The sequence below is a fragment of the Polynucleobacter sp. QLW-P1DATA-2 genome (assembly GCF_001870365.1).
Taxonomy (GTDB): Bacteria; Pseudomonadota; Gammaproteobacteria; order Burkholderiales; family Burkholderiaceae; genus Polynucleobacter.
The window spans coordinates 1-43499 of record NZ_LZMQ01000005.1 but is presented as its reverse complement, the minus strand read 5'-3'; the positions used below and the strand labels follow the sequence as shown (position 1 = coordinate 43499).

General features: G+C 47.1%; 20 protein-coding genes. 11 read left to right on the top strand and 9 right to left on the bottom strand.

Going from position 1 to position 43499, the window contains the following annotated elements:
- Positions 1-213, top strand: a 213-nt coding sequence (locus A9236_RS09565; RefSeq protein ID WP_143070629.1) for a transposase, incomplete at its 5' end; no start/stop codon positions are given.
- 200 nt (positions 214-413) lie between these two features.
- Here A9236_RS09565 and A9236_RS10910 read toward each other — a convergent pair.
- Positions 414-1124 carry a site-specific integrase gene (locus tag A9236_RS10910; protein ID WP_083398927.1) on the bottom strand — a complete coding sequence of 237 codons (711 nt, stop codon included), beginning with the start codon at positions 1122-1124 and terminating at the stop codon, positions 414-416.
- Positions 1125-1140: 16 nt separating this feature from the next.
- A complete protein-coding gene (locus A9236_RS11480) occupies positions 1141-1671 on the bottom strand; it encodes an integrase arm-type DNA-binding domain-containing protein (RefSeq protein ID WP_083398926.1) in 531 nt (176 codons plus the stop codon).
- Positions 1672-1962: 291 nt separating this feature from the next.
- On the opposite strand from A9236_RS11480, the gene A9236_RS09555 reads away from it, so the two are divergent.
- Positions 1963-3672 carry an amidohydrolase gene (locus tag A9236_RS09555; protein WP_071465990.1) on the top strand — a complete coding sequence of 570 codons (1710 nt, stop codon included), beginning with the start codon at positions 1963-1965 and terminating at the stop codon, positions 3670-3672.
- Between the two features lie 50 nt (positions 3673-3722).
- On the top strand, positions 3723-4025 hold the full coding sequence (locus A9236_RS09550; RefSeq protein ID WP_071465989.1) for a YciI family protein: 303 nt from the start codon (positions 3723-3725) through the stop codon (positions 4023-4025).
- Positions 4026-4103: 78 nt separating this feature from the next.
- Here the strand turns inward: A9236_RS09550 and A9236_RS09545 are convergent, their stop codons facing one another.
- Positions 4104-4706, bottom strand: coding sequence for a DUF1080 domain-containing protein (locus A9236_RS09545; protein ID WP_071465988.1), 603 nt, complete (start codon positions 4704-4706; stop codon positions 4104-4106).
- 152 nt (positions 4707-4858) lie between these two features.
- On the opposite strand from A9236_RS09545, the gene A9236_RS09540 reads away from it, so the two are divergent.
- From A9236_RS09540 to nadB, 4 genes are all read left to right on the top strand, one after another.
- On the top strand, positions 4859-5083 hold the full coding sequence (locus tag A9236_RS09540) for a hypothetical protein (RefSeq protein ID WP_071465987.1): 225 nt from the start codon (positions 4859-4861) through the stop codon (positions 5081-5083).
- Positions 5084-5234: 151 nt separating this feature from the next.
- A complete protein-coding gene (locus A9236_RS09535) occupies positions 5235-7037 on the top strand; it encodes an NADH-ubiquinone oxidoreductase-F iron-sulfur binding region domain-containing protein (protein ID WP_071465986.1) in 1803 nt (600 codons plus the stop codon).
- Positions 7038-7065: 28 nt separating this feature from the next.
- Positions 7066-9960, top strand: coding sequence for a formate dehydrogenase subunit alpha (gene fdhF, locus A9236_RS09530; protein ID WP_071465985.1), 2895 nt, complete (start codon positions 7066-7068; stop codon positions 9958-9960).
- Between the two features lie 323 nt (positions 9961-10283).
- Entirely contained in the window at positions 10284-11939 is a 1656-nt protein-coding gene (nadB, locus tag A9236_RS09525; protein ID WP_071465984.1) for an L-aspartate oxidase, read from the top strand.
- A 33-nt stretch (positions 11940-11972) separates the two neighbouring features.
- On the opposite strand, the gene A9236_RS11550 is transcribed toward nadB, so the two are convergent.
- The 6 genes from A9236_RS11550 to nadA form a co-directional block, all read right to left on the bottom strand.
- Positions 11973-12062: a BrnA antitoxin family protein gene (locus tag A9236_RS11550; RefSeq protein WP_369821182.1), complete on the bottom strand. Its 90-nt coding sequence runs from the start codon at positions 12060-12062 to the stop codon at positions 11973-11975.
- Positions 12037-12198, bottom strand: a complete 162-nt coding sequence (locus tag A9236_RS09520) for a hypothetical protein (protein WP_236638848.1) — start codon at positions 12196-12198, stop codon at positions 12037-12039. Before A9236_RS09520 ends, A9236_RS11550 begins: the two co-directional genes overlap by 26 nt.
- A 21-nt stretch (positions 12199-12219) precedes the next feature.
- Entirely contained in the window at positions 12220-12552 is a 333-nt protein-coding gene (locus A9236_RS09515) for a helix-turn-helix domain-containing protein (protein WP_071465983.1), read from the bottom strand.
- The gene (locus A9236_RS09510) at positions 12549-12902 is read right to left on the bottom strand and encodes a type II toxin-antitoxin system RelE/ParE family toxin (protein ID WP_071465982.1); all 354 of its coding nucleotides are present in this window, start codon (positions 12900-12902) and stop codon (positions 12549-12551) included. Before A9236_RS09510 ends, A9236_RS09515 begins: the two co-directional genes overlap by 4 nt.
- Before the next feature lie 208 nt (positions 12903-13110).
- Positions 13111-13965 (bottom strand): carboxylating nicotinate-nucleotide diphosphorylase, encoded by an 855-nt coding sequence (gene nadC, locus A9236_RS09505; RefSeq protein ID WP_071467865.1) that lies wholly within the window; start codon positions 13963-13965, stop codon positions 13111-13113.
- Between the two features lie 53 nt (positions 13966-14018).
- Complete coding sequence (gene nadA / locus A9236_RS09500) at positions 14019-15146, bottom strand: quinolinate synthase NadA (RefSeq protein ID WP_071465980.1); 1128 nt, start codon at positions 15144-15146, stop codon at positions 14019-14021.
- Between the two features lie 102 nt (positions 15147-15248).
- On the opposite strand from nadA, the gene A9236_RS09495 reads away from it, so the two are divergent.
- The 4 genes from A9236_RS09495 to A9236_RS09475 form a co-directional block, all read left to right on the top strand.
- A complete protein-coding gene (locus A9236_RS09495) occupies positions 15249-17015 on the top strand; it encodes a ShlB/FhaC/HecB family hemolysin secretion/activation protein (protein ID WP_071467864.1) in 1767 nt (588 codons plus the stop codon).
- Positions 17016-17953: 938 nt separating this feature from the next.
- Positions 17954-21652 (top strand): filamentous hemagglutinin N-terminal domain-containing protein, encoded by a 3699-nt coding sequence (locus A9236_RS09485; protein ID WP_143070628.1) that lies wholly within the window; start codon positions 17954-17956, stop codon positions 21650-21652.
- Positions 21612-42575: an autotransporter-associated beta strand repeat-containing protein gene (locus A9236_RS11335; RefSeq protein WP_071467861.1), complete on the top strand. Its 20964-nt coding sequence runs from the start codon at positions 21612-21614 to the stop codon at positions 42573-42575. Before A9236_RS09485 ends, A9236_RS11335 begins: the two co-directional genes overlap by 41 nt.
- Positions 42550-43499: YDG domain-containing protein (locus A9236_RS09475; protein WP_201721755.1), on the top strand; the 950-nt coding region annotated here is incomplete at its 3' end. The genes A9236_RS11335 and A9236_RS09475, both read left to right, overlap by 26 nt.

The window sequence follows — 43499 nt, the reverse complement described above, 5'->3', positions numbered from 1 at the left end:
CTAGAAGCCATGCCTGATGCCATGAAGATCCGAAGATGCACCATTGAGCATACCTTTGGAACCTTAAAGAGTTGGATGGGGGCCACTCACTTCCTCACCAAAACCAAAGAGCATGTGAGTACAGAAATGAGTCTGCATATCCTGGCTTACAACCTCAAACGGGTCATGAAGATCATGGGCAGTAGCAATCTGATGAAGGCGATGGCGACATAAGGCGAAAGCCTTACTCAATCCGTAATAAACAGGCCTGAGTAACGCCTCTACGAGGCGTTACTAAAAAATCACAAATTACCAAAACAGAATTGTTGGCTCAACCAGAAGCGTTTGATTTAAGGCCAAAACCCGTGTACACGCTTTAAATCTAAATCAATGGAAGTATTTTGGGTTTTTACACAGCCTCGGCCGTTAGCAGACTAACCATTAATAAGTTCCCCCCATTCGCTCATTAATCTGCAGCGCTTCTCTAGTTGATCCTGACGCCTATAGGCAGCCTCAGCCTTATTCTTGATGGTATGCGCCAAAGCTAGCTCAACCGTTTCATTCGGATAGTCCGTGGTCTCAGCTGCCCAATCCCTAAATGTTGATCTAAAGCCGTGAGGAACATACTCTGAATACTTAGGCATCTTTCTCATCATGGAAAGTAGCGCCATATTGGAGAGGTGAGTTTCTTTATGCAAGGCCCCTGGAAATAAATAGCTGTTCACGCTGATAGTTTTTAGATGTTCAAGGATCTCCATTGCCCTAGCGTTTAGCGGAACACGATGTTCTTTTCCAGCCTTCATTCGTAACGCAGGTATAACCCACACCTTAGTTTCTAAATTGAATTCAGTCCACTTAGCTTCAATAACTTCGCTTGTGCGAGTGGCGGTCAGAATTAATAGCTCCAATGCCACTGCAGAATATCCGTTGTGCCCTCGAAGATCTTTTACAAATTCCCCAATGCGCTGAAACGGTAGGGCTGGGTGATGACTCTTCTTCTGAATCTTTTTAGCCTTGGGTAGCAAATGTCCCAGCGCACCTTTTAGGCGTGCTGGGTTATCTCCCTTGATGTACTCATGGGCTTTGCACCAATCAAAGATCACCTCAATGCGTTGCCTTACCCTAGTTGCGGTCTCGGTGCGCACATTCCAAAACGTACCCTCAACAGTGCCATTCTTTTTTTTTAATTTCTTGCTCTAGTAATTTGGCGATATGGCTGGTGTTGATCTGGTCTACGCGCAATTCACCTATCTCAGGATATGCAAAGGTAGAGATGGTGTTCCTCCATTGGTCAGCATGCTTAGAGCTCTTCCACTCTGCTTTTCTTCCCTCAATACAGCGTTCGGCAGCTTCTTTAAAGGTGATGCCATTATTAATCGCTGCAATTCTTTTGCTTTGGGACTTGCGTCGATCCTCGGTCGGGTCGATGCCATCCATTATCAATTGACGCAATTCAAGGGTTTTTCGGCGCGCATCAGCCAAAGACCTGGCTTCTAGGGACCCTAGGCCCATTTCACGTCTTTTAAATAGGGTGGGGCTGGTATAGCGAAAAATCCAGCTACGCTTAAAGCTATTTACCCCTTTTGATACTTGGATATATAGACCCTTGGATTCTGGGTCAGCATGGTACCCAGGACTTATGATTGACCCAAGACCTCGTGCCGTAAAGCTGATTTTTTTACCTTCTTCCAAGCCTCAACACCCCGTTCTCTACCCACCACTCTACCCACCACCAATGCATAGATTTTAGTGGGTTAGAGAGGGCTAGTCGGGAGTGTGGTTAACCAAAAAACCTATATAGATAAAAGGCTTCAGGGTTTTGATGGAGCTCTTAGGAGGGCTCATTTATGGACGCCTCTTCCGCCAAGTATCAAGAAAGCCACCTTCGGGTGGCTTTTTATTTAGGGCATTCATTGATATGTATTGTTCTGAATATCGGCTAAGCTTTATTTCTCAGAGTTAATTTCAAATGGGGTTTTATTAATGAAACGTTTTATCCAAATAGCACTTATTTCAGCTGGATTGGTCGTGATGCCACATATTGCATCTGCAGCCCAGGTTGCTGACACCATTTTTTATGGCGGGCCGATTGTGACAGTCAATGCCAAGAATGAGGAAGTCCAGGCGCTTGCTGTGCAGAACGGAAAGATTGTTGCTGTTGGTAAAAAAGATGCTGTCCTTAAGGAATGGCAAGCAAGCACCACCAAGGTAGTTGATCTCAAAGGTCAAACCTTGATGCCAGGTTTTGTCGAGCCCCATATCCATATTCTGATGACCGCGATTACTGAAGAGATGTGGCTGAACCTAACAAACTTCTCAGATCAATATGACACCTTAGATACACTCAGTCAAAAACTGAAAGCTGCTCTGAAGACTTTGCCAAAAGGGCAGTGGTTGGCTGGTTTTGGTGTAGACCCTTCACGTACAAAACCCTTTATGGCGGAATTGACCGCTGATATCCTGGATAAGGTCTCTACTGATGTTCCGATTCTGGTCATGAATCAATCGGGGCATATTGCTTACGTAAATCACAAGGCTTTTGAGCTTGCTGGCATTAACGATAAGACCCCAAATCCTGGTAACGGTGGAATCTACATGAAAGATGCTCAAGGGCGACTCACGGGGGTAGTTGTAGAGCCTTCTGCCATTTTGTCTTTGGTAAAAAAGATGCCGCCACCCAGCGATGCTGACTTAGCTAAAGCGATGCAAAAAACAGCAAAGTACATTGCTTCTAAAGGTGTCACTACCTCTGCTGAAATTACTTTAGGTCTCATGCTTGGTTTGGATAACGAGTTGAAATTGTTTAATGCCGTTACGCACAGCGATGGCTTTCCAATCCGAGTCAGAGCCTATCTTTATGGCCCATTACTAAGTAAAGGCTTTAATACGATTAAGCCAAATGATGGCGATGATCGCCTTCGTTTTGTGGGAATCAAATTTGTATCTGATGGCTCTACCCAAGGAATTACTGCCGCACTAAATCAGCCTTATGACTATCCAAAGGGCACTCAATTTAAAGGGAACTTGGATTACAAAGATGATGAGATCTTCAATCAAGTTAAGCCACTCTTTGATCAAGGCTGGCAGATTGCCATTCATGCGAACGGCGATCGCACTGTAGAGCAAACCCTGAATACTTATGCCAAATTATTGGCCGGCAATCCTGATCCCAAGGCTCGTCGTTTGCGTATTGAGCATTTCACAATCAATACTCCTGAGCAAGTCAAAAGAGCTGCGCAAATGGGGGTAATACCAGGATTCACGATTGGCCACGTCGATTATTGGGGCGAAGCATTTCATGATCACATTGTTGGTCCAGAGCGTGCTAATCGTATCGACCCTTCTGCTTCATTTAAGAAGGAGGGTGCGCGCTTTGCCTATCACAGTGATTCCCCCGTATCGAACGTAGGACCCTTAAACTACATCACAGAGGGTGCAGGGCGCCTATGGCAAAAAGCGCCTCGCAAAGTATTAGGTCCTGATGAGCGCGTATCCGTCGATGATGCTATTCGTGCGGTGACTATCAATGCTGCCTACGAAATGTTCTCCGACGACAAGTTGGGAAGCTTGGAAGTGGGTAAACAGGCTGACTTGGTGGTGCTATCTGCCAATCCAAGAAAGACTCCTGTTGAGCAAATTCGCAACATTCAGGTGAAAGAGACTTGGATCGATGGCAAGCAGCAAGCCTGGTAAAAGTTCTAGCGTAAGATTTCACAATCAAAACAGAAAGACGTGGAGAAGACATGATTTTTGCAATTCTATTAATGGACCGTCCAGGTACAGCCGAGCTGCGTGTGCAGATTCGCCCAGAGCATCGCGCTTATTTAGCTCAGCAAGCTGACCGCATGGCCTTTGCTGGGCCGCTGACTTCGGAGGATGGCCAGACTGTTGTTGGAAGTTTGCTGGCAATGGATTTCCCAAGCAGAGCGGCAGTAGATGAATGGCTTAGCAATGAACCATTCACTAAAGCTGGCGTTTATGAAAAGCCGGTGATTCATGTGTTTACGAATATGTGGGCGCAGAAGGCAGGCTTTCCACCAGCATAAGCGCCCCAGCGTTTATTGGTAATGCCGGGCAAAACAAAAGCCACCCTTGGGTGGCTTTTTGTATCAATCATAGAGCCATTAAATCGGCTTAATTTGAACCTTCTTAAATTTAATCACACCACCAGCCGATTGCAGTGCAATCGGACCATCAGCAAATTTACTGTCTTGCCCATCAGCAACAGTGACTACGCCATTGAGCGTGACCTTAAAGTGTGAACCATTGGCTATGATCTCCATAGTGTTCCAGCGTCCACCGGCTTTAGGGACGGGATCAACTTTGGCGACATCGACAATTGCACCAGTGGCATAGGCTTGCTCAGGACGCGTATCCCAGATGTTGACTTCATAGCAGGTGCTCTGGGTAACTTTGCTTGGATCCTGGCAGCGTATAAAGATGCCACTGTTGGTATTGGATTCTGCCCAGAACTCCGCCTTGATTACAAAGTTCTTGTAAGACTTGGCGCTAACTAAAAAACCATTCGGTTTATTGCCCTCAACAATCCCATTGCCAATCACCCAGCTGGCATTACCAATAATGTTCCAGCCAGACAAACTGACGCCATCAATGAGATCTACAAAACCATCTTGATTTTGAGCGGCAGCAGAACCGCTGAAGAGGGCTGCTTGAATGCAAAAGAGTAGTGCGCTTAGGAATTTGAAAGATGATCTAGTAGATCTCATCATGGTCTCCATTCAATTTATATAGTTTTTCAGGAAATTCATTGTTGCTGATATTGACCCTTAAATACAAGTAGAGGCTTTCCCTCAAATGCGGCAATCAGGCGGTATTCCATTCCCTCGATGTTGGGCTCAGAATCTAGTAGACTTGAGGCATGAATTCATCAAAAATGCGCCTCTCCCTGATCTCCATCATCCTTGCTGCGGGATCTCTGGTCGGCTGCGGCTCGATTGAGCAAGCTGCCCAAGATGACTGCACCTCGATAGGCTGGGAAATCGGCAGTAAAGGTTACCAGGATTGCTATAAGGCAAGGCTTTATGAGCGTAAGTTGGATTATTCCCTTCCGCCTGGTGACAAGCCCTCTCCATCCCTGATTTAATATAAGGGTTAACCCTTAATTTAAGTCCTTGAGCGCCGTCAAGGACATGTACTGGGAAATAACCCAAAATTAACTGTTATTTTGCGTTTGCGCCATTGGCGCAGCGTATCCGCATGCAACAAAAACGAATAAAAATTAGAGACTAGAGACTATGAATTACCCAAAGCCTTCCGGAGAAGTCAAAGCGGTTGCGGTTGCTACTGCAGATGATTTAAGGGAGACCATTCGCCGTAAGAGCAAGCTTAAAGGTCGTCAGGCGGATGACGCATCGGTTGCTGAAGTGCGACAACTGATTGGTAATGCACCACATCGTCGTGATTTGTTAATTGAAAACCTGCATAAGTTAAATGATGAATATCGTGCATTGCATGATCGTCACTTAGTTGCATTGGCAAAAGAAATGAATTTGCCAATGGCTGAGGTATATGAAGTAGCTACTTTCTATCACCACTTTGAAGTTGTACGTGGCAATGATCCAGTTGCTGATATCACCGTCCGCGTATGTGATGGCATTGCATGCGAATTAGCTGGCGCACAAAACCTGCTCACTAAATTACCTGCAATCTTAGGGAACCCAAATGTCAAAGTGATTGCTGCTCCTTGCGTAGGTCGTTGCGAGCAAGCTCCTGTAGCTGTAGTACATCAATATCCAGTGTTATTTGCAAGTATTGACAAAGTTCAGGCCGCAGTCAGCAATAAATTAACCACTCAACCTTTGGCAAAAGATGATGGAGCCTTTGAGCCAGGATTATTGGCGGAGCAGGGCATATCTCAGCAGGGCGAGAATCAAGCGGTTTCGCCTGACTATGTCGGTTACGAAGCCTATCGCGCTAAAGGTGGCTATAGTCTGGCAAAAGAAATTATTGATGGAAAGCGTGATGCTGAAAGCATCATCAAAGCAATGGAAAGCTCTGGCCTTCGTGGCTTGGGTGGTGCAGGTTTCCCAGCAGGTCGTAAGTGGCGTATTGTTAAAGATCAAGTAGCTCCTAAGCTGATGGCAGTCAATATTGACGAAGGTGAGCCAGGTACATTCAAAGACCGCACTTATCTTGAACGCGATCCACATCGTTTTTTAGAAGGTTTATTAATTGCAGCTAATGTTGTGGGCATTGATGCTTGCTATATTTATTTGCGCGATGAATATCATGGTTGCCGTGAGCTCCTTGAAAAAGAATTGGCGAAGCTCCAAGCAAATCCACCATTCCCCATTCCGAATATTGAATTGCGTCGTGGTGCAGGTGCATATATCTGCGGCGAAGAATCCGCCATGATCGAAAGTATTGAGGGCAAACGTGGTGAGCCTCGGATGCGTCCTCCTTATATTGCTCAAGTGGGTTTATTTGGTAGACCAACTCTCGAGCACAACTTTGAAACCCTCTATTGGGTACGTGACATTATTTCTCGTGGACCAGAGTGGTTTAGCTCTTATGGACGCCATGATCGCAAAGGCTTGCGCAGCTTCAGCGTGAGCGGGCGCGTGAAAAAGCCTGGTGTGAAGTTGGCTCCCGCTGGTATCACCATTCAAGAATTGATTGATGAATATTGTGGCGGCATGCAAGAGGGTCATCACTTCTATGGCTACTTACCTGGTGGAGCATCGGGCGGTATTTTGCCTGCAACCATGAATGACATTCCGCTAGATTTTGATACCTTGCAACCCTATGGATGCTTTATTGGTTCTGCAGCTGTCATGGTATTTAGTGATAAAGACAAAGCTCGCGATATGGCTTTGAATGTGATGCACTTCTTTGAGCATGAGAGCTGTGGTCAATGTACGCCGTGCCGTGTTGGTACAGGAAAAGCTGCTAAGTTGATGCAAGCCAAATCTTGGGATCAGGAAACACTTGAAGACTTAGCTACCGTAATGGTGGATGCTTCGATCTGTGGTCTAGGCCAAGCCGCACCAAATCCTATTCGTTGTATTCATAAATATTTCCCGCAAGAAGTTGCTTAATCAGAGATCAGGGAAGAACGAGACAAATATGAACGCACCAACCAATCCAAAAGAACTCGAATTGCAAACCGTTGAGTTCAAATTAGACGGCAAGACCATTGTTTCCTATGAAGGTGAAACAATTCTGAAGGCTGCAAAACGCCACGGTATTGATATTCCACATCTATGCTTTAAAGACGGCTACCGCCCTGATGGCAACTGTCGTGCTTGCGTAGTCGAAATCAATGGCGAGCGTACCTTGGCACCTAGTTGCTGTAGGAGCGCAACGCCAGGTATGGAAGTGAAGGCCAATAGCGAACGCGCTGTAAAGAGCCAAAAGCTTGTTCTCGAGATGTTGCTCTCTGATATGCCAGATGAAGGCTTTAAGTGGGTGGGGGATAGCAAAGAGGAGGAGCAAAACAATCAACATGGTGAGCTGAGCACTTGGGCTGCCCGCATGGATGTGACAGTGCGCCCAGAACTTAAAGCTTTGCGTCGTGAGAAGGTTGCCAATGACATTTCTCATCCAGCAATGGCTGTAAATTTAGATGCCTGTATTCAATGTAATCGTTGTGTACGTGCTTGCCGTGAAGAGCAGGTCAATGATGTGATCGGTTATGCGATGCGTGGCGCTCATAGCGAGATCGTGTTCGATCTAAATGATCCTATGGGCGAGAGTACTTGTGTTGCTTGTGGCGAGTGTGTGCAGGCATGCCCAACCGGTGCATTAATGCCTAAAGGATTAATTGGCTCACAAACAGTGGATCGTAAGGTCGATTCTGTTTGCCCATTCTGCGGTGTCGGTTGCCAAATTACTTACAACGTTAAAGATGAAAAGATTGTTAGCGTAGAAGGTCGTGATGGCCCGGCCAATCACAATCGTCTGTGTGTAAAAGGGCGCTTTGGTATGGACTATATCCATAATCCACAGCGCTTAACTAAGCCACTAATTCGTAAGCCTGGCGTCCCTAAAGATGAGTCAATGCTCGAAGGGAAGCAAGATTGGTCTGACATTTTCCGTGAAGCAACTTGGGAAGAGGCGCTCGATTTTGCTGGTGGCAAATTAAAGGCGCTCAAAGACCAGTATGGCAATAAAGTCCTTGCTGGATTCGGTTCTGCAAAAGGCAGCAACGAAGAGGCTTATTTATTCCAGAAATTAGTCCGCACAGGTTTCGGTAGCAATAACGTTGACCACTGCACGCGCCTTTGCCATGCATCATCTGTAGCAGCGTTATTAGAGGGCGTTGGATCTGGTGCGGTAAGCAACCAAGTAAATGACGTTGAGCACTCCAGTTTGATTTTCCTGATTGGATCCAACCCAACTGCCAACCATCCAGTGGCCGCTACTTGGTTTAAGAATGCCGCTAAGCGTGGTGCTAAGATTGTCTTGTGTGATCCACGCAAGACTGAGATTAGTAAGCACGCCTGGCGCACAATGCAGTTCAAGCCAGATACTGATGTGGCGATGCTCAATGCCATGATCTACACGATTATTGAAGAGGGGCTGGCTGATAAAGACTTTATTGCGAACCGTGCCAATAACTTCGAAGCTCTCAAAGAAAATATCAAGGGCTACAGCCCTGAAGCAATGGCACCCATCTGCGGCATTCCAGCAGAGACTTTGCGCGAAGTTGCTAGAGAGTTTGCTACTACCAAATCGGCCATGATTTTGTGGGGTATGGGTGTGAGCCAACACGTGCATGGCACTGATAATGCACGCTGCTTAATTGCCTTGGTCAGCATTACTGGTCAGATTGGTAAGCCAGGCTCTGGTTTGCATCCATTGCGTGGTCAGAACAATGTACAGGGTGCCAGCGATGCTGGTTTGATTCCGATGATGTTCCCGAATTATCAGCGTGTTGATAATCCAGAAGCGCATGCTTGGTTTGAAAAGTTCTGGGATACGCCGCTGGATAAGAAGCCTGGTTATACCGTGGTAGAAATCATGCACAAGATTACTGCGCCTGATAGTGATCCCGATAAGATTCGTGGCATGTACGTTGAGGGTGAAAATCCTGCGATGAGTGACCCTGATTTAAATCATGCACGTCATGCGCTCGCTTCTTTAGAGCATTTGGTAGTTCAAGATATCTTTATGACTGAAACGGCTCTGCTTGCAGACGTTGTGCTACCAGCAAGTGCTTGGCCTGAGAAGGTGGGTACGGCTAGCAACACCGACCGTATGGTGCAGATGGGCAAGAAGGCAATTAATCCTCCGGGCGATGCAAAGCCAGACCTCTGGATTATTCAGGAAATTGCAAAGCGCATGGGCCTGAACTGGAATTACCAGGGTTCTGATGATGGCGTTGCAGCAGTTTATGATGAAATGCGCCAAGCCATGCACGCTGCCATCAATGGCATTACTTGGGAGCGCCTGGAAAAAGAATCGAGCGTGACTTATCCATGCTTAAGTGCAGAAGATCCAGGTCGCCCGATCGTATTTGATGATAGCTTTGCTACTCCAGACGGTAAGGTCAAACTGGTTCCTGCTGACATCATTCCAGCAAATGAGCGCCCAGATACTGAGTACCCATTTGTGCTCATCACGGGCCGTCAATTGGAGCATTGGCACACCGGCAGTATGACTCGTCGTGCAACGGTCTTGGATGCTATTGAACCAATGGCCACCGTATCCATGCATGGTGAAGACATGACCCAGTTAGGTGTTAGTGCTGGCGATGTGATTACCGTTCAATCTCGTCGTGGCGAGGTGGGTATTCATGTACGTAGAGATGACGGTACGCCAAGAGGCGTGATCTTTATTCCGTTTGCTTATTACGAGGCTGCGGCTAACTTGATTACTAACTCCGCCCTAGATCCATTTGGCAAGATTCCAGAATTTAAGTACTGTGCAGTTAAGCTTGCCAAAGGCGGTGATGTAGCCAAGATCATGGGATATGGCACCAATGCCCCAGGCGGATCAAAGGTGATGTCTAATATTTAGTGAATTCACTAAAGGAGTAAATGTTTTACTACCAATAAACCCCATCCCAAAGATGGGGTTTATTGGTTTTAATCTCCCTCATAATTGACTTTATGAATAATCAACGCGAAATCATAGACGTAGACAGTCGAAATTTGACTGCTTTTGAAACAAGGCTAAACAGAGTATGTCTAGAGAATCCGGATCTCCCAAGATCTTTTGTTCGTAATGCCTTGCTTTCAATGGCGGAGCTTGGCTCCTTATCAAGCCCGTTTATTCCTCGCGGTAGTAAAAAATAGCATAAGGCAACGTCTAAAGCTATTGCCCTTTAGAATGAACCCTCTATGGCGAGTTCAACACCAACACCTTCCCAAGCTCAAGCTGAGTTACCCGTCCTCATTATTGGGGCTGGACTAGCTGGTTTAACTGTTGCCCTGCATATGGCTGAGACTCAGCCGGTGATTTTGATGGCTAAACGTGGTTTGGGTGAGGCAGCCACTGCATGGGCTCAAGGCGGCATCGTTGGAGTAGTTGATAAAGAACACGACAGCATTGATTCCCATGTAGCCGATACTTTGGACGCTGGTGCAGGCCTGGTGGTGGAGTCTACTGCACGCTATATTGCTGAAGAGAGCGCCGATGCTATTAAGTGGTTGGTAGAGCAGGGCGTTCCTTTCACTGAAGATAAGTCAGGGCCTATGGGCTTGCATCTCACTCGTGAGGGTGGTCATAGTCATCGTCGAATTGCACACGCTGCTGATGCTACTGGCAAAGCGATCCACGAAGTGTTATTGGATAAAGCCAAGTCTCATAAAAATATTCGAATTTTGGAACATTGGATTGCTCTAGATCTCATTACTAATCGACAGCTTGATGCCAAGACTCAGCGCACTAAACCCAATCGCTGTTATGGCGTGTATGCCTTAGACATTAAAAACAATCGCGTAGAAACGATTGAAGCTAAATCGGTAGTCTTGGCAACTGGTGGTGTGGGTAAGGTATATCGCTACACCAGTAATCCTGATACTGCTACTGGCGACGGTATTGCCATGGCTTGGCGTGCAGGTTGCCGCGTAGGCAATATGGAATTTATTCAATTTCATCCAACCTGTTTGTATCACCCTAGTGATCGCACTTTCCTCATTACCGAAGCCATGCGCGGTGAGGGTGGTCTATTAAAGCTGCCCGATGGCACACGCTTTATGCCCGATCATGATGAGCGTAATGAATTAGCACCACGTGATATCGTTGCCCGCGCTATCGACTTTGAGATGAAGAAGCATGGCTTGGACTATGTGCATCTTGATGCCACTCATCTTGGTGAGGCGTTTATTAAAGAACATTTCCCAATGATTTATGCGCGCTGCTTAAGTCTTGGATTGGATATCACAAAAGAAGCTATTCCGGTTGTACCGGCAGCTCACTATGCCTGTGGTGGTGTGGTGACTGATCTTAAAGGTCGCACAGACCTTCCAGGTCTTTATGCAGTGGGTGAGGCAACCTATACCGGTTTACATGGCGCCAATCGCTTAGCAAGTAACTCATTATTAGAATGTGTGGTGATTGGTAAAGCTGCTGCTGAAGATATCTCGGCACTCAAGACTCCAGCGATGCCAAATTTGCCACTTTGGGATGAAAGCCAAGTAGATGATGCTGACGAGCAGGTAGTTATCGCGCATAACTGGGATGAATTGCGCTCACTCATGTGGAACTATGTTGGCATTGTGAGAACCAATCGTCGATTAGAACGAGCCTTGCACAGAATTAAGCTCCTTCGTTATGAAGTGCAAGAGTATTACGCGAACTTTAAGGTGACACGTGACCTGATTGAGTTACGAAATCTTCTCGAATGCGCCGAACTGATTGTGCGATCAGCGCTCATGCGTAGAGAGAGTAGGGGTTTGCATTACAGTCGCGACTACCCAGGTACATGGGCAGTCTCATATCCAACAATTTTGACGCCGCAAGCTGAGGGCACCTTAGAATCTACTGAAACTTAAATCGATTCAAAGAGCATCTTTTAGAGCCGCCTCTTAAATATGATTGCTCAAGCGGGTTTGCCATCCCTTATCGCTTACACGTAGTTTTTCTAAGATATCAGCATCTAAGCTCAGACTTAGCATTTCTTTTGTATTTTTTAATTGGAGAGCGACCAACACCTCTTTTGATAAGAGTGTCTCCAATATAGACGTGCGCATCTTGAAACCATTGCTTATCCAGTTCGGGCGCATCATCCGGATCAACCCAATCTTTTTGCATAATTTTTGTTTTTACATTCATTTATCTCACTGAAAGCTCAACATGTTTTCCGGTTCTAGCAAGCATATCCACAAGAGAGTCTATGGTGAATTTAACGGTTTTTTTATGAACGACATCCGATACTCTTGGACGGCTTACCCCAAGGATGATGGCAGCATCATGTTGCTTCAGTTGCTTTTCGTCAATCCACATGGATAGTTCGGTCATTAATGACTCTTTAATAGCTAGCTTTTCCGAGATGATTTTCTTGGATTTTGCTTGCAGTCTAGCCGCTTCTTTTGGAGAGAATCCAAGGTCGGAAAAAATGTTTCCACCTACGGGGGTGATATGCGTGGCTTTATTTTGACGAGTCATTTTCTTATCCTTTCTGCTATTACTTCCTTATATCTACTGATCGCCATATCCTTATCTTGTTTACTGGTAACTCGAGTCTTCTTTTTGAAGCAATGCAATACATAAATAGCATCATTAAACTTTGCTACGTACATCACTCGATACCAACCATCATCTAGATTGATACGTATTTCTTTTGTTCCTGCCCCAACTTCTTCAAATGGTCTCCAGTCATCTGGATCCAAACCAATTTGAACTTGGCTCAATTGATGCCCAGCCTCCTTGCGGGCGTCGGATGAAAAAATCTTTGCATCCTTAATATCCTTGAGGCTAGACCCCCTCCATTGAATGGGCTTTTCTGTTATTTTCATTAATTGTATCAAATTTTATACATTATTATTTAAATGATCCCCATATGTTCTTTGGGAGACTTAAAAAAGAAGGGGGGTTGTACAACAAGGGGTAAATCGCGTGATTATGATTACCACGTCTAATCTCTAGTTTAGCTAGTAGCGGGCAATGAATCAACTAATGAACTTAGTGGCAATGCGGGATTCTCTAAAGATATTGAGCGAGCACTTATAAGATTCTCATCGAGAAATCTACCGCATTCATATCCTTGGTTAGCTTGCCGAGTGAGATGCGATCAACACCAGTAGCAGCAATGGCCCGCATCTGATCTAAGTTAATGCCCCCAGAAGCCTCCAATAATGCGCGGCCCGCAGTCATGGCTACGGCTTGTTTCATTTGATCGGTATTGAAGTTATCAATCAAAATGCTCTTGGCGCCTGCAGCTAAAGCCTCTTCTAATTCAGCAAAGTTTTCTACTTCAATCTGAATATCAACCCCGGAGTTCAGTGCTTGCGCATTCTTTAATGCAGCGGTAACGCTACCAGCAGCAGCAATATGATTTTCTTTAATCAGAATACCGTGCCATAGAGCAAGACGCTGGTTCTGACCACTACCCACTCGTACTGCGTACTTTTGCGCCTGACGTAAACCGGGAATAGTCTTGCGGGTATCCAATACTGCGCAGCCTTTAGGGTTGGGGCTGGCATCTGCAATAGCATCCACGTGTTGACGGGTAATGCTAGCCGTCCAAGATAGTGTTTGTAAGAAATTAATACAGGTGCGTTCTGCAGAAAGCAGTGCTTGTGAGTCAGCTTGAATATCGCACACCTTGGTATTCGGTTTCATTAAATCACCTTCGATGTAATGCCATGTCATTTTTGCATTCGGATCAAGCTTCTTAAGGGTGCCTTCAAACCAATCAACACCGCACAGTACTGCTTCTTGGCGCACGATCAGGTGTGCCTGAACTGATTTGCTAGGGACTAGCTTCGCAGTCCAATCACCAGTGCCAATATCCTCCATGAGCGCATCATGAATATTACGTTGACGCGCTTGCTCTAGGGTTTCGTTGTATTCAAACATGGAGAATTCGGATCAATCCAAAAGAAAAAAGAAAAATAATGGAACTAATAATATTAAGCGGCGCCGATATTCTTGACAAAGCCATGTTGCGCTTTAGCTAGTAAGTCAGGGTGATTGGTTGTGAAATCGAGCATGCGCTCTATGCAACCTAGTGCTTCAACCCGAATGGGCTCATCGATAACAATTTCTCCAGAAGCATTTTCTAGGCAATCCAGAATACCCTGGAGACCATTCATGGCCATCCAGGGGCAGTGGGCGCAGCTCTTACAGGTGGCGCTATTTCCCGCAGTGGGGGCTTCAATGAGTTTTTTATTGGGTGCTAGCTGACGCATGCGATGCAAGATGCCGTTGTCGGTAGCCACAATATATTCAGTAGCAGTGCCTTCAACTACGGCCTTGATCATGGCTGAAGTAGAGCCCACCACATCTGCCAGATCTACTACGGCTTGTGGCGATTCAGGATGAACCAAGATCATGGCATTCGGATGCGCTGCTTTCAGTATCTCCAGTTCAGCCGCCTTAAATTCATCATGAACAATACAAGCGCCATTCCATAGCAACATATCTGCACCGGTTTGTTCCTGAATGTATCTTCCAAGATGGCGATCGGGTGCCCACAAGATTTTCTTGCCTTCCACCTTGAGTCGATGAACGATTGCTAAAGCACAGGAGCTAGTGACCATCCAGTCGGCTTGTGCTTTTACAGCAGCAGAAGTATTTGCGTAAACAACGACAACACGATCTGGATGCGCTGCCCTAAAAGCAGCAAAGTCAGCAGCATCGCAACCTAAATCTAATGAGCAGGTAGCCTCTAAGTCGGGCATGAAGACGCGTTTCTCGGGGCTGAGAATCTTGGCAGACTCACCCATGAAGCGAACGCCAGCAACAATCAGATTCTTGGCGGGATGATTCTTGCCAAAGCGTGCCATCTCCAGAGAGTCGGCAACAAAGCCACCAGTCTCGATAGCTAGATCCTGGATATCACCGTCAACATAGTAGTGAGCCACTAAGGCGGCATCTTTCTCTACTAATAACTCCTTAATACGGGTAATGACAGCTGCTTTTTCAGGACCAGCTAGGTGGTGCGGTACTTTGGCCCAGGCTTGAGCTGTGCAGGTGATGCCAGCTGAGTCTTGCAGGGGGTAATCAAAGGCAATTGGGGCGCTAACAGTTGAATTCATACGAAATCTTAACCTGTATAGGCATTTTTTTTGTAAAACGCTCTAAACCGTTAAAATCTCAGAACTTTTTGATATTTAATGCTGATATTCAGTACCCAAACTATGCACTCAAACCGTACTAAGACCTTCAAGCTATCCGCAATTGCTTTTCTGACGCTGCAGCTTGGCCTCGCATCTCTTGTAAATGCTCAAGTTGATGCGGGCGCATTACAGCGAGGTCTCGAGCAACAATTGCCATTACCTTCGCCGTTGGCATTGCCAGAGCCCGGTAAAGCGACGCCAAGCGAGCCAAGCGCCAGCAAAGAAGGTGAATTGCGTTTTACGGTTAATTCATTTGTGCTGGAAGGAGTCAATATTCTTCCTGAAGCAGAAGTGCAGTTGGCAATTCGTTCTTGGGTAGGTGTGCCGGTGAGCTTTGATGATTTACAAAGAGCTTGCGATGCCATTCAGACCTTATACCGTAAGAAGGGTTATACGGTTCAAGCAATTTTGCCTCCCCAAAAAATTAAGGACGGGGTAGTTAAGATCCTGATTACCGAGGCAAAGCTTGGAAAAGTTGAAGTGGAGAATCCGCAGGGACCAACACGCTTTAGTAAAGAGCAAGCAGCGGCCTATATTACTTATGCCAACCCTTTGGGCAATCCGCTCAACATGGATGCGGTTGAGCGCGCCATCATCATCCTCAATGAAACTCCAGGGGTGATGGTTTCAAGTCAATTAGAGCCGGGCGAAAAAGATGGTGATACCAATCTGCGTTTGCAGCTGACTCAGCCCGATTTGGTTCAGGGAAGGGTAGAGGCCAATAACTACGGCAGTAGAACTACTGGCGCAAATCAAGGTGTATTTTCGATGAACCTGAATGGCGCATTGGGAATTGGCGACTCGGCATCAGTCAATGGAATTTTCTCCCAGGGGTCTCAATATGTGCAGGGCGCTATCTCGCTACCTGGCTCCAGAGATGGCTTAAGACTGGGTTTGGCAGGAACCTATTTGCAATATAAAAACGTCAGCAACTATTCGTCCACGGGCGGCGCTGGTGATGCATGGACTACTGGCGTCAGCGCGGCTTACCCGCTCATTCGTTCGCAAGGTGCCAACCTCAATACTAGCTTGAACTACGACATCAAGAGCTACAACAACCGCAATACGATTACTAATACAACCATCAGCGCTTACAACATTAATAATCTATCAGCAGGTTTATCCGGAAATTTTGTGGATGGCTTTGGATATGGGGCTGTTAGCAGTGGTTCAGTAACGGCAATTTTGGGTAACCTCAGCATCTTGGGAACCAGCATGTCGAACTACAGCATGTATGCTGTACCAGATACCACTCCAACGGTTTACCAGCCTATTACCCCCAGCAATTTCAGCAAGCTGACATTTTCTGGTAACCGCAACCAGCAATTGGTTGAAGACGGTACAACAACCCTGTATACCGCCTTATCTGGCCAATTTGCCTCTACCAACCTCAATTCTGCCGAGCAATTTTATTTAGGCGGCCCCTATGGCGTGCGCGCTTACCCAGTGGCGCAATCGGGCGGCGCTCAAGGCGGAATCCTCACAATGGAGTTGCGTCATGAGCTGATGCCTAAAGTAAACATATCGGCCTTCTTTGATGGTGGCGTGGTGCAGCAATACAAATTTACCTACCCAGGCTGGCAAGGCCTTACTAACGCCAACAATACCTATTCACTGATGGGTGCAGGTTTTGGAGCAAAGTGGGATTACGAGGGTTGGAATCTAGGAGCCATGGTTGCCTGGATGGTGGGTAAAAACCCCCTATATAGTCAATATGGCCAACCTGTGAATACCGATGGCAGCACAACCCAACCAAGAGGCTGGATTACCGGCAGTTATAGCTTCTAATACAGCCAAAATACCCAATAAAAAATCACTTAGGGCGATAAACCTAAGTGATAGAGAACAGGACTCAAAAATTCCCGCAAATGAGGGTGGTTTTTGAGTCTTTTTTCTTGAAATTTTCGTACCAAATGTTGCCTAAAAAAACGGTATGTTTTTGCATCAAAATAACAAGCCAATTTCTTATTGGTAAATGCAAAAAATTGCCATGCTTAACCTTCAATTTGATGCACCTTACTAATAACGACTTCTTGAATGAACTTGGGACATCCGCTGGATTTCTAATGCAAGTTTCAGGGTAAATCACTCCAGTCAAAAACAACAAGAATCCGAGGAAGAAATCTTACAATTTCAAAAATAGGCGGTGTAAGTCAAAATTCTAAGAATCTTTTTTCCATTCAGAATGCAAAAAAATGATCTGGCTAATCACTGGATTGGTTTATCAAAATCGGGTGGGTGGTCAAAGATGAAAACTCTCAAGACGGCTCAAACCGATTCTTTTTAGGCGGAAATCTTTTCCCAATTTGGGAAAAGTTAGATGGGTATTTTGGGGCAGATAAAACCCACTTAGTGAACTCAAAAAACACTTAAAAATAGCCAATAAAAATGACACAAAAATGGCACTTTTTAAATACACATTGAGTGAGAATCAACATTCTTTTTTCTCGCTCAAATAGAGCCAGCTCCATTCCATTTTTCTACTGAAATAAACCCGCTTTATTTCTTCAATTGGACAAAAATACGAGCGTATTTTTTTAAAAATAATGCCCCCATATGGCTCTGATAGCGGAATTGCGTCTTTAGCCCATAAAAGGGCGATTTCCTCTCAAAAGCGATATCTAGAGAATTGCTCTAAAACTGGGTCTTGATTTGACGGGGCTTCCAGGGCTTGACAACTTCAATATTTGCTTTCAAAAAATGCTTTATTTAAAATACCTGCTGCGGTGTTTTCTATATGTACAAAGGGTTTAACGCAGATTCGTATAGATGAAAAACACACACCATTTGTAAAAAATATTTTGGTACTACTGAAAAAAATTCTCTCGCAAGGTAGCGTTCATTTGCACACGCAAATGTGCAAGGGAGTTGCCTTGCTTGCGCGCACGCAAGCGGTTAAGAAATTACTCCAAAATACCGCCAAATCACCGACCCGAAAGATTGCAAAATTCTTCTCATCCCTTGAGATGTTTTCTTCGGTCGTTGCGGTTCAAGATATCACCCAAAATACGATTTGTATTTTTGATGCTTTAATACTCTTGGTCCAATCTTTCCAAGATCGTGTTTTGAAGAAGAAATTTGCTCGAGTGACCCTGTCTTCCAATTTCAAATTACAAAGCATCTCCAAAATCAAACCAAAAGCCATTTTGAGTTTTTTCGTTTTAATTGCATTCCAATGTGAATATGTGGTGGCCCAGCCACTCAATGCATTGCCAACCAACGGAAAGGTAGTGGCAGGTTCTGCATCGATTTCACAGACAACCAATACCATGACCATCAATCAAAGCACGCAACGTGCAGTGATTAATTGGGATAGCTTTAACATTGGTAAAAATGCCTCTGTAAACATCAATACTCCAGGTGCAAATTCAGCGACTTTGAATCGAGTTACTGGCACTAGCGCTTCTCAGATCGATGGAGCCCTCAAATCCAATGGCCAAATCGTCCTGGTGAACCAAAATGGCGTAGTTTTTGGTAGGGGTGCTCAGGTAGATGCTGCAGCCGTTACGGCCAGCACCATGAACATCGCTGATAAAGACTTTATGGACGGTAAATCCACCTATAACGGCAACGGAACCGGCAAAATCATCAATAAAGGCTCGATTCAGGCCAATGAGCCTGATGGCTTTATCGCTTTGCTGGCTCCAGAGGTCCAAAACCAGGGTTATGTCCTAGCCAGGGCGGGTGGCAGCATTGCCATGGCTGCTGGCGACCAAGTGACCCTTAATTTCCAGGGCAATCACAGTTTGGTTGGCGTTACGGTAGATAAGGCGACCCTGAAAGCCCTCATCGTCAATAAGCGGGTAGTTGAGGCTAATGGGGGCCTGATTGTCCTCGCCGCAGGAGCGGCTAACCAGCTGATGAGTTCAGTGGTAAAAAACACCGGCAAGATATCTGCCTCCTCCATGGTCAACAACGGTGGTGTCATTGAGCTGGTTGCCAATAATGTCACCCAGGCAGGCACAGTTGAGGCCAATAGCTCTGCAACTAATGGCAAAGGCGGTCAAGTCAATCTTGTCGCAAACGATATCAAGATCACTAAGAAATCCTCTACGACAGCAACTGGCACAGCTGGTGGCGGACAGGTGAATGTTGGTTTAGCGCAAACCCAAGCTTCTGGTGGTACGCAAGTCAATGCGCAAACGCCTAGTGCAAATACAGCACAACAAAATCAAGCAGTCGTTGCAAGTAATGCAGCACAAGCAGCGAACACAAAACAAATGGCAAACACTGTGACCGTGAAGCGGGGCGCTGTGATTGACGTGTCTGCAACTCAAAACGGTAATGCAGGATCTATCGCGATTTGGTCGCAAGTTAAAACGACTGTTGCTGGAACACTCAAAGCAATTGGTGGTGCAATAAACGGCAATGGTGGATTTATAGAAACTAGTTCAAAGGGTGTAGTCAACCTTGCGCCAAAATTGGTTGTTGATACCAGCGCTGCAAAAGGTAAATCAGGTTTGTGGTTCCTAGATCCAATTGATTTGATCATTGACGCATCTGCTGCAAATGTCATTTCACTTGCTCTTGCAAACAACAACGTCAGCATTGCTGTGAATGGCAATGTCTGCCCAAGCCTTGGTGGCTGTACGCAAGCGGGTAGTGGCAATCTTACGATTGCTAGTGGCGCAAATATTCTGAAGCAAGGTCTTACACAAACAACACTGACATTAACGTCATCTGGTATTTTTAATTTGAACGCTGACATTAGCGGACAAAATTTGAACGTGATCATTAACAGTTCAATTGCATATCTGAACGTTGGCACAACAATCACGGCAACACAAGTGACGGTGCAAGCACAAAGTGTTTATGCAAACGGAAACATCAATGCAGTGAGCTCAACAACACTGGGTGCAGCGATTCAATTACTTGCACAAGCGATATACGTATCTGGTGGTTTAAATGTTGCAACGAACACCAATACAAACAGCAACACAAACACCAATACATCGGTGACATTTAACGGCAATGTTATTCGTAAGGAAGACTTGCCTGCGTTCTTAACAGCGCAAAATAACGCCACAACTGCACTGGATGTTGTGTACTCAACAACTGCAGCTAATGATGCGTCCATCAGCACCCCAATTACTGCCAATAATCAGACCAATGTGATCAATCTGAATGCCGTTAGGGAGATTAATCTCTACAGCACTGCAGAAATCAAGGCAAATGGCACTACCGGTGGCTATATCAACATGACTGCTCAAGCATTAAATGCTCAAAGCGGGTCTCTGATTCAGGCCAACGGCAACAATGGCCCCGGTGGCTTAATCACTCTGACAACTAGTGATTTACACCTCTCAGGAGCGATCAGCGCCAATGGCGCAAACGGTGGCTCTTTTGCGCTTTCTGCAAATAATGCCCAATTTGATGGCGGTGCCACCATTCAAACGAATGGTTCGAACGGCCCTGGAGGCACCATATCTATTGATGTTTCACAAGATTCAGTTATTGTCAATAGTGGTTTATACGCAAACGGTACAACGGACGGCGGCAGCATCCGAATCCTCTCTCGTGCGGGGAATTTGAGCCTCTTTGATTCATTGATTCAGACCAACGGCGGCAGTGGTCGCGGCGGTAGCATTGGTATTTCAACTTTCAATCAAACCATTCTCTCAGGTGCAACAGTAGAAGCGAGTGGCTTTATTCAAGGCGGAACAATCTTAATCGGCAATGATGCTAATAACAGCACATTGCCGTTTTCTATTTATACGAGCTTAGATGCATTAACTACTATTAATGCATCTCAAACCAACCTAAGTAATACGACCGCGGGTGGTTTAGTAGAAACCTCCGGCGCAACCCTTTCTATGCTCGCAAGTATTAAAGCAGGTAGAGGGGGAATGTGGTTAATAGATCCATATACATACATCATTGGAAGTACTGAGGCTGGCTACATTAACACGGCTCTAAATGCTGGAACAGCCGTCACGATCAACGCTACAAATGCTTCAACAAGTGTTGGCTCAAACTCCATTTCAGGATCTGGCTCTACCAGCGCCATCGTTATTAATGGATTAATTAGCGCTTCAAGTGGAACAGCTGCGCTATCACTTACTGCAACAACGATCTATATCAATAACAACGTTACAACAATGGGTAGTCAGACCTACACTGGCAACGTTGTTCTTGGCATGCCATCTATCGTATTGCAAACAAGTAATGCAGGTGTAACGGTTACTGGCAGCATTACAACTCAGCCCACTGTTTTAGAGTTTTTGGGAAGCAGTAGTTATCTCTTCAATGCAATTACTTACTCCGCCAGTTCCTCAGCCTCTTCGTTAGGCATGTTAGGTTCAATTTCTTGGAGCGGAACTAATTACACATTCACGCCTTCTAGCAGTCTGACATTGAGTTCTGTTTCCACACTTCTTGTGGCTGGTGGTCGGATCTGGTGGCGCTGTCTCCAACGGTGGATATGAGGGTGGTGGTGGTGGTGGTGGTGGTGGTGTTGCATCTGGCACGATGCAGCTAACAGCTAACACCAATTATGTGGTTACTGTAGGAGCGGGGGGTATTAGTTCATTTAGCACTACAAATGCATGTTGCAATGGTGGCAATACAACTATTACTGGCGGTGCAACAATCACTGTATATGGCGGTGGTGCAGGTGGTGAAGGTAACGGTGGGGGCTCTTCAACAGGTATTTCAGGAGGATCGGGTGGCGGTGGAAATGCATATGGTGGTACACATAATCCTGGTGGGGTTACTTCCTGCTCCGGGTGCCCATCTGGATTGACCGCGTACGGCTATAACGGAGGTACGGGTACGAATGGTGTTGGAGGAGGTAACGGCGGCGGCGGCGGAGCAACAGCGGTCGGCACTTCAGCAAATGGATCAACAGCTAGCAATGGTGGGGCAGGCCTTACAACTGATATCACTGGAAGCTCCGCTGTTTATGGTAGTGGGGGTGGTGCCGGTGCCGGTGATATCCCACACATGAACGGTGGAAATCAGGGTAGCGGCGGCACCTATGCTGGTAATGGCGGTACTGGTGGTAATAATGGTAGCGGTGGAAGTGCAGGCGGTAATGCTGCCTCCAATTACGGTGGCGGTGGAGGCGGTGCGGGTGGCATGACGAATCAGCTTGGCGGTACTGGTGGATCTGGAATAGCCGTATTTAAATTTAGTACTACATCTGGCTTAACAATTACTACGGGCAGTGGTGCAGTCAGTCTTGCTGCGGTGACTGGCCTATCTAGTCTCACAATTAACTCAACCTCAAACGCAAGCCAGGTAACCGGAATTATTTCTGGATCGGGATCTGTGGCACTGAACTCTGCAAGTGGATATAACTCTGGAGTGCTTAATCTCTCTGGTGCTAATACCTATACCGGTAACACCACCGTTTCAGGTGGCACCCTCCAGTTTGGCAATGCTTATGTCACCACTACTAGCGCAGTTACTAGCTCCCCAATTGGTACTGGCAATATCACCATTAATGCCGGCGCTACTTTAGATCTCAATGGTTATAACTTTGGAACTAGCACTCAAACCAGTAACGTACCAGCGATTACGATGGCTGGTACCGGGACAGGCGCTAGCCAAGCGAGCTTAATTAATAGTGCTACTGCAGCAAGTGGTTCAGCAATCGAATACGGCGCTATCAACCTAACCAAGATTGCTGGTGTTGCAGGTACCTTAGTTGATTACATCGGTCAAATCACAAACTCCAATAGCAACACCTTAACGATTGCCGGCATCATCGCAGATGGAACAGGTAGTAATGCGGCTGGAGTGCAAGTTGGTGGCACTGGTTACTTGGGCACAGTAATCTTTAAGGGTGCTAATACCTATAGCGGTGGCACCACCATTAGTGCGGGTACGCTTAGCGCGTCTAGTGGTAATGCCTTGGGTGTTGGAGCTGTAGGTATTGGTTCCTCCGGCACTCTAAATCTTTCATATGGCGGCACAGTTACCTTGGGCTCTAACTTGAGTATGGTTGCTGGATCAAGTATCACCAACACCGCAAATACTTCAAATTTAACTGTTACTGGTACAGGCACTCTGGCCGGCACTATTAATACTGCCGGCTACCAAACCTATAGTGGTGCAGTTACTTTGGGTGCTAATACTACGCTTACAACTACCAATAGTGCTGTAGTTTTTGCTGGGGCTGTAGACGGAACGGCATCTGGTTCGCAGTCGTTAACGGTTGCTAGTGGAACGGGTTCTATTGTGTTGGGTGGCAATGTTGGAGGATCTGTATCTCTATCATCTCTCAATTTCAGCAGTAGCACCGCATCCACCGTGTTAATAGGCTCGGTAACTACGGCTGGCTCACAAACATATGCAGGCGCATTGTATGTGGCAGGTAGCTCACCAACATTGAGCAGCAGCAGTGGTGGAGTGACGATTACTGGTGCTATTTCAACCGGTGCAATTTTCCAATTTACTTACGCTGCAACTAACTACTTGCTAAATGGCACTTCAACAGCTGCATCTGCAGCAGCCGTTCAGGCTGGTTTGATTGTGACGACTAGTGGCACAGGCTTGTTCTCAGTCTCTACCGTAGTGCCTTTATCAGGCATGCAGTATTTAGTTGTTGGCGGCGGCGGCGGCGGTTCTATTGGTTGTGCTTGCTACAACGGTGGCGGTGGCGGTGGCGGTGGCGCTGTAATTACGAATTCAAACACCTCTTTAGCGACTGGTACCAACTATGGCGTCACTATTGGTAATGCTGGTGCTGGCGCTTCAGGAGGTGTTGTAGCAAATGGTGGAACTGGGGGAAATACCGTCTTGAGTGGTTTATCTGGGGGCACGGTTACGGCGGCAGGTGGAGGCGGTGGTATTACTGGTCTAATAACAGTTAACTCAACTTTATTCTATTCGTCTGGTGGCGCAGCAGGTAATGCCAATGGTGGTGCCGGTGGATACGGCGGAAGCAACAGCTGCGGTTCTTCCTGCTCATATGAAAACGGCGGTAATGGCTATACAAGTTCTATCACCGGCACATCTTATGTTTATGGTTCTGGCGGCGGCGGCGGGTCTGGATATAGTATCGGCGGTGGTACTGCTGGTGTTGGTGGAACTGGCGCAGGTAATGGTGCCCCGGGCAATGGTAATGCCACAAGTAATGGTGTCTCTGGTACCAATTATGGTTCTGGCGGTGGAGGCTCTTACAGCACGGGCACTGCTGGTTCGGGCGTAGGTGGAACAGCTATTTTGGCTTTGCCTTCTAATGCATTAACTATTAATGCAGGTAGTGGGGCGGTGTCGATCGGTTCATCAAGCAAGCTCACCAGCTTAACAATTACATCAAGCTCAAGTTCCTCAGCTCAAAGCAGTAGCGGAGTGATTAGTGGTGTAACTAATTTAATTTACAACGGCTCCGGAAAATTCACTCTAGCCGGTGCCAATACCTACAGCGGTGGCACGACGATCTCTGGCGGTACTCTTCAAGTTGGCGCAGGAAGTACAACCGGAAACTTAGGTACTGGCGGCGTTACTGATAATGCTGCGCTGATCTTCAATAGAAGCGATGCTATTACTGATGCTAATAATATTACCGGCTCAGGCACTCTGACTCAAGCTGGTTCAGGCACATTAACCTTGAGCGGCAATAATAGCTATACAGGCGGCACCATACTAAATGCGGGAACGCTGAATCTTGGCTCTGCAAATGCGATTGGTAGCACTGGAACCATTACCTTTGGCAATAATTCTGGCTCGGTTACTGGGGGCGGTATTTTGCAGTACAGCTCTAGTAACACCACTGATTATTCGAGTCGCTTTAGCAATGCAATATTCCAAACGTACATTATTGATACCAATGGCCAGTCAGTCACATTGGGTAGCGCGTTATCCAGTAACGGTGGCACGCTCATCAAGCAAGGTTCAGGCACTTTAACCCTTGGCGGAGCGAATACGTACGCCTATGGTAGTGGCACCCAGATTTATGGCGGTACTCTGCAGGTTAGCGGTGACGGAAATCTTGGAGGTAGTAGCCCTATTTGGTTGATTGGGGGTAACCTACTTGCTTCATCCTCTTTCACCACCAGTAAGAACATTATTGCCAGTGGTACTGGCGGAAATATTCAGGTTGTCAGTGGCGCAACCTTGACGCTGAGCGGATCCATGATTAGCGGCACCACCATTAATCTTGGCGGATCATCCACCACCAGCACGTACACTGGATCGATCGTTTATGCGCCGAGTAGCGGCACGGTTACTAACCTGAATCTCTACGCAGGTACTTTATTAGCCAATTCCTCTTTCACGCTTGCCAATACATTGACTGTCTATGGTGGAACGATTTCGGCAACCTCAGGTTCGACGCTAACATTAAGCAATATCGTTAGTGGAACTGCTGGCATCAATATTGGTGATGCCACTAATACAGGTACCGTAATTCTATCCAACACCTCAAATGCATTTAGTGGCGGTACGACTGTGAACTATGGCACTTTAAGTGTCAGCGCACAAACCAATTTACCCAGTGGAAATACTGTCACATTAACCAATGGCGGTACTCTTCTAGATACAGCGAATAGCGTAACTCTTGCCAATAATATTGTTTTAGGAACGGGCGGTGGTGTCATCGCAGTCAATGGCTCAGCCAATACCTTAACTTTATCTGGAACAATGACTGGTGGTAGTGCGAACGCCATTCAGTTTGGTACCAGCGCGAATACAGGAACGATTGCTTTAACCACAGCCAAAGCCTTTACAGGTGCCATGACAGTTAGTGCGGCTACCGTTAATCTGAGCGGCACATTAGCAACCACCTCTATTGGTATTTCAGGTAACGGCACGCTTGCTGTAACCGGCGGTGGCTACAACCGCATTAATGCCGCCAGTGTCATCACCATTAGTAACGGAACTTTCGCTAATACCCAAATAGGCACGGGCGGAATCGGTCAAACAATGGCTGCAGGTTCTCAGCTAAACCTTAATGGAAATGCAACAGTCAGTCTTGCTGGAGCGGGCGACACCTGGGGATCGATTTCTGTTCAAGGACTTACCATCAACTCGACCGGTTCTGGTAACACTATTACTGGAGGCGCGCTAGCGATCTACAACACTGGTCTAACCATCAGTGTAGCGAGTGCCACTTCATTGACTATCAGCTCCTTAATGGAAAACTCAAATAGCACTGCAGGCTTATTCACTAAGATTGGTGCCGGTACGCTCATTCTCACTGGGGCTAATACATACACTGGCGGCACTACTATTTCTGCTGGCACCATACAGGTTGGCGCAGGTGGCACCACCGGTAATCTGGGTACGGGTGGGGTAGCGATTAATAATAATTCTGCGCTCGTTTATAACCGTAGTGATGCTCTTATTGATAACAATATTATTTCTGGTACCGGTACGGTTACTCAGGCTGGCACAGGCACTACGACACTAGGTGGCGCGAATACTTACACTGGTAATACAACAGTCAATGCTGGTACCTTAGCGAATACATCATCTGGCTCGAGCACAAAGACGGTTGCCTTCATTATTAATAATGGCGGTACCTACAAGCTCTTATCGACAGGCGGATTCCCGCAAGCCACAACGAATGGCTATACGTTTGTAGTCAATAGCGGTGGAACACTCGATCTAAATGGTGTGGGTTGGATTGATGGCGGTGTCACAGGTTATGCTATTCAGCTCAATGGCGGTACGCTTGCCAATAGTTCAGGTACGGCAGCTACTGTAACGATGAGCTATTCAACCACTAGAGATATCGTGCTGGCAGCCAATTCTTATATTGGCGGCACAGGTAACATCACTTTGAATGGCGTCATTAGTGGCGCATTTAGCTTGACCAACTCGAATACTGGGGTTGTGACGCTTGGCGGAGCTAACTCCTATTCTGGCGGCACATTTATTAATGCTGGCACAGTGCAAGTTAGCTCTGATGGAAATTTAGGTGCTGTACCAAGCTCAGCAGCGACTAACGTCACTATTAACGGCGGCGGATTGTTGGCCAGCGGTCAAACTGGCGCATTCTCGATTGGCGCAAACCGCGGTATCGCGATCGGCTCTAGTGGCGGCTCTATCAGTAATGCCAGCACAAGTTACACATTAACTGTTGCGGGAGTGATATCTGGCTCCAACACACTAACGGTTAATGCAGGCAGCAATACCGGTACCGTTATTCTCTCGAATGCCGCGAACTCATACAGCGGCAACACGACGATTAACAGCGGTACATTGCAAATCGGATCATCGGGCACCCTTGGCAGCGGCTCTTATGCTGGAAACATCAGCATCGCCACAGGCGCAACCTTCAAATATTCCTCATCTGCTGCGCAAACGCTCTCCGGTGCAATTTCAGGAGCGGGTACTCTTACTAAAGATACCAGCACATCCGTTCTAACGATTTCGAATCCAAATACATTGTTTACCGGTCCGGTCAATGAGAATGCTGGTACTTTGGTATTGAGCAATCCAAATGCCTTGGGGGGTTCAACAGGTGGCCTGCTAACCATTGGTGCAGCAGGCATTGTTGATCTTCAATATGCTGGTACTGTCACCCTGGGAGCACTCTCCATTGCTTCTGGTGGATCTATTATTAATTCCACCGCGAATAGTGCTTTAACCGTAGCGGGTACAAGCACCTTGGGTGGAAGTGTGAGCACTAATGGCTTGCAAACCTACACTGGAGCTGTAACTTTAGGAGCCAACACAAGTCTTACCGCTACCGCAGCCCCAGTTACATTTAGCTCAACTATCGATAGCGTTACTGGATCGAATTACTCATTAACTATTACCAATGGAAGCGGTAGTAATACGTTTGCTGGAGTAGTAGGGGGCACCACTCCTTTATCTACGATCTCAGTATCTGGTCCTAGTACTTTGATGGGTTCTGTCACAACAAACGGGGCTAGCGGGCAACTCTGGAGTGGTGATTTAAGTATTGCTGGCAACATTTCGCTCAATAGCAACAATGGTTCAGTCACAGTAAATGGTGCGATCACCATTCCTCAAGGCCTTAATATTCTGCAATTAACAGGATCTGGTGCTTATAGCGATACTGTTGGTGGTTCTGCTTACACTGGCACTGTTAGCTCCTCTGCCATTTCTTTGCCTGGTGGTGGAGGTAGCTTGTCATATTCCGCTGGCGCTTATTCTTGGCTTGCCCCAGTCAACGTCCAAGCTCAATACTTGGTTGTAGCTGGCGGTGGCGGCGGCGGTGGAAACATTGGTGGCGGCGGTGGCGGCGGCGGCGTTGTTGCTGGTACCTTTACAGGCGGAACCGCACTGACTTATACAGCTATCGTGGGCGCCGGAGGAAGCGGTATCAATGTCAACCAGATTGGAGGCGGTGCGGGTGGTGATTCTAAGTTAACCCAAACCACACTTTCTTTGAACGTGTCTGCTGTTGGTGGTGGTGGCGGCGCCTATTACTCGAATAACGGTTTATCGGGTGGATCAGGCGGCGGCGCTGGAGGTGGTGGCGCTGGTTCTGGTGGCTCAGGTACCTCTGGGCAAGGGAATGCCGGCGGTGCAGCTCCTTCTAGTCTTGCTGCAGCTGGTGGTGGCGGTGGTGCTGGCGGCCCAGGATCTGCTGGCAATAATAGTTACACGCTTGGCGCAGTAGCTGGTGGAAATGGTGGCCCTGGTCTCGCTTCAAATATTACCGGAAGCGCTGTTTATTACGGTGCGGGAGGCGGTGGATCTAGCGGTGCATATGGTGGTAGCGGAGGCCAAGGCGGTGGGGGCAACGGCGGCACTTACATTATTGCTGGCACTACTTCTGCCGCTGTCGCAGGGTCGGGCTATGGAAGTGGTGGTGGTGGTGGTTATGGCACGACCCTCAATGGGGCCAATGGATCAGCGGGAACAGTGATCTTGTCCTACTATGCCTCCAATACATTTGCTATCAACGCTGGCAGTGGAAACGTATCAATTACCAATAATGTGAATCCTGCGACTGCAAATGCAAACTATTTGAAGTCGATCGCAATTACTTCATCCAATGCCTCAAACATCATTAGCGGTAATATCTACGGTCTTACATCACTCACATATAACGGTGCTGGTACTCTCAAGTTAACTGGCGCCAATACCTACTCTGGCGGAACAACGATTGGCACTGGTGCGACTTTGCAAGTCGGTAACGCGGGAACAACTGGATCTATCGGTAGCGGGGCAATTACCGATAACGGTACGTTAATCTTTAATCTGACAAATAACATCACAATCAGTAACTCGATCAGTGGCACTGGTTCATTCATACAGGCCGGTACTAACACTATTATTTTGACTGGTACCAATACCTATGGTGCAACCACCATCAATTCTGGTGCTACCTTGCAAATTGGTAATGGTGGCGCTTCGGGTTCTATCGGTACTGGCGCAATTACCGATAACGGAACATTGATCTTTAATCTTACAGGCGACCTTACCGTTAGTGGCGCTATTAGTGGAACTGGCTCATTGACTCAGGCTGGCACTAACACTGTCACTTTGACAGGTGCCAATACATACGGTGCTACCACGATTAATGCTGGTGCTGCCTTGCAAATTGGTGCTGGCAGTACAGCTGGTGCACTGGGATCGGGCGCTGTAACTAACAATGGAAGTTTGACATTCAACCTCAGTGGTGCCTTGTCTTATGGCTATGCCATAAGCGGTATTGGTTCGGTCACTCAAGCAGGATCAGGCACTCTTACGCTGTCGGGCAATAGCTCATACTCTGGCGGAACCACTATTGGTAATTCTTCAAAAATTATTGTTACTAGTGTTAATGGCTTGGGTGGATCATCTGCTGGGCCTTTAAGTATTGGTTCATCTGGCACATTGGATTTGCAGGCTGCGGGCACTATAACGTTGGGCTCCTTAGTAATGGCTTCGGGAAGTTCCATCACCAATACAACATCAGGTACAACGAATAGCGCACTGACGGTCTCCGGTACGAGCACACTGCTGGGTACGGTAACGACTTATGGCGCACAAACCTATACTGGCGCAGCGCTTGTTGGTGGAGCAACTACCCTTAACTCGACGACTGGTGGAGTCACTTTTAGTAGCAGCGTTGCTTCATCAGCAGCCATTACTGAAGTGATTCAGTTCTTAGGTGGCGGTTCATATAACTTCGCAGGAACTGCAGGAACCGCTACAGGTACAGCAACTACATTTGCTGATGGCTCATCTATTGCCTATAACAGCTCTACCGGTGTTTATACCTTCGTGGCGGGTACATCAGGCTCTTCTCAGTATTTGGTTGTTGGTGGTGGCGGTGGCGCTAGTAGAGGTGTGAGCAGTGTTTACTGGGGCGCAGGCGCTGGAGGAGGTGCGGTTTTATCTGGCAGCACCTCATTGGTATCTGGAAGCTCTTATAGCGTGACTGTTGGCGCTGGTGGAGCGGGCCAAACTTTGGGGACAGCCCTGACGATTAGTGCGGCCGCTGCATCACCTGCTGCGACATCAACTGCTTCATCTGGCTACAACGGTGGCAATGGTGGAACCTCTTCTTTTGCTGCAATCTCAGCAGCTGGCGGCTTGGGAAGTATTGCCAATAGCGCCGTAGGGTCTGCAAGCGGAAATGGTAATGCTGGTGGCAGGGGTACTGCATACGGTATCACTTCGACCGGTTGCGCAGCCCCAGGAAATTGTGGTGCTGGAGGCGGCGGTGGTGCGGGTGGAGTTGGATCTTCTACTGCAGGTGGACTTGGTGTTGCATCAAACATCACAGGATCTTTGGTTACTTATGGCGCTGGTGGTTGTGCATCTAATGGCGCTAGCTGTACTACTGGCGTACTAACGGCCAATATTGGCTCAGGTGCTGGTGATGGCGCTACTACACCATCTCAATCAGGTAGTTCAGGTGTAGTCATACTCTCTATTCCAAATGTGATTACAACTACATCGCTCACCATTAATGCTGGTACTGGTGCGGTCAGCATGATTGGTAATGTCACCAACCTCAATTTAGTCATTAATTCGAAGAGTGCGTCTAGCTCAATCGCTGGGGTGATTTCTGGGCCAGTTTCATTGACTTATAACAATGGTACTGGCTACACAACAATTGCAACCCCAGTCTTGGTGCTTTCTAATGCCAATTCTTATAGCGGTGGTACAACAGTAATTGCAGGCACTGCGCAGGCAGGAAGTGCTACTGCGTTTGGTACAGGTGCAATCACAGTTGGTTCCGGTGTTAACTCTCTAGGTTCTGTTGATGTACACGGGTATGCGATTGCTAATAGTTTGACTGTCTATGGCGGTGGAGCGCTTGGCGCGATTGCCAATAATGGCTCAACTGCGGTGACCTTGGGTAATGCAATCACCGTTGGCTCTGCCTTCTCATTCGGTGGCTCAGGTGGTTTAACTATTAGCAACGCAATTTCCGCTTCTACCAACGGCATTGCCTTTGTTGGAACGGGTTCCTACACATTAACCAATACCTCTAATTCGATTGCCACTATCGGCGGTGTAAGCGCAACTACGATTGGTGCTCTGAACCTAGTTGATTCAGTTGCTTTAACAGTAGGTTCTGTCACCCTCAATTCCATTGCGTATGCTGGTATCAATAGTAGTGGGGCAGTTACGCTGACAGCGACATCATCGTCTGGTACAGGCATTAGTTTCAGCAACAACTTAAATGCAACTGGCGCAATTGCTATCAGCGGCACAGGTAGCTCAAGCTCATCCTATAACGGCATTTATATTGCTAGCGCAGTGGGTGTCACTTCAGCAGGTAGCACGGTCACCATGACCGGAGTAGGTGGCTATGGAGTGGGGCTCTATGATGGCTCATCTATTGTGCACGCCAGCGGTGATCTCAATATCAACGGTACCGGCACTAATTCAACAAACGGTATTGGACTCTATTTGACTAATGTGTCTGGTACCGGCGGGTTTATTAAGTCCGATACCGGCAATATCAATTTAAAAGGCGTTTCTAATAGTACTAACTACTACGGTACTTATATTCGCATGCCTGTTATCGCCACATTAGGCTCGGTAACGATTTCTGGTGCAGGCTCTGCTGGTGGCATTGCCTTTGACGGATGGTACGGATCGGTTGCTGCTGGTCAAAATATTACTTTAATTGGCTATTCCACAGCTGGTTACGGTGTTTACTTGCACATGGCCAACAATGCATCAGGATATTTACTAGCCGCCAATTCAGCAAACTCATCCTTAATCAATGGCAATATCACTATTGCTGCTAATGCTGCTGCAAGCTCAGGCATTTATACAGATATCGCTAATACGATTTATGCCTATAACGGCAGCATTGATTTCCGAAATGCGACTCTTGCCGGCACACTCGCGAATGCTGTTACTAACTCTGTCTTTGCGACAGCGGGTGCAGCGGGTTCTGCAGTGAGCTCTTTAAATGGTATCGCATGGAACGGCAGCATGTACGCTCTGAATAACAGTACGCCTGCATCTGCAACCGGTGGCGGAACAATTACGATCAATTCCAATCCAAGCAATACTGCAACGAGTGCAGCTGCTACGGGATTCCAGTTGAATGGCAATGGATCCATCATGAGTGCATGGGGTGATATCACCATCAATGCCAACGGCACACCAAATGGCGTAAATAGCGCTGGTGCCTGGCAGGGCATCTTGATGAATGGCACCTCCCAGCAGATTCGGAGTTATAACGGCGCCATTACCTTGGTCGGTACTGCAAACAACACGACGACATCGCCTTATATTTCAGGTGGCGTTACCCTTTATGATGACTCCGACCTCATACGAGCAAAAAATTCAGTCAGCATTACGGGTATTGATTTATCAACTATTGGTGCTTATCTAACCATTACCAATACTGGCACCAACGGTGGCGTCACTTCTGAAACTGGCAATATCACCATTAACGGAATAAGTAACTCTGCAAGCTATGCAGGAACTTATATCCGAAATCCAATTAGTGCTCCAAATGGCGCTATCACTATTAGTGGCGCCGGTAATATTGCAGGTCTCTACTTAGACTGGGCATCACCTTCAGTTTCTGCTGGAGGTAATATTTCTTTAGCTGGTTATTCAACAGCAGGTAATAGTTTATACATCACGGTAGGCGGCCTTACTCCGGCAATTAGCTCTACCGGCGGGAATATTATTCTGGCTGGTTACTCCGGCGCTTCAGCAAGCTACGGCATCTATGACTCCGGTATTAATATTCGCACTACTGGCGGTAATATCGTTGCCGAAGGCGCTAGTCTGAGTGGTATTGCAGGAACCAATACTAATGCGACATCGGCCTTGGTAGCTGCTGCAACAGCCGGTACACCAGTATTTGCCACCGGTAATAGTGCCATTGCTGCTTATGGCGTTACCGGAGGTTTCTATGACACTGGCACATTAAGTGCATCGGGCACCATCACCATTAACGGCACTTCAAGCACTGGTACTGCTGTCACCGCAACCGGTGCAATTTCAGGTAGCGCGCTGACAGTAACAGCAAATGCTACTACAGCATCAACCATCGCTTCTTTTGGTGCCATCACTATTAATGCTGGTGGTGGAAATCTTTCTGTGACTGCTAACGACACGGTAGCAGGTGCCAATACCGGGATCACGCAAACTGGCGCAATCTCTGCTGGAAGTGGTAGCAACCTTACTTTCACCTCAAACAACCTTATTAATCAAGCTGGCGCCATCAGCTTAACCGCCAACACCAGTGGCACTACAGCCAACGTAATCTATGACACTACAAGTGGATCCAAGTTATCCACCATTACTTCTGGTGCGTTAACGGTTACATCAGGATCCTCATCGGCTATTAATTATTTAATGAAGTCGCTTGGATCAGCCATTAACCCTGGAGCAGTTGGTACGGCATTGGTAGCATTGCCTGGCACGATTACTATTGACAACACCTACGGTGGTACAACTCCTGCAACTGGTTACATCACTTCTAGTAATCTTGCTAGCTATGCAACTACAGTGGTTGGAGCCACTATTAATAACGCTTTGTATGGTACGGGCAACATTACCATCAATGGTGCAACTAATGCATCACAAGGTATCAACTACAGCGCAGTGATTAATAGCAGCAATGGCAATGTTGCAATGACAGGTATTACAGCTAGCAACTATGGTATCTACACATCTAATGCTTCCACTATCACTGGTAATAACATCACCATGAATGGTTATGCAGCTGGTGCTGTTAATGGTTGGATAGTGCAGGCTGGTGCACTGACCATTAATAGCGGCTCAGTCGGTGGCAGTATTGCAATTACGGGTACTGAAGTTACTGCTGGTAACGATAACGGCATCTATCAGTCAGGTGCAATTACTGGCGCTAGTGGTTCCAATATTAGCTTCACCTCAAACAACATCATCAATCAAACTGGCGCCATTAGCCTAAGCGCCAATACTAGCGGCTCAGTAGCTAATATTATTTACAACACAACATCGGGCAATAATTTATCTACGATTGCTTCTGGTGCGTTAACGGTTACCTCTGGTTCTACTAGTGACATTAACTTCACGATGAAGTCTGCAGGTTCTGCCATTAACCCTGGCGCCATCGGAACTGCATCTATCGTATTGCCCGGCTATATCTTGCTGGATAACACATATGGTGGATCAGCGCCGGCTACTGGGTATATCACGGCCAGCAATTTAGCAACCTATGCAACTACCGCTGTAGGTGTCACACTCAATAATGCTCTTTATGACTCAAAGGGCATTACCGTGAATGGCGTCACTAATGGTTCTAACTATGGCATCAGTATTACATCAGCGCTATCTACGACAAATAATTCAATCGCATTAACTGGAATTTCTACTGCGGCTGCAGCAATTTATTCTAGCTCTGCTGGCACCATTGCCACTGCAAGTGGTGCTCAAATTCTGGGTACGGCGACTGCAGCTACTGCAGTTTCATTGGCTGGTACCATCACCAATACCGGTACTACTGGTACTGGTGTCATGATTAAGAGTACTACCAATGCTGCGGTAGGCAATGTGACGAACTCTGGTTCAAATGGTATTCGTATCGCAGGGGGCTGGACTATTGCAGCTGGCACAACTACGGGTGGAACCATCAGTTCTGTTGGAACCTTATCGAATACTGCCGGTGGTATCGGTTTTTCAGTAGCGGCCCCAAGCACCAATCCTGGCAACAGTGGAACCCTGGAATATGTCCTTGGCATCACCTCTGCTAATGCAGATGCAAGTAAGAATGTGAGTTACGGTCTAGTAGGGGGTAATTTTACTAACGCGACAAACTATGTCAGCGGCACAAACTTCATCAACTACCGTCAAAGCCTCAGCTATACCATTACTGCAACAGTTTCTGGAAACTACTCTGCGGCTTATGGCACGGCCTATAACTCTACGGCCGCAACAAGCTGGTTGCAGTCGCATACTAGTGTTGCGATATCAGGCGCATCCACTTTTGGCTTCAGCGTAAGCTCCGCATTAACAGTACTGACCTTCAACAGCACAATTGGAGCATCCAACCTTAATGCAAATAATGTTCAAGCAAGCACACCTTTAACAAGTGGCAGTTTGACAGCTACTGACGGCGCTACTGTCATTTTATCTGGAGCGCCTACCTATACGATCACTAAGGCTAACCTCACCATTACGGATACAGCACAATCCTATACCTATAACGGTTTGAGCTATGCCGCAAATCAACAATACATAGTTTCTGGTCTAGTCACCTCTATTGGTGGTGTAGCAACAACTGATGCTGTTTCATCGGTGACCCAAGCATTTAAGACGGGTACAACTGTTGGCTCTGGAGCAGTCTTAACAGTCGGCAATGCTGCAATTGTTGGAACCTATAATGCAATGCCGACTGGGGTATCAGGTACTAATTTAAGCAATTACAACATTAGCTATGCAGGTGCAGCATCAACAGTGACTGCAGCACCTCTTGGCATCACTATCACTGGCACCTACGCTAAGAGCACTACGATTACCCCAACAGCCTTTACAACCAACGGCCTAGTCAATAGCGAAACGATTACTGCCATTAGCAGTGCGACCGTCAATAGCGCCAACGTAGCTGATAACGGTACGAACTATGTCACTGGTATCACTGTCAGTGGTGGTACTGCATCCATGAGCAACTACGCCATTACTACTGCTTACAACACCACAGCAGGTACCACCCAAAATACCGCCACGATTAACGCGAAAGCGTTGACGGTGACTGGTAGTACTGTTGCCAATAGAGCTTATGACGGCACTAGAACGGCAACCGTGACTGGTGGCTTATTGGCAGGTGTCATTAGTGGCGATACTGTGACCTTGACCCAGGCTGGTAACTTTGGTCAGGCTGGAGTAGGGAACGCGATTGCGGTTACTGCAAACGATAGTATCGGCGGTGCATCGGCTGGTAACTACAGCCTAACCCAGCCCACTTTAGCTAGCGCCAATATTACTAAGGCGGCCCTAGGTATCACGCTTACTGCTACTTATGGTGCTTCAACTACTGTTACCCCAACAGCCTTTACAACCAACGGCCTAGTCAATAGCGAAACCATTACTGCGATTAGTAGCGCTACCGTCAATAGCGCCAACGTCTCAGCGAACGGCACTAACTATGTCACTGGTATCACTATCAGTGGTGGTACTGCTTCCATGAGTAACTACGCCATTACTGCTGCTTACAACACCACAGCAGGCACCACTCAAAATACCGCCACGATTAACGCGAAAGCATTGACGGTGACTGCGAATGACGTTTCAACCACCTACGGCACAGCCGTAAGTCTTGGAACTAGTGCGTATGCACTGTCAGGCTCGATGCTTACAGGAGATTCGATTACAGGTGTAACACTTTCTTATAACAGTGCAAATACTGTGGCGGCAACTACTAATGCCGGCACTTATTCCGGTGGTATTGTTCCAAGTGCAGCCATTGGTACTGGTTTAGCAAACTACTCGATTAGTTATGTTGCTGGTAATTTATCTGTTGCGCAAGCTAACCTGACATTGACACCAAATTCTGTATCTATTGCCTATAACGGTAATACCTTAGATAAAGCAGTATATTCACAAGACTTTACTAACTACACTGTAAGTGGCTATAAAAACACGGATACAACCCTGAATACACCGGTTACATTTACTGGCAGTATGAACTTTGCTGGTAGCTCTAGCACTGTTGTGAAAAATGCTGCAACTTATAGCTTGACTACTGGTAGCTTGGTTGGCACCACCACAGCAGGTAACTACAACATAGTCTTTAGTAATCCTTCAAGCAATGCCTATGTCATTAACCCAGTGACATTATCAGTTGCCGCGACAAAGCCATATGATGGCAGCCGCACTTTTGCTGCGAACCAAATTACTGTCGCTACTGGTATCGGCAATGAAACCGTGACTATATCCGGTAACGCTACTGCCAATAGCGCAAACGTTACAGAAGTCAATAACCTAAATACCACTGGATTAACTCTTGGCAATGGTTTGCATGGTGGATTAGCTGCTAACTATCGTTTGCCAAGTAGCACCGGTAGCGTGACCATTTCACCTTTGAATATTGCAGTGTCAATAAATGCGCAGACTAAAGAATATGACTCAACAACCAATGCAGTATTGACTTCTGGCACAAACTCAAACGCAGGAAGCTACACGCTTACTGGCTTTATTTCAGGTGAGGGTGCTTATATCACTCAGACTGCTGGCCAGTACGATAGTGCAACTGTTGCTGGCGCAAGCGCTGTAAATACTTCCCTTACTTCTAGCCAGTATGTTGCGAAGAGTGGTACTAATTTAAGTAACTACGTTCTGCCGCTATCGATTAGCGGTAGCGGCTCAATTACGCGTGCATCACTAACAATCATTGCCTCAGACGATACTAAGTTCAGAGGAAATGCCGATCCTACATTTGGTTATGTTATTGATCCAAGCCAATTTAAAGGCTCTGATAATGCATCTAATGCGCTAACCAGTATTCAGGTAACTCGTCCTGCCGGCGAAACAGCAGGGGATTATGTCTTGACGCCTAGTGCAAGCGCAGCCAACTACACCATTATTCCGGTGACCGGCAAATTCACCATTATCCCTGATGGCCAGATGCTGATTAAGGTTGCTAATAACTCTATTACATATGGAACGCTAACCAGCGGCAATTTGGCAGCAAATACCTCTGCTTCAGCCTCCTACTGTCAAATTGGTAGCGATTGCTCAGCGCCATACATCGTTAATCTGACACTCACGCCAACTTCAACAGCCAATACCTGGGTAGCAACAGATAGTCGTTCAGGATCAGCTCAGGGTAATTACACCATTAGCGTAATTCCACCAAGCCTGACTTCTGCCAATAACAGTAGCAGTGGTTTCTTAAATGTTGGTAATTACGTTGTGACGCCTTCCACTAACGTGATCACCAATGCAGGTTATTCAACCAACTACAACACAGCGTACCCAGTGCTAGCAGTGGCGGGTACGCTTTCTGTTACACCGTTGGCATTGACCGTGAATTCACCAGCAAGTCCAAGCAAGGTGTATGACACAACCACCACTATCAGTGGCCAGGCTCTGACAGCAAGTAATGTAATCGGTAGCGATAAAGTTTTCATTACCGCTGCTGGTAATTATTTTCATGCAAATCCCGCATTAAGTGCCAATGTTGGTACATCGCTTTCATATATCTTAGATAACTTCACACTGAGTGGTGCGGATAAGGCAAATTATGTGGTGAGCAGCTCGGTATTGGGTACTAATGGCATTATTAATGCCGCGCCGGTAAGGATTGGTGGTTTAAGTGTAAATAACAAGACCTATGATGCTACCTATGCGGCGACTGTTGCGGGTACAGCAGTAGCAAACGGTCTACTGGGCTCTGACACTACAACGGTCTTGGGATCTGCTACAGCAACCTTCAATCAGAAGAACGTAGCTGACGGTATTGCTACTACTGTTGATCTCTCTAATATGTCGCTTGGTAATAGCAACTACGCGATTACCGGCTTGACAGCCCCACTAGTTGCCAATATCGGTAAGGCCACCTTAACCGTCAATGGCGTGAACACCAACGTGACCTATAACGGCAGTGCTCAAACCAATAGTGCTGCTAGCATCGTTGGCCGTCAGGGCAGTGATGACTTTACGATTAGCGGCTACGGTACTGGTACTAATGCAAGCAATACGGCTTACGCCGATAACTTAGCAGTATCTCCAGTCACTGGTACCTTGGCTGCAAACTACAACGTGGTCTACAACAACGGTGGCCTGACGATTGGTAAGGCAGTAGCAACCGTAGCTGCCAATAAGACTTATGACGCTACTACCGGATTGACTGCTAATCAGGTGAGCATTACTGGTATTGGTGGCGCAGCGCTTGGCTTTACGGTAGGTAATGCCAGCTTGAGCGATGCCAATGTGACTACTGCTAATAAGTATGTCAACTTAGGTACCTTAGCTTTGGCTGCTGGTGGTGCTGGTACTAGCGCAACAGCGAACTATGTATTGCCAAGCTCTACTTATGGCGCTAATAACAGTGCTACGGTTGGAGTAGCCACCTTAACCGTCAATGGTGTAAACACCAACGTGACCTATAACGGCAGTGCTCAAACCAATAGTGCTGCTAGCATCGTTGGCCGTCAGGGCAGTGATGACTTTACGATTAGCGGCTACGGTACTGGTACTAATGCAAGCAATACGGCTTACGCCGATAACTTAGCAGTATCTCCAGTCACTGGTACCTTGGCTTCAAACTACAACGTGGTCTACAACAACGGTGGCCTGACGATTGGTAAGGCAGTAGCAACCGTAGCTGCCAATAAGACTTATGACGCTACTACCGGATTGACTGCTAATCAGGTGAGCATTACTGGTATTGGTGGCGCAGCGCTTGGCTTTACGGTAGGTAATGCCAGCTTGAGCGATGCCAATGTGACTACTGCTAATAAGTATGTCAACTTAGGTACCTTAGCTTTGGCTGCTGGTGGTGCTGGTACTAGCGCAACAGCGAACTATGTATTGCCAAGCTCTACTTATGGCGCTAATAACAGTGCTACGGTTGGAGTAGCCACCTTAACCGTCAATGGTGTAAACACCAACGTGACCTATAACGGCAGTGCTCAAACCAATAGTGCTGCTAGCATCGTTGGCCGTCAGGGCAGTGATGACTTTACGATTAGCGGCTACGGTACTGGTACTAATGCAAGCAATACGGCTTACGCTGATAACTTAGCAGTATCTCCAGTCACTGGTACCTTGGCTGCAAACTACAACGTGGTCTACAACAACGGTGGCCTGACTATCGGTAAGGCCAACTTAACGGTCAATGGCGTCAATACCAATGTGAACTACAACGGTAGCGCTCAAACTAATAGCGCAGCCTCTATCCTTGGTATCCAAGGCACTACCGATGCCTTTACGATCAGCGGCTACGGCACTGGTACCAACGCCAATACCACTGCTTATGCAGATAACTTGGCGCTCACCCCAGTCGGTGGCACCTTAGCCTCGAACTACAACGTCACTTATAACAATGGCGGCCTGACCATCGGTAAGGCCACCTTAACCGTCAATGGCGTAAACACCAACGTGACCTATAACGGCAGTGCTCAAACCAATAGTGCTGCTAGCATCGTTGGCCGTCAGGGCAGTGATGACTTTACGATTAGCGGCTACGGTACTGGTACTAATGCAAGCAATACGGCTTACGCCGATAACTTAGCAGTATCTCCAGTCACTGGTACCTTGGCTGCAAACTACAACGTGGTCTACAACAACGGTGGCCTGACGATTGGTAAGGCAGTAGCAACCGTAGCTGCCAATAAGACTTATGACGCTACTACCGGATTGACTGCTAATCAGGTGAGCATTACTGGTATTGGTGGCGCAGCGCTTGGCTTTACGGTAGGTAATGCCAGCTTGAGCGATGCCAATGTGACTACTGCTAATAAGTATGTCAACTTAGGTACCTTAGCTTTGGCTGCTGGTGGTGCTGGTACTAGCGCAACAGCGAACTATGTATTGCCAAGCTCTACTTATGGCGCTAATAACAGTGCTACGGTTGGAGTAGCCACCTTAACCGTCAATGGTGTAAACACCAACGTGACCTATAACGGCAGTGCTCAAACCAATAGTGCTGCTAGCATCGTTGGCCGTCAGGGCAGTGATGACTTTACGATTAGCGGCTACGGTACTGGTACTAATGCAAGCAATACGGCTTACGCCGATAACTTAGCAGTATCTCCAGTCACTGGTACCTTGGCTGCAAACTACAACGTGGTCTACAACAACGGTGGCCTGACTATCGGTAAGGCCAACTTAACGGTCAATGGCGTCAATACCAATGTGAACTACAACGGTAGCGCTCAAACTAATAGCGCAGCCTCTATCCTTGGTATCCAAGGCACTACCGATGCCTTTACGATCAGCGGCTACGGCACTGGTACCAACGCCAATACCACTGCTTATGCAGATAACTTGGCGCTCACCCCAGTCGGTGGCACCTTAGCCTCGAACTACAACGTCACTTATAACAATGGCGGCCTGACCATCGGTAAGGCCACCTTAACCGTCAATGGCGTGAACACCAACGTGACCTATAACGGCAGTGCTCAAACCAATAGTGCTGCTAGCATCGTTGGCCGTCAGGGCAGTGATGACTTTACGATTAGCGGCTACGGTACTGGTACTAATGCAAGCAATACGGCTTACGCCGATAACTTAGCAGTATCTCCAGTCACTGGTACCTTGGCTGCAAACTACAACGTGGTCTACAACAACGGTGGCCTGACGATTGGTAAGGCAGTAGCAACCGTAGCTGCCAATAAGACTTATGACGCTACTACCGGATTGACTGCTAATCAGGTGAGCATTACTGGTATTGGTGGCGCAGCGCTTGGCTTTACGGTAGGTAATGCCAGCTTGAGCGATGCCAATGTGACTACTGCTAATAAGTATGTCAACTTAGGTACCTTAGCTTTGGCTGCTGGTGGTGCTGGTACTAGCGCAACAGCGAACTATGTATTGCCAAGCTCTACTTATGGCGCTAATAACAGTGCTACGGTTGGAGTAGCCACCTTAACCGTCAATGGTGTAAACACCAACGTGACCTATAACGGCAGTGCTCAAACCAATAGTGCTGCTAGCATCGTTGGCCGTCAGGGCAGTGATGACTTTACGATTAGCGGCTACGGTACTGGTACTAATGCAAGCAATACGGCTTACGCCGATAACTTAGCAGTATCTCCAGTCACTGGTACCTTGGCTGCAAACTACAACGTGGTTTACAACAACGGTGGCCTGACGATTGGTAAGGCAGTAGCAACCGTAGCTGCCAATAAGACTTATGACGCTACTACCGGATTGACTGCTAATCAGGTGAGCATTACTGGTATTGGTGGCGCAGCGCTTGGCTTTACGGTAGGTAATGCCAGCTTGAGCGATGCCAATGTGACTACTGCTAATAAGTATGTCAACTTAGGTACCCTTAGCTTTGGCTGCTGGTGGTGCTGGTACTAGCGCAACAGCGAACTATGTATTGCCAAGCTCTACTTATGGCGCTAATAACAGTGCTACGGTTGGAGTAGCCACCTTAACCGTCAATGGTGTAAACACCAACGTGACCTATAACGGCAGTGCTCAAACCAATAGTGCTGCTAGCATCGTTGGCCGTCAGGGCAGTGATGACTTTACGATTAGCGGCTACGGTACTGGTACTAATGCAAGCAATACGGCTTACGCTGATAACTTAGCAGTATCTCCAGTCACTGGTACCTTGGCTGCAAACTACAACGTGGTTTACAACAACGGTGGCCTGACGATTGGTAAGGCAGTAGCAACCGTAGCTGCCAATAAGACTTATGACGCTACTACCGGATTGACTGCTAATCAGGTGAGCATTACTGGTATTGGTGGCGCAGCGCTTGGCTTTACGGTAGGTAATGCCAGCTTGAGCGATGCCAATGTGACTACTGCTAATAAGTATGTCAACTTAGGTACCTTAGCTTTGGCTGCTGGTGGTGCTGGTACTAGCGCAACAGCGAACTATGTATTGCCAAGCTCTACTTATGGCGCTAATAACAGTGCTACGGTTGGAGTAGCCACCTTAACCGTCAATGGTGTAAACACCAACGTGACCTATAACGGCAGTGCTCAAACCAATAGTGCTGCTAGCATCGTTGGCCGTCAGGGCAGTGATGACTTTACGATTAGCGGCTACGGTACTGGTACTAATGCAAGCAATACGGCTTACGCTGATAACTTAGCAGTATCTCCAGTCACTGGTACCTTGGCTTCAAACTACAACGTGGTCTACAACAACGGTGGCCTGACGATTGGTAAGGCAGTAGCAACCGTAGCTGCCAATAAGACTTATGACGCTACTACCGGATTGACTGCTAATCAGGTGAGCATTACTGGTATTGGTGGCGCAGCGCTTGGCTT

What these genes read in the sequence shown, in the direction of transcription:
- A9236_RS09555 (WP_071465990.1), top strand. Translation starts at nt 1,963, where the DNA reads ATGAAACGTTTTATCCAAATAGCACTTATTTCAGCTGGATTGGTCGTG.
- A9236_RS09550 (WP_071465989.1), top strand. Translation starts at nt 3,723, where the DNA reads ATGATTTTTGCAATTCTATTAATGGACCGTCCAGGTACAGCCGAGCTG.
- A9236_RS09545 (WP_071465988.1), bottom strand. Translation starts at nt 4,706, where the DNA reads ATGAGATCTACTAGATCATCTTTCAAATTCCTAAGCGCACTACTCTTT.
- A9236_RS09540 (WP_071465987.1), top strand. Translation starts at nt 4,859, where the DNA reads ATGAATTCATCAAAAATGCGCCTCTCCCTGATCTCCATCATCCTTGCT.
- A9236_RS09535 (WP_071465986.1), top strand. Translation starts at nt 5,235, where the DNA reads ATGAATTACCCAAAGCCTTCCGGAGAAGTCAAAGCGGTTGCGGTTGCT.
- fdhF (WP_071465985.1), top strand. Translation starts at nt 7,066, where the DNA reads ATGAACGCACCAACCAATCCAAAAGAACTCGAATTGCAAACCGTTGAG.
- nadB (WP_071465984.1), top strand. Translation starts at nt 10,284, where the DNA reads ATGGCGAGTTCAACACCAACACCTTCCCAAGCTCAAGCTGAGTTACCC.
- A9236_RS11550 (WP_369821182.1), bottom strand. Translation starts at nt 12,062, where the DNA reads ATGCTAAGTCTGAGCTTAGATGCTGATATCTTAGAAAAACTACGTGTA.
- A9236_RS09520 (WP_236638848.1), bottom strand. Translation starts at nt 12,198, where the DNA reads ATGCAAAAAGATTGGGTTGATCCGGATGATGCGCCCGAACTGGATAAG.
- A9236_RS09515 (WP_071465983.1), bottom strand. Translation starts at nt 12,552, where the DNA reads ATGACTCGTCAAAATAAAGCCACGCATATCACCCCCGTAGGTGGAAAC.
- A9236_RS09510 (WP_071465982.1), bottom strand. Translation starts at nt 12,902, where the DNA reads ATGAAAATAACAGAAAAGCCCATTCAATGGAGGGGGTCTAGCCTCAAG.
- nadC (WP_071467865.1), bottom strand. Translation starts at nt 13,965, where the DNA reads ATGTTTGAATACAACGAAACCCTAGAGCAAGCGCGTCAACGTAATATT.
- nadA (WP_071465980.1), bottom strand. Translation starts at nt 15,146, where the DNA reads ATGAATTCAACTGTTAGCGCCCCAATTGCCTTTGATTACCCCCTGCAA.
- A9236_RS09495 (WP_071467864.1), top strand. Translation starts at nt 15,249, where the DNA reads ATGCACTCAAACCGTACTAAGACCTTCAAGCTATCCGCAATTGCTTTT.